This is a genomic window from Halomonas koreensis, assembly GCF_031451675.1.
GTDB lineage: Bacteria > Pseudomonadota > Gammaproteobacteria > Pseudomonadales > Halomonadaceae > Halomonas > Halomonas koreensis.
This window is the reverse complement of sequence record NZ_JARWAK010000002.1, coordinates 277623-333278: the sequence shown is the minus strand read 5'-3', so window position 1 is coordinate 333278 and position 55656 is coordinate 277623. Positions and strand designations below refer to the sequence as shown.

The 55656-nt window shown below is 72.0% G+C and carries 49 protein-coding genes (1 of these 49 cut by a window edge); 29 read left to right on the top strand and 20 right to left on the bottom strand.

Going from position 1 to position 55656, the window contains the following annotated elements:
• Nucleotides 1-135: 135 nt before the first annotated feature.
• Complete coding sequence (locus tag QC818_RS03720; RefSeq protein WP_309651501.1) at nt 136-1152, top strand: CobW family GTP-binding protein; 1017 nt, start codon at nt 136-138, stop codon at nt 1150-1152.
• 117 nt (nt 1153-1269) lie between these two features.
• Here the strand turns inward: QC818_RS03720 and folD are convergent, their stop codons facing one another.
• Nucleotides 1270-2145: a bifunctional methylenetetrahydrofolate dehydrogenase/methenyltetrahydrofolate cyclohydrolase FolD gene (gene folD / locus QC818_RS03715; protein ID WP_309651500.1), complete on the bottom strand. Its 876-nt coding sequence runs from the start codon at nt 2143-2145 to the stop codon at nt 1270-1272.
• 420 nt (nt 2146-2565) lie between these two features.
• On the opposite strand from folD, the gene QC818_RS03710 reads away from it, so the two are divergent.
• Together QC818_RS03710 and QC818_RS03705 are read left to right on the top strand one after the other, a co-directional pair.
• Nucleotides 2566-3033 carry a methylenetetrahydrofolate reductase C-terminal domain-containing protein gene (locus QC818_RS03710; protein WP_309651499.1) on the top strand — a complete coding sequence of 156 codons (468 nt, stop codon included), beginning with the start codon at nt 2566-2568 and terminating at the stop codon, nt 3031-3033.
• Entirely contained in the window at nt 3030-4094 is a 1065-nt protein-coding gene (locus QC818_RS03705) for a methylenetetrahydrofolate reductase (RefSeq protein ID WP_309651498.1), read from the top strand. Before QC818_RS03710 ends, QC818_RS03705 begins: the two co-directional genes overlap by 4 nt.
• Nucleotides 4095-5046: 952 nt before the next feature.
• Here QC818_RS03705 and QC818_RS03700 read toward each other — a convergent pair.
• Nucleotides 5047-5811, bottom strand: coding sequence for a UDP-2,3-diacylglucosamine diphosphatase (locus QC818_RS03700; RefSeq protein ID WP_309651497.1), 765 nt, complete (start codon nt 5809-5811; stop codon nt 5047-5049).
• A 69-nt stretch (nt 5812-5880) separates the two neighbouring features.
• Complete coding sequence (locus QC818_RS03695) at nt 5881-6375, bottom strand: peptidylprolyl isomerase (protein ID WP_309651496.1); 495 nt, start codon at nt 6373-6375, stop codon at nt 5881-5883.
• 323 nt (nt 6376-6698) lie between these two features.
• Here QC818_RS03695 and QC818_RS03690 point away from each other — a divergent pair, with 323 nt between their 5' ends.
• Both QC818_RS03690 and cysS read left to right on the top strand, forming a co-directional pair.
• On the top strand, nt 6699-8378 hold the full coding sequence (locus QC818_RS03690; RefSeq protein ID WP_309651495.1) for a glutamine--tRNA ligase/YqeY domain fusion protein: 1680 nt from the start codon (nt 6699-6701) through the stop codon (nt 8376-8378).
• A 1-nt stretch (nt 8379) separates the two neighbouring features.
• Complete coding sequence (cysS, locus tag QC818_RS03685) at nt 8380-9771, top strand: cysteine--tRNA ligase (protein ID WP_309651494.1); 1392 nt, start codon at nt 8380-8382, stop codon at nt 9769-9771.
• 118 nt (nt 9772-9889) lie between these two features.
• Here cysS and QC818_RS03680 read toward each other — a convergent pair whose 3' ends face one another.
• Together QC818_RS03680 and QC818_RS03675 are read right to left on the bottom strand one after the other, a co-directional pair.
• Nucleotides 9890-10522 carry a TetR family transcriptional regulator C-terminal domain-containing protein gene (locus QC818_RS03680; RefSeq protein ID WP_309651493.1) on the bottom strand — a complete coding sequence of 211 codons (633 nt, stop codon included), beginning with the start codon at nt 10520-10522 and terminating at the stop codon, nt 9890-9892.
• A 4-nt stretch (nt 10523-10526) separates the two neighbouring features.
• Nucleotides 10527-11402, bottom strand: a complete 876-nt coding sequence (locus QC818_RS03675; RefSeq protein WP_309651492.1) for a dimethylarginine dimethylaminohydrolase family protein — start codon at nt 11400-11402, stop codon at nt 10527-10529.
• A 99-nt stretch (nt 11403-11501) separates the two neighbouring features.
• Here QC818_RS03675 and QC818_RS03670 point away from each other — a divergent pair, with 99 nt between their 5' ends.
• The 4 genes from QC818_RS03670 to QC818_RS03655 are packed head-to-tail and all read left to right on the top strand — an operon-like array spanning nt 11502 to nt 14632.
• Entirely contained in the window at nt 11502-12311 is an 810-nt protein-coding gene (locus QC818_RS03670; protein ID WP_309651491.1) for an amino acid ABC transporter ATP-binding protein, read from the top strand.
• 2 nt (nt 12312-12313) lie between these two features.
• Nucleotides 12314-13093, top strand: a complete 780-nt coding sequence (locus QC818_RS03665; RefSeq protein WP_309651490.1) for a transporter substrate-binding domain-containing protein — start codon at nt 12314-12316, stop codon at nt 13091-13093.
• Nucleotides 13094-13137: 44 nt separating this feature from the next.
• Nucleotides 13138-13860, top strand: a complete 723-nt coding sequence (locus tag QC818_RS03660) for an ABC transporter permease (protein ID WP_309651489.1) — start codon at nt 13138-13140, stop codon at nt 13858-13860.
• Nucleotides 13853-14632: an ABC transporter permease subunit gene (locus QC818_RS03655; RefSeq protein ID WP_309651488.1), complete on the top strand. Its 780-nt coding sequence runs from the start codon at nt 13853-13855 to the stop codon at nt 14630-14632. The genes QC818_RS03660 and QC818_RS03655 overlap by 8 nt, the downstream gene beginning before the upstream one ends.
• A 34-nt stretch (nt 14633-14666) precedes the next feature.
• Here the strand turns inward: QC818_RS03655 and QC818_RS03650 are convergent, their stop codons facing one another.
• Nucleotides 14667-15614, bottom strand: coding sequence for a DUF1853 family protein (locus QC818_RS03650; RefSeq protein ID WP_309651487.1), 948 nt, complete (start codon nt 15612-15614; stop codon nt 14667-14669).
• 101 nt (nt 15615-15715) lie between these two features.
• On the opposite strand from QC818_RS03650, the gene osmF reads away from it, so the two are divergent.
• The 12 genes from osmF (at nt 15716) to QC818_RS03590 (ending at nt 32717) form a co-directional block, all read left to right on the top strand.
• Nucleotides 15716-16630, top strand: a complete 915-nt coding sequence (gene osmF, locus QC818_RS03645) for a glycine betaine ABC transporter substrate-binding protein OsmF (protein WP_309651486.1) — start codon at nt 15716-15718, stop codon at nt 16628-16630.
• Complete coding sequence (locus QC818_RS03640) at nt 16627-17805, top strand: ABC transporter permease (protein WP_374710050.1); 1179 nt, start codon at nt 16627-16629, stop codon at nt 17803-17805. The genes osmF and QC818_RS03640 overlap by 4 nt, the downstream gene beginning before the upstream one ends.
• Nucleotides 17802-18746, top strand: coding sequence for an ABC transporter ATP-binding protein (locus QC818_RS03635; RefSeq protein WP_309651484.1), 945 nt, complete (start codon nt 17802-17804; stop codon nt 18744-18746). Before QC818_RS03640 ends, QC818_RS03635 begins: the two co-directional genes overlap by 4 nt.
• Nucleotides 18739-19494, top strand: a complete 756-nt coding sequence (locus QC818_RS03630; protein ID WP_309651483.1) for an ABC transporter permease — start codon at nt 18739-18741, stop codon at nt 19492-19494. Before QC818_RS03635 ends, QC818_RS03630 begins: the two co-directional genes overlap by 8 nt.
• Nucleotides 19495-19695: 201 nt before the next feature.
• Entirely contained in the window at nt 19696-20916 is a 1221-nt protein-coding gene (locus tag QC818_RS03625; RefSeq protein ID WP_309651482.1) for a thiamine pyrophosphate-dependent dehydrogenase E1 component subunit alpha, read from the top strand.
• A 1-nt stretch (nt 20917) separates the two neighbouring features.
• The gene (locus QC818_RS03620) at nt 20918-21895 is read left to right on the top strand and encodes an alpha-ketoacid dehydrogenase subunit beta (RefSeq protein ID WP_309651481.1); all 978 of its coding nucleotides are present in this window, start codon (nt 20918-20920) and stop codon (nt 21893-21895) included.
• 171 nt (nt 21896-22066) lie between these two features.
• The gene (locus QC818_RS03615) at nt 22067-23680 is read left to right on the top strand and encodes a dihydrolipoyllysine-residue acetyltransferase (RefSeq protein WP_309651480.1); all 1614 of its coding nucleotides are present in this window, start codon (nt 22067-22069) and stop codon (nt 23678-23680) included.
• Nucleotides 23681-24041: 361 nt separating this feature from the next.
• Complete coding sequence (locus QC818_RS03610; protein ID WP_309651479.1) at nt 24042-25898, top strand: protein kinase domain-containing protein; 1857 nt, start codon at nt 24042-24044, stop codon at nt 25896-25898.
• A gap of 315 nt (nt 25899-26213) precedes the next feature.
• A complete protein-coding gene (locus QC818_RS03605) occupies nt 26214-29900 on the top strand; it encodes an ATP-binding protein (RefSeq protein ID WP_309651478.1) in 3687 nt (1228 codons plus the stop codon).
• 26 nt (nt 29901-29926) lie between these two features.
• Nucleotides 29927-30553 carry a condensin complex protein MksE gene (locus QC818_RS03600; protein WP_309651608.1) on the top strand — a complete coding sequence of 209 codons (627 nt, stop codon included), beginning with the start codon at nt 29927-29929 and terminating at the stop codon, nt 30551-30553.
• Nucleotides 30550-31797, top strand: a complete 1248-nt coding sequence (locus tag QC818_RS03595) for a hypothetical protein (protein ID WP_309651477.1) — start codon at nt 30550-30552, stop codon at nt 31795-31797. The genes QC818_RS03600 and QC818_RS03595 overlap by 4 nt, the downstream gene beginning before the upstream one ends.
• Nucleotides 31794-32717, top strand: coding sequence for a DUF7281 domain-containing protein (locus tag QC818_RS03590; protein WP_309651476.1), 924 nt, complete (start codon nt 31794-31796; stop codon nt 32715-32717). The genes QC818_RS03595 and QC818_RS03590 overlap by 4 nt, the downstream gene beginning before the upstream one ends.
• Nucleotides 32718-32780: 63 nt before the next feature.
• On the opposite strand, the gene QC818_RS03585 is transcribed toward QC818_RS03590, so the two are convergent.
• From QC818_RS03585 to QC818_RS03570, 4 genes are all read right to left on the bottom strand, one after another.
• Nucleotides 32781-33314, bottom strand: coding sequence for a winged helix DNA-binding protein (locus QC818_RS03585; protein WP_309651475.1), 534 nt, complete (start codon nt 33312-33314; stop codon nt 32781-32783).
• Nucleotides 33314-34612: a TRAP transporter large permease gene (locus QC818_RS03580; protein ID WP_309651474.1), complete on the bottom strand. Its 1299-nt coding sequence runs from the start codon at nt 34610-34612 to the stop codon at nt 33314-33316. Before QC818_RS03580 ends, QC818_RS03585 begins: the two co-directional genes overlap by 1 nt.
• Before the next feature lie 10 nt (nt 34613-34622).
• Complete coding sequence (locus tag QC818_RS03575) at nt 34623-35174, bottom strand: TRAP transporter small permease (RefSeq protein WP_309651473.1); 552 nt, start codon at nt 35172-35174, stop codon at nt 34623-34625.
• Between the two features lie 96 nt (nt 35175-35270).
• On the bottom strand, nt 35271-36272 hold the full coding sequence (locus tag QC818_RS03570) for a TRAP transporter substrate-binding protein (protein WP_309651472.1): 1002 nt from the start codon (nt 36270-36272) through the stop codon (nt 35271-35273).
• A gap of 209 nt (nt 36273-36481) precedes the next feature.
• Between QC818_RS03570 and QC818_RS03565 the strand changes: the two genes are divergently transcribed.
• The 3 genes from QC818_RS03565 to QC818_RS03555 are packed head-to-tail and all read left to right on the top strand — an operon-like array spanning nt 36482 to nt 38885.
• The gene (locus QC818_RS03565) at nt 36482-37234 is read left to right on the top strand and encodes a 5-oxoprolinase subunit PxpA (RefSeq protein ID WP_309651471.1); all 753 of its coding nucleotides are present in this window, start codon (nt 36482-36484) and stop codon (nt 37232-37234) included.
• Entirely contained in the window at nt 37231-37950 is a 720-nt protein-coding gene (locus QC818_RS03560) for a 5-oxoprolinase subunit B family protein (RefSeq protein ID WP_309651470.1), read from the top strand. Before QC818_RS03565 ends, QC818_RS03560 begins: the two co-directional genes overlap by 4 nt.
• On the top strand, nt 37947-38885 hold the full coding sequence (locus QC818_RS03555; RefSeq protein WP_309651469.1) for a 5-oxoprolinase subunit C family protein: 939 nt from the start codon (nt 37947-37949) through the stop codon (nt 38883-38885). The genes QC818_RS03560 and QC818_RS03555 overlap by 4 nt, the downstream gene beginning before the upstream one ends.
• A gap of 25 nt (nt 38886-38910) precedes the next feature.
• Here the strand turns inward: QC818_RS03555 and QC818_RS03550 are convergent, their stop codons facing one another.
• The 4 genes from QC818_RS03550 to QC818_RS03535 all read right to left on the bottom strand — a co-directional run bounded on the left by QC818_RS03550 (nt 38911) and on the right by QC818_RS03535 (nt 41397).
• Complete coding sequence (locus tag QC818_RS03550; RefSeq protein ID WP_309651468.1) at nt 38911-39129, bottom strand: hypothetical protein; 219 nt, start codon at nt 39127-39129, stop codon at nt 38911-38913.
• Between the two features lie 220 nt (nt 39130-39349).
• A complete protein-coding gene (gene csiR / locus QC818_RS03545) occupies nt 39350-40036 on the bottom strand; it encodes a DNA-binding transcriptional regulator CsiR (protein ID WP_309651467.1) in 687 nt (228 codons plus the stop codon).
• A 120-nt stretch (nt 40037-40156) separates the two neighbouring features.
• On the bottom strand, nt 40157-40864 hold the full coding sequence (locus QC818_RS03540) for an anti-sigma factor (protein WP_309651466.1): 708 nt from the start codon (nt 40862-40864) through the stop codon (nt 40157-40159).
• Complete coding sequence (locus tag QC818_RS03535) at nt 40843-41397, bottom strand: sigma-70 family RNA polymerase sigma factor (protein ID WP_309651465.1); 555 nt, start codon at nt 41395-41397, stop codon at nt 40843-40845. The genes QC818_RS03540 and QC818_RS03535 overlap by 22 nt, the downstream gene beginning before the upstream one ends.
• A 168-nt stretch (nt 41398-41565) precedes the next feature.
• Between QC818_RS03535 and QC818_RS03530 the strand changes: the two genes are divergently transcribed.
• On the top strand, nt 41566-42123 hold the full coding sequence (locus tag QC818_RS03530) for a fasciclin domain-containing protein (RefSeq protein ID WP_309651464.1): 558 nt from the start codon (nt 41566-41568) through the stop codon (nt 42121-42123).
• Nucleotides 42124-42168: 45 nt separating this feature from the next.
• Here QC818_RS03530 and QC818_RS03525 read toward each other — a convergent pair whose 3' ends face one another.
• Entirely contained in the window at nt 42169-43881 is a 1713-nt protein-coding gene (locus QC818_RS03525; protein WP_309651463.1) for a SulP family inorganic anion transporter, read from the bottom strand.
• 123 nt (nt 43882-44004) lie between these two features.
• Between QC818_RS03525 and QC818_RS03520 the strand changes: the two genes are divergently transcribed.
• Nucleotides 44005-45276: an O-acetylhomoserine aminocarboxypropyltransferase/cysteine synthase family protein gene (locus tag QC818_RS03520; protein ID WP_309651462.1), complete on the top strand. Its 1272-nt coding sequence runs from the start codon at nt 44005-44007 to the stop codon at nt 45274-45276.
• A gap of 1 nt (nt 45277) precedes the next feature.
• Here the strand turns inward: QC818_RS03520 and QC818_RS03515 are convergent, their stop codons facing one another.
• Nucleotides 45278-46402, bottom strand: coding sequence for an NAD(P)/FAD-dependent oxidoreductase (locus tag QC818_RS03515; protein ID WP_309651461.1), 1125 nt, complete (start codon nt 46400-46402; stop codon nt 45278-45280).
• A gap of 128 nt (nt 46403-46530) precedes the next feature.
• Here QC818_RS03515 and QC818_RS03510 point away from each other — a divergent pair, with 128 nt between their 5' ends.
• Nucleotides 46531-48987 carry an EAL domain-containing protein gene (locus QC818_RS03510; RefSeq protein WP_309651460.1) on the top strand — a complete coding sequence of 819 codons (2457 nt, stop codon included), beginning with the start codon at nt 46531-46533 and terminating at the stop codon, nt 48985-48987.
• Here the strand turns inward: QC818_RS03510 and rarD are convergent.
• Nucleotides 48930-49832: an EamA family transporter RarD gene (gene rarD, locus QC818_RS03505; RefSeq protein ID WP_309651459.1), complete on the bottom strand. Its 903-nt coding sequence runs from the start codon at nt 49830-49832 to the stop codon at nt 48930-48932. The two genes, QC818_RS03510 and rarD, sit on opposite strands and share 58 nt — an antisense overlap.
• A 120-nt stretch (nt 49833-49952) precedes the next feature.
• On the opposite strand from rarD, the gene QC818_RS03500 reads away from it, so the two are divergent.
• Together QC818_RS03500 and QC818_RS03495 are read left to right on the top strand one after the other, a co-directional pair.
• Nucleotides 49953-50768 (top strand): amidohydrolase, encoded by an 816-nt coding sequence (locus QC818_RS03500; RefSeq protein WP_309651458.1) that lies wholly within the window; start codon nt 49953-49955, stop codon nt 50766-50768.
• Nucleotides 50768-51472: a pseudouridine synthase gene (locus tag QC818_RS03495; RefSeq protein ID WP_309651457.1), complete on the top strand. Its 705-nt coding sequence runs from the start codon at nt 50768-50770 to the stop codon at nt 51470-51472. Before QC818_RS03500 ends, QC818_RS03495 begins: the two co-directional genes overlap by 1 nt.
• Before the next feature lie 37 nt (nt 51473-51509).
• Here the strand turns inward: QC818_RS03495 and QC818_RS03490 are convergent, their stop codons facing one another.
• The 3 genes from QC818_RS03490 to QC818_RS03480 form a co-directional block, all read right to left on the bottom strand.
• A complete protein-coding gene (locus QC818_RS03490; RefSeq protein WP_309651456.1) occupies nt 51510-53249 on the bottom strand; it encodes a GGDEF domain-containing protein in 1740 nt (579 codons plus the stop codon).
• 155 nt (nt 53250-53404) lie between these two features.
• On the bottom strand, nt 53405-54994 hold the full coding sequence (locus tag QC818_RS03485) for an ABC transporter ATP-binding protein (RefSeq protein ID WP_309651455.1): 1590 nt from the start codon (nt 54992-54994) through the stop codon (nt 53405-53407).
• Nucleotides 54987-55656, bottom strand: the 3' portion of a protein-coding gene (locus tag QC818_RS03480; protein ID WP_309651454.1) for an ABC transporter permease. Its footprint extends 392 nt past the window's final position; the window shows 670 of its 1062 coding nt (coding positions 393-1062); the start codon falls outside the window, past its right edge; the stop codon is at nt 54987-54989. The genes QC818_RS03485 and QC818_RS03480 overlap by 8 nt, the downstream gene beginning before the upstream one ends.

Below are 55656 nucleotides of genomic sequence, written 5' to 3'. Positions count from 1 at the left end.
GAACCTAGCCCCTCGCACCTCGCACCTCACACCTCACACCTCACACCTCACACCTCACACCTCACACCTCACACCTCACACCTCACACCTCACACCTCACACCTCACACCTCACACCTCACACCTTCCGTCCCCTATGCCCACTCCGCTCGCCAATATCCCCGTCCACGTGATCACCGGCTTCCTGGGCAGCGGCAAGAGCACCCTGATCCGGCGACTGATCGAGCGCAAGCCCGAGGGCGAGCGCTGGGCGGTGCTGATCAACGAGTTCGGCCGCGTGGGCATCGACCAGGCGCTGGTCGACGGCCGCGACGACGTGGCGGTCAAGGCGCTGCCGGGCGGCTGCCTGTGCTGCCAGCTGGCCACGGTGCTGCACGCGGCCCTGGTGGACTTGCTGCGGCGCGAGCGGCCCGACCGGCTGCTGATCGAGCCTTCCGGGCTCGGCCACCCCGCGGGGCTGCTCGAGCTGCTGCAGGGCGAGGCCTTCGCCGGGGTGCTGTCGCTGCGGGAGACGATCGCGGTGCTGGACCCGCGGCGCCTGGACGATCCTCGGGCTCGGGAGCATGCCACCTTCCGCGACCAGCTGGCGCTGGCCGACGGCATCGTCCTGACCATGACCGACCGGATGCCGCCCGGGGCGCCCGAAAGAGCCCGCGAGGCGCTGGCCGCTTGGCTGCCGGGGGAGCGCTGGGTCGAGGCCGCGCCCCATGGCCGGCTGGCCCCGGGACGGGTGCTCGACGCCGGTCCCCACCGGACCTCGGGCTCGGCGACGCGGCCGACGCCCCACCGGGTGGCGGCGTCGTCGCCCGGGCCCTGGCTGGATCTGGAGGCCCGTCGGCCGGCGCCGGGCCGCCCGGTCCGCGAGCGGGGCGAGGCGCTGGGCCAGGCGAGCCTGGGCTGGCGCTGGAGCCCCGACGAGGTCTTCGCGCGGGCGGCCTTGCTGCATTGCCTGGACGGGCTGCCGGCGGCGCTGCGGGTCAAGGGGGTGTTCCGCGTCGAGGACGGCTGGATCGCGGTCAACCGGGTCGCGGGCCACGAGCCGCCCAGCGCCAGCGAATGGCGGCGCGACTCGCGCCTCGAGCTGATCGGGCCGCCCGGGGCGTTGCCCGGGGCCGAGGCCCTGGAGGCCGAGCTGGACGCCTGCATCCTCTAGGGGCGAGGGGCGAGGGGCGAGGGGCGAGGAGCGAGGAGCGAGGGACAGGCCGTGACTCGCGACTCTTGCTCGTGGCTCGCCCTCGCCGGCTGCGGGCGCTTGTCCGCCTGCGATGGATCAGGTCGGGACGGGCAGGCCGTGCTGTCGGCAGGCGGCGACCAGGGTGTTGTGCAGCAAACAGGCGATGGTCATCGGCCCCACGCCGCCGGGCACCGGGGTGAGGGCGCCGGCCACCCGCCCGACGCAGGCCGCGTCGACGTCGCCCACTAGGCGGGTGTCCTCGCCGTCGCCCAGCCGGGTGATGCCCACGTCGATGACCGTGGCCCCGGCCTTGACCCAGTCGCCCTGGACCAGGCCCGGCTGGCCCACCGCGGCGACCAGGATGTCGCCCTGGCGACACACCTTGGCCGGGTCCGGGGTCCGCGAGTGGGCGACGGTCACGGTGCAGTCCTCGCGTAGCAGCAGGCTCGCCAGGGGGCGGCCGACGATGCGCGAGCGGCCCAGCACCACCGCGTGCTTCCCGGTGAGATCGCCGAGGTGGCCCTTGAGCAGCTCGATGCAGCCCAGCGGCGTGCAGGGCACCAGTCCCTCTCCGCCGCCGGCCAGGGCGCCCACGTTGAGCGGGTGGAAGCCATCCACGTCCTTGGCCGGGTCCAGGGCCGCGATCACCGCCGCCTCGTCGATATGGTCGGGCAGCGGCAGCTGCACCAGCAGGCCGTGCACGCCCGGGTCCCGGTTGAGGGCATCGATCAGCGACAGCAGTTCCGCCTGGGGCGTATCGGCCGGCAGGCAGTGCTCGAAGGAGCGTATCCCGACCTCCCGGGCCTGCTCGCCCTTGCGGCGCACGTACACCCGGCTAGCGGGGTCCTCGCCGAGCAGCACCACCGCCAGCCCGGGCACCGGCCCATGCACCTCGCCCAGCCGCGCCACCCCGTTCGCCACCCTGTCGCGCAGGGCCCGGGCCTGGGCCCGGCCGTCGATTCGCCTCGCCATCGTCCTCGTACCCCTCTCGCCCCGGCGCCCGAGCCCGGGCAACTGGTGTGCGTCGGGTCAGAGTCTAGGCCAGGCGGCGGGCGTCGGTGTCTTGCCGGCGACGCCGGCTGTCGCCGCGGCGACGGTCGCCCTGCGCTATGCCGCTGTCGCCCAGGGGGAAGTGGCCGGCCGGCCGGCGGCATAGCCTGACAGGAAGCCTGGGGCTGTGCCCGGGCAGTCGACGGGCCAGGCCGGGCAAGAAACGATCAGCGAAACGCCGGCGTTTACCGGTGGCCGATGAGCGCCTTGACGGCGCTCGCCCATGGGCCGATGGTTAACGCCGTATGGTCGGGCGCCGGCACTTTTCGCACGGACGAGGAGCGCAGGCGCTCTTCGCGCATTGCCCGAGAGGCTGCATATGCACGACGGCGAGGGGTGTCCATGTATCGCGTGCGTCGTTGGGTGGTACGCCATGCTCGAGCCTTCGAGCTCCTCTACGCGGGCTTCGAGCCGTTGCTCAGGCTGCTGGGGCCGCTGGTGGCCACCGTCGGCCCGGGGCGTCTGGAGCGGCCGGTGGCGGCGGTGGAGCGGCGCATCAAGGGCCTGCTGTTCGACTGCCGGATGTGCGGCCACTGCGTGCTGAGCGCCACCGGCATGGCCTGTCCCATGAACTGCCCCAAGCAGCTGCGCAACGGCCCCTGCGGCGGGGTGCGCGCCGATGGCGGTTGCGAGGTGAAGCCCGAGATGCGCTGCGTCTGGGTCGAGGCCTGGGAGGGCAGCCGGCGGATGAAGCACGGCGATCGTATCCAGGTGGTGCAGCTGCCGGTGGACGCCGCCGAGGAGGGCAAGTCCTCCTGGCTCAAGGTGGTGCAGGGGATCCACGATCGGCAGGGCGAGGAGGGGCCATGAAGTTCGACGACGAGCCGGTGCCCGGCTACTCGCTGCCGATCCTGCCGGGCCATGTCTCCCCCGGGCGCCTGGAGCGGGTGCTGCGGGCGGGACGCTTCGCGGTGACCACCGAGCTCGACCCGCCGGACTCCGCCGACCCGGCGGAGGTGCTGCGCCGGGCGGCGATCTTCGACGGCTATGTGGATGCCATCAACGCCACCGACGGCTCCGGCGCCAACTGCCACATGTCCAGCGTCGGGGTCTGCTCGCTGCTGACCCGGGTCGGCTACGCCACCATCCTCCAGATGTCCTGCCGGGACCGCAATCGCATCGCCATGCAGGGCGAGATCCTGGGCGCCGCGGCCATGGGGGCCTGCAACCTGCTGTGCCTGACCGGCGACGGCGTCCAGGCGGGCGACCATCCCGAGGCCAAGCCGGTGTTCGACCTCGACGCCCTATCGCTGCTGGGCATCGCCCGGCGGATGCGCGACGACGGGCGCTTCGAGAGCGGGCGGACCATCACCGAGCCGCCGCGCATCTTCCTCGGCGCGGCGGCGAATCCCTTCGTGGCGCCCCGGGACTGGCGGGCCCGGCGCCTGGCCAAGAAGGTCGAGGCCGGGGCGCGCTTCTTCCAGACCCAGTACTGCTTCGACGTGCCGCGGCTGCGGGACTTCATGAAGGAGGTGGCCGACCTGGGGGTCCTCGAGGGGCCCGACCGGGCCTTCGTGCTGGTGGGCATGGGGCCGCTGGCCTCGGCGCGCAGCGCGCGCTGGATCCGCGAGCGGGTGCCGGGCATCCATATCCCGGACGCGGTGATCCGCCGCCTGGAGGGGGCCCGGGACCAGCGGGCCGAGGGCGAGCGGCTGTGCCGGGACATCCTCGCCGAGGTCCGCGAGATCGAGGGCGTCAGCGGCGCCCACCTCATGGCCTACCGCCAGGAGGCCACGGTGGCCCGCATCATCGAGGAGACCGGGGTGCTGGAGGGGCGGGTGCCCTGGTACCCGGGGCGCGACGACCCCGCCGCGCTCAACCCCGAGGCGCCGGAAGCCGGGCCCAGCCCGCTGAGCGCCACCCTGGGGTAATCGACAGGCAAGGGGGCGCCGCGATGCGGTGTCGCCGGGCCTTGGGCCCGCAACCGGGCGCCTGCGGCGCTCGGGGTGGTAGGAGCGCAACGTGTTGCGCGATTGGGGTTTTTTGCCAACCCTCAGGGTGAAAACCGGGCGCCTTCGGCGCCTGGGGTTGTAGGAGCGCAACTTGTTGCGCGATTGGGGGTCTTGCCAACCCTCAGGGTGAAAACCGGGCGCCTGGCGGCGCCTTTCGCGCAGCGCAGCTGCGCTCCTACGGTGATCGGGGTTCGGCCCTTCCGTGGGGCGCGGACCGGGCGCCTGCGGCGCTCGGGGTGGTAGGAGCGCAACTTGTTGCGCGATTGGGGGTCTTGCCAACCCTCAGGGTGAAAACCGGGCGCCTTCGGCGCCTTTCGCGCAGCGCAGCTGCGCTCCTACGGTGGTCGGGGGCGGCCCTTCCGTGGGGCACGAACCGGGCGCCTTCGGCGCCTTTCGCGCAGCGCAGCTGCGCTCCTACGGTGGTCGGGGGTGGCCCTTCCGTGGGGCACGAACCGGGCGCCTGGCGGCGCCTTTCGCGCAGCGCAGCTGCGCTCCTACGGTGATCGGGGTTCGGCCCTTCCGTGGGGCGCGGACCGGGCGCCTGGCGGCGCCTGGGGTGGTAGGAGCGCAACTTGTTGCGCGATTGGGTTTTTTGCCAACCCTCAGGGTGAAAACCGGGCGCCTGGCGGCGCCTTTCGCGCAGCGCAGCTGCGCTCCTACAGGATCGGGATTCGGCCCCTCCGAGGGGCATGAACCGGTCGCCTGGCGGCGCTCGGGGTGGTAGGAGCGCAACGTGTTGCGCGATTGGGGTTTTTTGCCAACCCTCAGGATGAAAACCGGGCGCCTTCGGCGCCTTTCGCGCAGCGCAGCTGCGCTCCTACAGGATCGGGATTCGGCCCTTCCGTGGGGCACGAACCGGGCGCCGCCGGCGTCAGGCCTCGAGGGCGAAGTCGCGCAGGGCCGGCGGCTCGCCGGGGCGGGCCTCGATCTCCCAGCCGCGCTCCGGCTGCCAGTCGCCCAGCACGTAGCGCCGGGCGGGGGCGCCGTCCAGCTCGAGTTCGTGCACGGCGGGTCGGTGGGTGTGGCCATGGATCATGGTGGTCACGCCGTGCGCGCGCAGGGCGGCATGCACCTCTTCCGGCGTCACGTCCATGATGTCCTCGGCCTTGTTGGAGTTGGCCTCTCCGGACTGGTCGCGGAGCTGCCGGGCCAGGGCCAGGCGCTCGGGGATCGGCATGGCGAGGATCTGTGCCTGCCACTGCGGGTCCCGGGCCTTGGCGCGGAAGGCCATGTAGGCCTCGTCGCGGGTGCACAGGCTGTCGCCGTGCATCAGCAGCACGCGCTCGTCGCCGAGGGTGACCACGCAGGGGTCGGAGATCAGGGTCGCGCCGGCGGCCTCGGCGAATCGGCTGCCGAGCAGGAAGTCGCGGTTGCCGTGCATCAGGTAGACGGCGGTGCCGGCCTGTGCCACGCGCCTCAGGGCCTCGGCGATGCGCGCGGCCAGGGGCGCGGTGCCGGTGGGATCGGCGTCGCCCAGATCGAGCAGGTCGTCGCCGATCCAGGCCTCGAAGAAGTCGCCGAGGATGTAGAGCGCCTCGGCGTCGCGGGCCCGGCCGTCCAGCCAGGCGAGGAAGGCCTCGGTGATGGCCGGGGCGCCGGGATGGAGGTGAAGGTCGGAGATCAGCAGGGTCGACATGGCGGCTCGTGCAGGCAGCGGGTGAAGGATCGCCCACCCGCCGGCGCGGGTGGGCGCGTCGCGCGGAGATCAGTCCCGGACGTAGGCGCGCTGGATGACCACGTCCTCGGCGGGCACGTCGGCGTGCATGCCGCGGCGGGTGGTGGGCACCGCCTTGATGCGCTCGACCACGTCCATGCCCTCGACCACCTCGCCGAATACGCAATAGCCCCAGCCCTGGAGGTTCTTCCCGCGGTGGTTGAGGAAGTCGTTGTCGGCGACATTGATGAAGAATTGGGCGGTCGCCGAGTGCGGATCCTGGGTGCGCGCCATGGCCAGGGTGCCGACGGTGTTGGCCAGGCCGTTGTCGGCCTCGTTGTCGATGGGCGCGCGGGTCTCCTTCTGGTTGAAGTCGAGGTCGAAGCCGCCGCCCTGGACCATGAAGCCGTCGATGACCCGGTGGAAGAGGGTGTTGTCGTAGAAGCCGTCGCGCACGTACTGCTCGAAGTTGGCCGCGGTCTTCGGCGCCTTGTCGTGGTTCAGGGCGACATGAATATCGCCGAAGTTGGTCTGCAGAATGATCATCTCGAGGTCCTGTCGTTGTCGCCGAAGCCGGGCAACGGAGGGTTGAAACCGGGGCGCCGGGGACAGGTCGGAGAGGGGGGCTTTTGCCAGGGATGGCAAAAGTAGCGCCTATGGAGGGGGTCACAGCGCCCCTCGAAGACCTGTCGACGGATCAGCCCCGGTTGTCGACGCCTTCCGGCCGCCCCGGCGTATAGCGGGATGCCTTGGCGCCCCATGGGCACGTGGCGCTATAATAGCCGTTTTGCGTCGATGCGCGAAGCCGCGGCCAGGCCCGCGGCGTCGCGGCGACAGGCCCGCGTTCAACCAGAGGTTGCCCAATCAACATGACCAGCGAGACCACCAGCGCGCCGAACTTCATTCGCAACCAGATCCGCGAGGAGATCGAGGCCGGCCGGCAGGGCAAGATCGTGACCCGCTTCCCGCCGGAGCCCAACGGCTTCCTGCACATCGGCCACGCCAAGTCGATCTGTCTGAATTTCGGGCTCGCCGAGCAGTTCGGTGGCGACTGTCATCTGCGCTTCGACGACACCAATCCGGCCAAGGAAGAGCAGGCCTACATCGACGCCATCAAGGAAGACGTCAGCTGGCTGGGCTACGAGTGGGCAGGCCCGGTGCGCTTCGCCTCGGACTACTTCGACCAGCTCTACGCCTGGGCGCAGCACCTGGTACGCGAGGGCAAGGCCTACGTCGACGATCTCTCCCCGGAGGAGATGCGCGAGTACCGCGGGACCCTGACCGAGCCGGGCAAGCCGAGCCCGTATCGCGAGCGCAGCGTCGAGGAGAACCTGGACCTGCTGGAGCGCATGCGCGTCGGCGAGTTCGCCGAGGGCGAGAAGGTGCTGCGCGCCAAGATCGACATGGCCGCGCCGAACATCAACCTGCGCGACCCGATCCTCTACCGCATCCGCCATGCCGAGCACCACCAGACCGGCGACAAGTGGAAGATCTATCCCTCCTACGACTTCACCCACGGGCAGTCGGACGCCCTGGAGGGCATCACCCACTCCGTGTGCACCCTGGAGTTCGAGGATCATCGTCCGCTCTACGAGTGGTTCCTGGACAACCTGCCGGTGCCGGCCAAGCCCCGCCAGATCGAGTTCGCCCGGCTCAACCTCAACTACACCCTGACCTCCAAGCGCAAGCTCAAGCTGCTGGTGGACGAGGGCATCGTCGACGGCTGGGACGACCCGCGCCTGCCGACCCTGTCCGGCATGCGCCGCCGCGGCTACACGCCGGCCTCGATCCGCAAGTTCTGCGAGATGATCGGCGTGACCCGCGCCGACGGCGGCCTGGTCGACATCGCCATGCTCTACCACGCCATCCGCAGCGACCTGGAGGACAACGCGCCCCGCGCCATGTGCGTGCTCAGGCCCCTCAAGGTGGTGCTGACCAACGTGCCCGAGGACTTCGAGGAGACCTACCGGGTGGCCGGCCACCCGGCTCGCGAGGACATGGGCGTGCGCGAGATCCCCTTCACCCGGGAGATCTACATCGATCGCGACGACTTCATGGAGGAGCCGCCGAAGAAGTTCTTCCGCCTGGCGCCGGGCAAGGAGGTGCGGCTGCGCAACTCCTACGTCATCCGCTGCGACGAGGTGATCAAGGACGCGGCCGGCGAGATCACCGAGCTGCGCTGCTCGGTGGACTTCGACACCCTGGGCAGGAACCCCGAGGGTCGCAAGGTCAAGGGGGTGCTGCACTGGGTCAGCGCCGCCCGCGGCGTGCCCATGGAGGTGCGCCTGTACGACAACCTCTTCCAGGTCGAGCAGCCGGACCGCGACAAGGACGCCGACTTCCTCGAGCACCTCAACCCCGAGTCCCTGGTCACCGTCCAGGCCGTCGGCGAGCCGAGCCTGGCGGACGTCGCCCCCGAGAGCCGCTTCCAGTTCGAGCGGGTGGGCTACTTCTGCGCCGACCGCCACGCCTGCCGCGACGGCAAGCTGGTGTTCAACCGCACCGTGGGCCTCAAGGACACCTGGGCCAAGATCAAGAAGAAGGGCTGACATGCAGATCTACAACACCCTCACGCGGCGCAAGGAGCCGCTGGCGCCCATCGAGCCCGGCAAGGTGCGCATGTACGTCTGCGGCATGACCGTCTACGACTACTGCCACCTGGGCCACGCCCGGGTGATGGTGGCCTTCGACGTCATCACCCGCTACCTGCGCGCTCGGGGCTATGACGTCAGCTACGTGCGCAACATCACCGACATCGACGACAAGATCCTCAGGCGCGCCGAGGAGAACGGCGAGACCATCGAGGCGCTCACCGACCGCATGATCGGCGCCATGCACGAGGACGAGGCCCGCCTCGGCGTGCTGCGCCCGGACGCCGAGCCCCGGGCCACCCAGCACCTCGACGAGATCGTCGCCATGATCGAGACGCTGATCGACAAGGGCTACGCCTATGCCGCCCCCAACGGCGACGTCTACTACCGGGTGCGCAAGTTCGAGGGCTACGGCAAGCTCAACAACCGCGACCCCGACGAGATGCGCGCCGGCGCCCGGGTGGACGTCGACGAGTTCAAGGAGGATCCGCTGGACTTCGTGCTGTGGAAGGCGGCCAAGCCCGGCGAGGCCGAGTGGCTCTCGCCCTGGGGCCCGGGCCGCCCCGGCTGGCACATCGAGTGCTCGGCGATGTCCACCTGCTGCCTGGGCGAGACCTTCGACATCCACGGCGGCGGGCCGGACCTGACCTTCCCCCACCACGAGAACGAGATCGCCCAGAGCGAGGCGGCCACCGGCAAGCCCTACGTCAATACCTGGATGCACGCCGGGGCGGTGCGGGTGAACCAGGAGAAGATGTCCAAGTCGCTGGGCAACTTCTTCACCATCCGCGACGTGCTCGAGCACCACGATCCGGAGGTGGTGCGCTACCTGCTGGTGGCCAGCCACTACCGCAGCCCGATCAACTACGCCCCGGACGCCCTGGCCGACGCCCGCAAGTCGCTGGAACGCTTCTACAACGCCCTGGACGGCGTCGAGCTGCGGCCCGGCGAGGTCGATCCGCGCTACGACGCGCGCTTTACCGAGGCGATGGACGACGACTTCAACACCGCCGAGGCGATGTCGGTGCTCTTCGACCTGGCCCGGGAGCTGAACCGCGCCAAGAAGGAGGCGCCGGACGAGGCCCCGGCGCTGGCGGCCGAGCTCAAGCGCCTGGGCGGCGTGCTCGGCCTGCTGCAGCAGGCGCCGGCGAGCTTCCTCAAGGGCGGCGCGTCGGCCCTGCCGCTGCCGGAGGTCGAGATCGAGGCCAGGATCGCCGCGCGCGCCGAGGCCAAGAAGGCGAAGGACTTCGCCGCCGCCGACGCCATCCGCGACGAGCTGGCCGCGCTGGGCATCGTGCTCAAGGACAGCTGGGAGGGCACCACCTGGGTGCTCGAGGCGCCCGGCGACTGACGGCCAGGCCCGCCCCCGCGCTTCGCAACGCCCGGCTTCGTGCCGGGCGTTGTGGTGTCGGGGTCGGCATCAGCGTGCGGCGCGGCCGGGTCGCGCGCCAGCGCGGTCGGGCGGGGGCTCAGGCGTCTTCGGCGGTGGCCGGGGCGAGCGGAAGGCCCAGCAGCCGCGAGGCGGCGTCGAGCCCGGTCGCCTGGAGCTCGCCGAGGTCGAGGGTCTCGGCGGACAGCGCGCCCTCGATCCACAGGCCGTCGATGAGGCCGTTGACGGCGACGGCGAGGCGGCGCAGCTCGCGCTCGCCCGGCGCCTGGCCGCGCTCCTCCAGCGCTTCCTGGATGAGGTCGCGGAAGGCCCGGGTGGTGCGGGCATACCAGTGCCGGCGGATGTCGGCCATGGTCGCGTCGTGGTGGGCCAGCGGCAGGAAGTTGGCCCACAGCAGCAGGCTGTCCGGGGTGACGATGGGCGGCGACAGGTTGGCGCGCAGGTAGCGTTCCAGGCGTTCGCGCGCCGAGGTGGCGGCGCCGTCGTGATGGCCGTGGGCGGCCTCGAAGAGGCGCTCCAGGAAGCGCCGGTAGGCGGCCTGGAGGATCCCGTCCTTGCTCTTGAAGTAGAAGCGGATCAGGCCGTTGGTGACGCCGGCGTAGTCGGCGATGTTGCGCACCGTGGCCGCGGCGATGCCTTCCCGCGCGATGCAGGTGAGGGTCGCGTCGATCAGGGCGCTCTCGCGGTCGTTGCCGGTACGCCGGGTCGTCATGGGCTCAGGCCTCGCGCAGGATCGGGTTGGTCAGGCAGGTGGGGCCGCCCTCGCAGGCCATGCAGAGGGCGTCGCCGGCGAAGGTGCGGACCCGGATGCCGTGGCGCTCCATCACCGCCCGCGTGCCCGGGAAGCCGTCGATCATCAGGCAATCGCCGGGCGACAGCGGCATGACGTTCAGGTTGAGGCCCAGCGAATCGTGGAACTCGGCCTCGGGCGCCGCCACCAGGGTGATACCACGCGCCTTCATCAGGGTCCACAGGGCGGCCGGAATCAGCTTGGGGTGGACCAGGTACAGATCGTCGGTGAGCGGCGAGATGACCGACATGAGGTGCAGGCAGGCCGCCTCGCCGTCCCACACCGGCAGGTCGAAGCCCAGCACCTCGATGCCGTGCGGCGCCAGCAGCTCGCCGAGCTGGCGCACGCCCTCGCGATTCGAGCGGAAGCCCATGCCCACCACCAGGGTGCGGTCGTCGAGCCAGAGGGTGTCGCCCCCCTCGACGCAGGCATCGCCGGTCAGGCGTCCGAGGACCGGGATGCCGGCCGCTGCGTAGTGGCGGCCATGCAATTCGGGCTCGGCGGCGCGAAGCGGCTTGCCCATCCTGAGCAGGACGGCGCCGGCCCGGGTGATCAGCGAGGCGTCGCGGGTGAACATGGCGTCGGACAGGCCGTCGCCGTCGTCCTCGATCCACACGATGTCGGCCCCGGAGGCCTGGACCAGCTCGGCGAAGGCGTCGTACTGGGCGATGGCCCTGTCGGCGTCGAAGTGGTCGTTGTAGTGCCATTCGGCGGGATCGGCGTGCATCAGGCTCGGTCCCGGGCGACGCATCAGTACGCGGGTCATGGGGGCGGCCATCGACTGGCATCCGTGACGTGACATGGGCTGGCTCCGTGGCGGGTGGGGATCGTTGACTCGCATCTTATACGGATGCATAGTTTATGCAACCGCATAACAACAGGCGCGAGCCGGAGTCCCGACGTGAGCGATGCAGCGACCATCAGCGCCCCCCATGACGACGCCGTCATCGCGGTCGAGGGCCTGCACAAGGCCTATGGCGATGCCCGGGTGCTCAAGGGCATCGACCTGTCCGCCGGCCGCGGCGACGTCGTGGCGCTGATCGGCAGCAGCGGCTCGGGCAAGTCCACGCTGCTGCGCTGCCTCAACCTGCTCGAGTCCCCCACGGCGGGGTCGCTGCGCCTGCTGGGCGAGCGCATTCCCTTCCGCGGCCGGGGCGTGCGTCGCGAGCCGGCCGACCGTCGCCAGCTGCGCCGCCTGAGGGCTCGCCTGGGCATGGTCTTCCAGGGCTTCAACCTGTGGCCGCACATGACCCTGGAAGCCAACGTCATGGAAGCGCCGCTCCGGGTGCTGGGGCGCTCGCGCGCCGAGGCCCGCGACGAGGCGCGGGCGCTGCTGGACCGGGTCGGCCTGCATCACCTGCGCGAGGCCTACCCGGCGACGCTATCCGGCGGCCAGCAGCAGCGCGGCGCCATCGCCCGGGCGCTGGCGATGGGGCCCGAGGCGCTGCTGTTCGACGAGCCGACCTCGGCGCTGGATCCCGAGCTGGTGGGCGAGGTGCTGGCGGTGATGCGCGACCTCGCCAAGGAAGGCCGCACCATGATCATCGTGACCCATGAAATGGCGTTCGCCGCCGAGGTGGCGAGCCGGGTCGTCTTCCTCGATCAGGGGGAGATCGCCGAACAAGGGGCCCCCGAACGCGTGTTCGGCGCCCCGCGGGCCCAGCGGCTGCAACGGTTTCTGGGCTCGGTCCGTCCATCCCGAGGAGCATGACAATGAAAATGAAACCAGTGCTGACGGCGACCCTGACGACCCTGTGCCTGGCGCCACTCGCCCAGGCCGAGCAGATTCGCGTCGGCTTCGCGACCGAACCCTATCCGCCCTTCGCCACGCCGGATGCCAGCGGCGAGCTGCATGGCTGGGAGGTGGACATCACGCGGGCGATCTGCGAGGCCGCCGAGCTGGACTGCCGGATCGTCACGACCTCCTGGGACGGCCTGATTCCCGCCCTGACCGGCGACAAGATCGACTTCATCGCCGCCTCGCTGAGCATCACCGACAAGCGTCGCGAGACCATCGCCTTCTCCGACAAGTACTACCAGACCCCGGCGTCCCTGGCGGCCGCTCAGGGCGCGGCGCTGGAGCCGACGCCCGAGGGCCTAGCCGGCAAGACGCTCGGGGTGCAGTCCGCCTCCATCCACCAGGCCTATGCCCAGGCGCATTTCCCCGCGGCGACCCTGCGCGAATACCAGACCCAGGACGAGGCCAACCAGGACCTGTTCGCCGGGCGCCTGGACGCCACCCTGGCGGATCGCCTGATCGTCGAGCAGTTCCTGGACAGCCGGCAGGGACAGTTGTGCTGCGAGATGCAGGGCAACGTGGCCCACGATCCCGGGACGCTGGGGGAGGGCATCGGCTTCGGTATCCGCCAGGACGACGATGCCCTGCGAGAGCGGCTCAACGCGGCGATCGCCGAGGTGCGGGCCGATGGCACCTACGACGCGATCACCGAGCGCTACTTCGATTTCGACATCTACGGTGACGCCGACAGCTGAGGGCGGGCGGCGATGACGCATCCGGCGGGGGGATGGCTCGGGCCATGAACTATCGCGACATGAGCATGGCGGAGCTGCTCGCGCTGGCACCGCCCGGCTGGGGCGGCGCCCTGCTGGACGGCCTGTGGCTGTCGCTGCAGGTCGCCGGCGGCGGCTATCTGCTGGGGCTGCTGATCGGCATGGCCGGGGCGGCCGGCAAGCTCTCCGGCGGCCCCGTCATGCGGGACCTGCTGGCCTGCTACACCACCGGCATTCGGGCGGTGCCGGAGCTGGTGCTGATCCTGCTGCTCTACTTCGCCGTGCCCGAGGCGCTGAACCGGGGGCTGGCCGCGCTCGGCCTCGGCCAGGTGAGCATCGGCCCCTTCGCCTCCGGCATCGCGGTGATCGCCCTGGTCCAGGGCGCCTATGCCACCGAGGTGATGCGCGGCGCGATCCGCGCCATTCCCCGCGGCCAGATCGAGGCGGCCCACTCGCTGGGCATGTCGTCGGCGCTGACCTTTCGCCGCATCACCCTGCCGGCCATGCTGCCGGGAGCGCTGCCCGGGCTTTCCAACCTGTGGCTGATCGCCACCAAGGACACGGCGCTGCTGGCAGTGGTCGGCTTCACCGAGCTGACGCTGGCCGCCCGCCAGGCGGCCGGCGCCACCAAGCACCACCTGCTGTTCCTGTGCGCGGCCGGCGTGCTCTACCTGCTGGTCTCGCTGATCTCCAACCGCGTGTTCAAGGCGCTGGAGCGCCGCGCGACCCGAGGGATGTCACATGGCTGAACGTCGCCTGCCGCCGCACCGCCTCGGCTTGATGGCCGTCGCGGTGCTGGTCGTCACCCTGATGGCCTGGCAGATGCGCTGGGACTGGCTGCCCGACTATGGCGATGCCGTCCTCGGGGGGCTGCGCTTGACCCTGGTGCTGCTGGTGACCACCAGCGTGGCGGGCTTCCTGCTGGCGATTCCCCTCGGCCTGGTGCAGGCCGCGGGGCCGCGACCGCTGGCCTGGCTGGCCCGTGGCTTCTGCACCCTGATCCGCGGCACCCCGCTGCTGCTGCAGATCTGGTTGCTCTACTACGGGCTCGGCTCGCTGTTTCCCTATCTGCCGGGCGTGCGCCAGAGCTGGCTGTGGCCCTATCTCGTCGAGTCCTGGCCGTATGCCTTCGCGGCCCTGACGCTGTCGTTCGCCGGCTACGAGGGCGAGGTGATGCGCGGCGGCTTCGCCGGCGTGCCGAAGGGGGAGCTGGAGGCGGCTCGGGCGCTGGGCATGCATCCGCTGACCATCCTGCGTCGCATCTGGCTGCCCCGGGCCGTGCAGCGGGTGCTGCCGACCCTCAACGGCGAGCTGATCATCCAGCTCAAGGCCACGCCGCTGGTCGCGACCATCGCGGCCGTGGATACCTATGCCGTGTTCGGGCGCATCCGCCAGGAGACCTACCTGGTCTACGAGCCGCTGCTGCTGATGGCGCTGATCTACCTGCTGCTCGCCGGGCTGATCACCCTGGCCTTTCATGCCCTGGAGCGCCGCGGGGCGCGCGGCATCGACGCCCGATGAGCCCCGCCGCGCCGCGCCCGGCCGGGCGCGGCGCTCATCGAGGCGGCAGCGGCACCTGGCGCGGCCAGGCGTCGTCCACCACGAACAGGCGCCGCCAGGCGCCGTCCGGCCCCCTGAGGGCCAGCTGGACCGGGGCGCCGTCGCCGGCGAAATGCAGGTTCAGGCGGTGCTCCAGCGTCGTCAGGGGGCTGAGCTCGGCGGGGCGGGGCAGGGCGAGCCAGTGCGGCTTGCACAGCCAGGCGCCGCGCCAGGCGCCCGTCAGGCCGTCGCGCAAGCGCCGCCACTCCCGCCAGCGCAGCCAGCGGCCGCGCAGATGGTCCGGCGCGGCGTCCCGGGGCGCGGGCAGCTCGTCCCCCAGGGGGTAGAAGAGCACCCCGGGCATGGCCAGGCGCTGGCGCAGCGGCGGCAGGGCCTCGCCGAGGGCCGCGGCCAGGGTCGCCCGGGCCTCGGGCGAGCGCGCCAGCGGCAGCTGATGCCCGGTCAGGTGGGCGCGCTTGATGGCCAGGCTGTCCAGGCCGCCGGGGCCGATCCAGCGCGCCTGGTCGTCGTCTTCCCCGGGGCCCGCCGGCAGGCCGAGATAGAACTTGATGGCCACCTCCAGGTGGATCGGGGTGGGATCGTCGCGGCGCGCGAAGACCAGGTCCAGCTCGCCCAGGGTGCGCCGGTCGCGCATCACCGGCAGGTTGTGGGCGAGCAGGCGGGTCCCCGGGGCGGTGTCGAGCAGGCACTGCCAGAGGCGCTCGTGGTAGTGCCCCATGCGCCCCTGCAGGGTCCGGCCCACGGCGCGCTCCAGGGGCGTCGGCGCGGCCTCCAGGCGCCCCAGGTAATCGCCCAGGGCGTCGTCGCCGTCCAGGCCCAGGCAGCGCCTGTCGGGGCGGCCGTCCCAGGCCAGGGTCAGCAGGTCCGGGGCCTGAAGCAGCCAGGCCAGGTCGCGAACCAGGGGGTGGCGCCAGGGCGCGAGGTCGTGGTCGGAGAGGGGCATGCCGTCCTTTGGTTCCCGGCGTTGAGGTCTCGATCTGTCAGCCGAGCTGTACAGGCCTTATACTCCTCAGCATACATTCATTGAGGAAGCGGGTGCGAATCATGAAGCCAGTGCTGACGCGTCTCGCCGCCGTGGCGGCCGGAACCCTGATCACCCTGTCCGGAGCCCAGGCCGACGACCCGGTGGTGGTCGCCTCGAAGATCGATACCGAAGGCTCGGTGCTCGGCCAGCTGATCCTGCAGCGCCTGGAGGCCGGCGGCCTGGAGGTGGAGAATCGCCTGCAGCTCGGCGGCACCAGCATCGTGCGCGGCGCCCTGACCGCCGGGGAGATCGACCTCTATCCGGAGTACACCGGCAACGGGGCCTTCTTCTTCGACATGGCCGACAGCCCGGTCTGGAAGGACGCCGAGCAGGCCTACGCCACCGTCAGCCGCCGGGATCGCGAGCAGAACGGCCTGATCTGGCTGGCCCCGGCGGACGCCAACAACACCTGGGCGATCAGCGTGCGCGGCGAGCTGGCCCGCGAGCACGACCTGGTGAGCCTCGAGGACCTGGCCGCCTACCTGAACGAGGGCGGCGACTTCAAGCTGGCGGCCAGCGCCGAGTTCGTCGAGTCGCCCCAGGCGCTGCCGGCTTTCCAGTCGGCCTACGGCTTCACGCTCGCCGAGGAGGAGCTGCTGGTGCTGTCCGGCGGCAACACCGCCGCCACCATGCGCGCCGCCGCCCAGCAGACCAGCGGCGTCAACGCCGCCATGACCTACGGCACCGACGGCGGGCTCCAGGCCCTCGACCTGGTGGTCATGGACGATACCCTGGGCGTGCAGCCGGTCTATCAGCCGGCGCCGGTGGTGCGCGCCAGCGTGCTCGAGGCCCATCCCGAGATCGAGACCCTGCTGGCGCCGGTCTTCGAGGCCCTGGATCGCGACACCCTGCAGCGCCTCAACGGCGACGTGGCCGTCAACGGCCTCGACCCGGCCAGTGTGGCGTCGGACTTCCTCGACACCCTGGACGAATGAGGGACGGGGTGCACAAGGAGGTCGTCCGCCCCAATGTCGTGCTGGTGACCCTGATGGCGGCCACCCTGGTCGCCTGGCTGGGACTGGACGCGGTGAGCGTGGCGCCCAATCGCATCGTGCCCGGCCGGGGCCACGCCGCCGGCGAGATCGCCGGCGCCGCGGGCCTGGTGGCGAGCCTGCTGCCGATGCTGGCGGTGATCGGCCTGGCCTGGCGCCCGAGCCCCGGGCGCCGCCGCCTGGCCCTGGGGCTGGTGGTCGCCATGCTGGCGGCCCTGCCGGCCTGGCTGGCGCTGGCGGCCGCCCGGCTGGTGGACCCCGCGCTGCCCCAGGCGCGCCTGGGCATCGGCGCCGGCGTCTGGGTCAGCCTCTTCCTGCTGCTGCTGGCGCTGATCGAGCTGCGCACCCGCCTGGCCCTGTCGCGGCCCCTGGGCTGGGCGCTGCTGCTGGTGCCCGCGGCCAGCCTGGCGCTGTGCCTGCGCCTCGGCCTGGCGCCCCTGGCCCTGCGCCGCGAGTACGCGGGGCGCAGCGAGCAGTTCCTGGCCGCCATCGGCGAGCACCTGCTGCTGGTGGGGGGCGCGGTGGGGCTCAGCCTGCTGGTCGGGGTGGCCCTGGCGCTGGCCATGCGCCGCTGGCCCCGGGCCCGGGAACTGGGCTTCGCGGTACTCAACTTCCTGCAGACCATTCCCAGCCTGGCGCTGTTCGGGCTGCTGCTGGCGCCGCTGGCCTGGCTGGCCGCCGAGGTCGAGTGGCTGGCCGCCCTGGGCGTGAGCGGCATCGGCTGGGCGCCGGCGCTGCTGGCGCTGGTCGGCTACAGCCTGCTGCCCATGGTGCGCAACACCTACGTCGCCCTGGACGAGGTGGACCCCGGCGTCGTCGATGCCGCCCGGGGCATGGGCATGAGCCCGGGCCAGGTCTTCCGCCAGGTGCGGCTGCCGCTGGCGCTGCCGGTGATCCTCGAGGGGATCCGCATCACCACGGTGCAGGCCATCGGCCTGACCGCGGTGGCCGCGCTGATCGGCGCCGGGGGCCTCGGCACCTTCGTCTTCCAGGGGCTGGGCCAGGCCGCCATGGACCTGGTGCTGCTCGGCGCCCTGCCCATCCTGGTCATGGCGCTCGCCGCCGATGCCCTGCTGGGCGCCCTGACCGACCTGCTGCGCCCGGGAGGGGCGACATGATCGAACTCATCCACGTGACCAAGCGCTTCGGCGCGACGACCGCGGTGGACGACATCTCCCTGCGCGTGGAGCCCGGCGAGCTGTGCGTGCTGGTGGGCACCTCCGGGTGCGGCAAGTCCACGACCCTGCGCATGATCAATCGCCTGATCGAGCACAGCGACGGCGAGATCCATATCGACGGCCAGCAGATCCGCGCCTTCCGCGAGGAGGCGCTGCGCCGGCGCATGGGCTATGCCATCCAGAGCACCGGGCTCTTCCCGCACTGGACGGTGGCGCGCAATATCGGGCTGGTGCCGCGGCTGCTCAAGTGGCCGACCCCGCGCGTCCGCGAGCGGGTCGAGGAGCTGATGGCGCTGCTCGGGCTGCCGCCGGCCGAGTTCGCCGACAAGTATCCCCGCCAGCTCTCCGGCGGCCAGGCCCAGCGGGTCGGGGTCGCCCGGGCGCTGGCCGCCGATCCGGATATCCTGCTGATGGACGAACCCTTCGGGGCCCTGGACCCGATCACCCGGGAGACCCTCCAGGAGGAGCTGCGGGCCCTGCAGGCCCGCCTCGGCAAGACCATCGTCTTCGTCACCCACGACATGGACGAGGCGCTGCGGCTGGCCGACCGCCTGGTGGTCATGGACCAGGGCCGCATCCGCCAGCAGGGCCATCCGCTGACCCTGCTGCGCGAGCCCGCGGACGACTTCGTGGCGTCGCTGCTGGGCGGCGAGGATCGCGGCCTCAAGGAGGCGGCGCTGCTGCCGGTCAGCGAGCGGATGCTGCCGCTGAGCCCGCGGCTGCTGCCCCGGGAGCGGGTCGCCCAGACCGCGACCCTGCGCGAGGCCCTGGCGATCATGCTGTGGCGCCACGCCGAGCGGCTGACCGTGGTCGACGACGAGGACATTCCCATCGGCGAGCTGTCGCTGCGCCGGCTGGTCGGGGCCCGGGCCAATGACTGAGGCCGTGCTGCGCATCCTGCCCCGCCGCGGGCGCCGCTGGCTGGCGCCCTTGGCCTGGGCGGCCCTGCTGCTGGGCGCCTGCCTGGGCATGGAGGCCCTGGAGGGCCCGCTGCGCTGGGTCGAGCCCGACAGCCGGGAGGTGATCTACGCCCGGGCCGACTTCCTGACCCTGCTGGGACGCCACCTGCTGGTGGTCGGCGTGGCGGCGCTGGCGGCGGTGGTCATCGGCGTCGGCGCCGCGGTGGCCGTGACCCGCCGGGCCGGTCGCGACTTCCTGCCGCTGGTCGCCCAGCTGGCCTCCATGGGCCAGACCTTCCCGCCGGTGGCGGTGCTGGCCCTGGCGGTGCCGGTGCTGGGCTTCGGCACCCTGCCGATCATCGTGGCGCTGCTGCTCTACGGCCTGCTGCCCATCGTGCGCAATACCCTGGCCGGCCTGGAGGGCATCGATCCGGGGGTGCGCGAGGCGGCGCGGGGCATGGGCATGACCGGCGGCCAGCTGCTGCGCCAGGTGGAGCTGCCGCTGGCCGCGCCGGTGATCCTGGCGGGCATCCGCACCTCGGTGACCATCAACATCGCCACCGCGGCCATCGGCGCCACCGTGGGGGCGAGCAACCTGGGCGATCCCATCATCTCCGGCATCGTCAACGGCAATACCGCCTATGTGCTGCAGGGCGCGCTGGTGATCGGCCTGCTGGCGCTCACCGTGGACAGCGTCTTCGCGCGCCTGCGCCCCGCCGGCCAGGGCTGAGCGGTCCTTATACCGTTATCTTCTCCGCCCGCCGCGTCGGGTAGGGGGCGCCCCGGGGGCGGCCGGGCCTACGACCAAACGGGGCTATCCAATAATCGCAGTTTACGTTAACGTCAAAGTCGTGCGTTGATCGGCGTCGGGGCAATCCCCTGGCGGTCCGAAAGAATAGAGACAACACTGCCCCCAAAAGGGGTAAGGATCATGACGATGACCACAACGCGAGATACCCACGCGCCGGATTTCCTGGCCGGGGACGAGTTCAGCATTCCCACCTATCGGGTGCTCGACCAGGAGGGGCGCCTCCACGACGGCGCCGAGGCCCCGGACCTGGATCGCGAGCGGGCGCGCGCCATCTATGAGGCGATGATCGCCACCCGGGTGCTCGACGAGCGCATGATGGCCGCCCAGCGCCAGGGACGCCTGTCCTTCTACATGCAGTGCACCGGCGAGGAGGCCGCCGTGGTCGGCGCCACCGCGGCCCTGGACGACGCCGACATGATCATGGCCCAGTACCGCGAGCAGGGGGCGCTGGTCTATCGCGGCTTCAGCTTCGACGAGTTCATGAACCAGCTGTTCGGCAACGAGCAGGACTACGGCAAGGGCCGGCAGATGCCGATCCACTACGGCTCGCGCAAGCTGCACTACATGACCATCTCCTCGCCGCTGGCGACCCAGATTCCCCAGGCCACCGGCTATGCCTACGGCCAGAAGCTGGCCGGCGACGGCCTGTGCACCGCGGTGTTCTTCGGCGAGGGCGCGGCCTCCGAGGGCGACTTCCACGCCGCCCTGAACATGGCGGCGGTCCACGAGGCGCCGGTGATCTTCTTCTGCCGCAACAACGGCTATGCCATCTCCACCCCGGCCATCGAGCAGTTCGCCGCCGACGGCGTGGCGCCGCGGGCCTTCGGTTATCGCATGCACGTGATCCGCGTCGACGGCAACGACATCCTGGCGGTCTACCGGGCCACCCAGGAGGCGCGCCGCCTGGCCGTCGAGCACAACAAGCCGGTGCTCATCGAGGCCATGACCTACCGCCTGGCCGCGCATTCCTCCTCGGACGATCCCTCGGGCTATCGCTCGCGCAAGGAAGAGGAGGCCTGGCGGGAGAAGGACCCGATCCTGCGCATGAAGCGCTGGATGCTCGACCAGGGCTGGTGGGACGAGGACGAGGAGAAGACCCTCCAGGAGCAGCTGCGTCGCGAGGTCCTGGAGACCATGAAGCGCGCCGAGAAGCGCCCGCCGCCCGGCCTCGACAGCCTGGTGAGCGATGTCTACGCCGAGGTCACCCCGGCGCTGCAGCATCAGCTCGATGCCCTCAAGACCCATATCCGTCGCTATCCCGACGCCTACCCCAAGGGGGCCCGCTTCCTGGACCCCGAGGTGAGCCGCGCCGATGCCCAAGACGACAAGGGAGAGTCCTGAGATGCCGACCCTGAACATGCTGCAGGCGATCAACCAGGCCCTGGACATCGCCATGGCCGAGGACGAGAAGGTGCTGTGCTTCGGCGAGGACGTGGGCGGCTTCGGCGGCGTCTTCCGCGCTACCAGCCATCTGCAGGAGCGCTACGGCAAGCAGCGCTGCTTCAACACCCCGCTGGTGGAGCAGGGCATCATCGGCTTCGCCAACGGGCTGGCCGCCCAGGGCTCGGTGCCGGTGGCGGAGATCCAGTTCGCCGACTACATCTTTCCGGCCTTCGACCAGATCGTCAACGAGACCGCCAAGTTCCGCTTCCGCTCCGGTGACCTGTTCAACGTCGGTGGCCTGACCATTCGCGCCCCCTACGGCGGCGGGATCTCCGGCGGCCTCTATCACTCCCAGTCGCCGGAGGCCTACTTCGCCCACACCCCGGGCCTGAAGATCGTGGTGCCCCGCAACCCCTACGAGGCCAAGGGCCTGCTGCTGGCGGCGATCCGCGACCCGGACCCGGTGCTGTTCTTCGAGCCCAAGCGCCTCTACCGGGCCTCCACCGGCGAGGTGCCGGAGGAGGACTACCAGTTGCCGCTGGGCGAGGCCGAGGTCACCAAGGAGGGCAGCGACGTCACCCTGGTGGGCTGGGGCGCCCAGATGGAGGTCATCGACCGCGCGGTCGAGCTGGCCGAGAAGGAGGGCATCTCCTGCGAGGTCATCGACCTGCGCTGCATCCTGCCCTGGGACGAGGACACCGTGGCCGAGTCGGTGCTCAAGACCGGCCGGCTGGTGGTGACCCACGAGGCGCCGCGCACCGGCGGCTTCGCCGGCGAGATCGCCGCCGCCATCCAGGATCGCTGCTTCCTGTACCTGGAATCGCCGATCATGCGCGTGACCGGCCTGGACACCCCCTTCCCGCTGACCCTGGAGAAGGAATACCTGCCGGACCACCTCAAGGTCTTCGAGGCCATCCGCGAGAGCGTCAATTACTAAGCCGATTTCGAGTATGTCGACAACAGTGCCAGCGATGGTCAGGCAGGGCGAAACCCGCCAGCAAGGCGGGCTCCATCCGTCCGTCAATGAGCCCTTTGCGGCTGGTTTCGGCGACGCAGGGCCGAGCGCCATCCTCATGTGTCGGCATTCTCTCAGGACAGGAGAGACACAATGACCGAGTTCAAGCTGCCCGATATCGGCGAGGGTATCGTGGAGTGCGAAGTCGTGGAGTGGCGCGTCGACGAGGGCGACGCCATCGCCGAGGACCAGCCGGTGGTCGAGGTGATGACCGACAAGGCGCTGGTGGAGATCACCGCCCCGGAGGCCGGCCGGGTCACCAAGCTCCATGTGGGCAAGGGCGAGATCGCCAAGGTCCACGCGCCGCTGTTCGCCTACCAGGCCGAGGGCGGAGACGACGGCGCGACCGCCGAGGCACCCGCGAGCGAGACGCCGGCGCCCGAGGCCGGGAGCGAGCCCGAGACGCCGCCGGCGAGGGAAGGCCAGGCCCCGGCCGGCGGCGATGCCGCCAAGGACTTCATCCTGCCGGACATCGGCGAGGGCATCGTCGAGTGCGAGATCGTCGAGTGGCGGGTCGCCGAGGGCGAGGCGATCGAGGAGGACCAGCCGGTGGTGGACGTCATGACCGACAAGGCCATGGTCGAGATCACCGCCCCCGAGGCCGGCCGGATCAGCCGGCTGCATGTGGGCAAGGGCGAGATCGCCAGGGTGCATGCGCCCCTCTACGCCTACGTGCCCGAGGGCGGCGTCGCGCCGGCCGAGGCCGCCCCGGCCGCGGGCCGCGAGGCGCCGACGCCCGCCAAGCCGGACAGCGCCCCGGCGCGGCCGACCCGCCCCGGCCGCGGCCCCCATGGGCGGATCCCGGCGAGCCCGGCGGTGCGCCGCCTGGTTCGCGAGCACGGCCTGCGCCTGGCGGACATTCCCGGCTCCGGCAAGGACGGCCGGGTGCTCAAGGAGGACGTGCTGGCGGCCCTCGAGGGCGGCGGGGCGCGTCCCGCCGAGGCGGCCCGGCCCGAGCCCGAGGCGGCGCCGGCGGCTCGTCCGGCCCCGGCCGAGGAGGGCGAGGTGCGCGTCGAGCCGCTGCGCGGCGTGCGCGCCGCCATGGCCCGGCAGATGGTGGCCTCGGCCTCGACCATCCCGCACTTCCAGTACGGCGAGGAGATCGACGTCACCGAGCTGCTGGCGCTGCGCGAGCGGCTCAAGCCCAAGGCGGCGGCGCGCGACACCAAGCTCACCCTGATGCCCTTCTTCATGAAGGCCATGGCGCTGGCGATCCAGGACTTCCCGATCCTCAACAGCCGGCTCAACGAGGCCGCCGACGAGATCCATTACCTGCCGAGCTGCAACATCGGCATGGCGGTGGATGGCAAGGCCGGCCTGATGGTGCCCAACGTCAAGGGCGTGGAGCGGCGCAGCCTGCTCGACGTGGCCCGCGAGATCCAGCGCCTGACCGGCCAGGCCCGGGACGGCCGGGTGGCCCAGGCGGACCTGCAGGGCGGGACCATCAGCATCTCCAACATCGGCGCCCTGGGCGGCACCTATGCCGCGCCGATCATCAACGCCCCGGAGGTGGCGATCGTGGCCATCGGCAAGAGCCAGTGGCTGCCGCGCTTCGACGCGGACGGCGAGGTCACCCGCCGGGCGATCATGACCGTGACCTGGGCCGGCGATCATCGGCTGATCGACGGCGGCACCATCGCCCGGTTCTGCAACGCCTGGAAGGGCTATCTGGAGGATCCGGAGACCCTCCTTCTGGAACTGGCCTGAGGGCCACGGAGCAGGGCTATCGCAGTTAGCCGTTGTCGCTCGGGGCTGATTCGTCGACAGGTCCCGGAGCGCCGGACCGACGAGGGGGAGCTGTGAACCCCTCCCTGGGCGCTACCGACGCCCTGCGGCGCTCTCGCATCCTGCGCCGCTTGCAGGGCCGGTGCGGGCCATCCATGGCCCGCCCGTTCGGAGCGGTGCTCCTCACCCCTGGCGTAGGACCCCCTCTTCGACCTGTCCCCGACGCCCCTCGCCAGGCTCGGCTGTGATTGCCCTGGGCCACGGAAGGCGCCGGGTCCCTGCCACGGAACCCGGCGTCTGTCACCATGGCCCATAGTTCAGGCGATCGAGAAGGTCGAGGCCGATGACCCAGCCGTTGCAGCAGTTCTATATTCCGGAAGACCAGTCGGTCTACCTGCTCAGTCACCACGACGCGCGCAAGCTCAAGGAGTGGGTGGCGCTGTGCCGGGCCCAGCTCGAGCAGCTGGGCTATCGCCGGATCGAGCTGATCGGCAAGGGCGCCTACGGCTTCGTGTTCGCCGGGCTCACCGCCACCGGCGAGGAGTACGTCTTCAAGTTCACCCGGGTCAATCTGCCCCAGCATCTGCAGGACCGCCTCGAGGAGGAGGCCTTCATGCTGGAGCAGGTCGCCCACCCCCGGGTGCCGCGGCTGATCGTCTTCCAGCGGGTGCGCAGCCAGTCGATCCTGGTCATGCAGCGCGCTCCCGGGGAGAACCTGGAGGAGGTCTCGCTGCGCGAGGGGCGGCTGTCGCCGCGGCTGATCGTGCGCATCGCCGACCAGCTGGCCGATATCCTGCGCGCCCTGCGCCGCGAGTCCGGGCCCTCCGGCAAGCCCGTGGTGCACGGCGACATCAAGCCCTCCAACCTGGTCTTCGACGCGCGCGACGAGGCCATCGCCCTGATCGACTGGGGCTCCTCGGTGTTCGCCCAGCTCGACGCCCAGCTGCAGTTCGTCTCGGCCAACGTCATGGAGCTGATGTCGGACAACCTGCAGCAGACCAATGCCCGCCTGGGCGACGTCTACTTCATCGGCGAGGACCAGCTCAACGGCGCCCTGTCCTCGCCGCGCTTCGACGAGCAGGGCGCCGCCGGCACCCTCTACGCCCTGGCCTCGGGCCAGTCCTGCCGCTTCGGCCACCGGGCGATCCCCGCCACCTCCCTGGGCCTGCCCATGGAGTTCGCGCGCATGCTCGACGGCATGCTCGATCCCGACCCCCGGGTGCGCCTCAAGGCCGGCGATCACTTCATCCGCGAGATGCCGCGACTGGGCAAGCTGGTGATGCTCGACCTGCCGAGCCCGCCGGAGGCGCCCATGGTGCCGGTCTGGACCCGGCCCGCCGACCGCGAGATCGACACCGTGGTCTACAGCTCGCGCAAGTCCTTCCTGCGCGAGGAGGGCGTGCGCGAGACCCTCAACGACGTCAACGACGTCCAGCTCGACCGCTACTACAAGAACTTCATGCAGGGCATGGGCGAGACCGAGAAGGCCTTCCTGGCCGCGGTGAGCCGGCTCGGCCGCTACCCGGTGGTCGGCGGGCTGGCGGTGCGCTGGGAGACCGACGGCGTCTACATCGATTCCTCGCTGAACCTCCACGACCCGGCGCTCAAGCCGGCCTTCGTGGCGGCGGTCAACAACATGGTGGCCCTGGCCCGGGCCATTCATCGTCGCGGTATCTTCAAGAGCTGCCTGTTCAACGCCCGGGATACCCTGCACCTGGAGCGGGAGGGCCCCGACCGACCCTTCGTGATGCCGCCCGACCTGCGCCTGGCCTACGAGGTCAGCGCGGTCCCCGAGCTCGAGGATCGCTCGCGGCTGCACAGCTACTTCGAGGACGGGCCGGATCCGGAGGAGTTCCTGGTGCTGCCGGAGGCGATCATCACCTCCCTGGAGGCCCTCAACGAGATCCATCACACGGGGATGATCATCTTCGAGGCGCTGCCCGAGCACCTCAAGATCCACAGCCACTACCGGCTGCTCGACCCCTCCCGGGAGGCGGAGTTCCGGCGCCGCCTGGACGACATCCTCGACGCCGTGGTCCTGATCGAGGGGCTCGGGGTCTCGGGGTTCATGAAGATGCCCTACAAGGACACCCGCTACTTCGCCCACGTGGCCCGCCAGCCCGAGCGCTTCTATCCCCGCGACCCGCGCGCCGCCCTGGCCGCGATGCAGGCACAGGTCGAGACGGAAAGCCGTCATTGAGGCCTTATGGCCATGAGCTTGTGCCGCCATTCTGGCAAGATAAGGCGTCTTGGAGCGCCGCCCGTTTGCAGGACATCGGATGCCGGGGGCAAGGCGCAGCGAGGTGCTTGCGACCATGGGTGAGGCGGATTGCGCCGAACGGACTGGCCGGGTACGGCCGCCACCGGCCCGCCAAGCGGGGCAGGAGGCGAGAGCGCCCCAGGTCAAAAGAAGCGCCCAGGGACGGGATTACCGCGTCCTCGCGAAGGCTTGCCTCCGGCGTCGTAGCGATAGGCTCCGGCGCTCGCGACTGTCAGCAACGATCAAGGACGCCGCATGGCTCAGCTGTTACGCATCGTGATGATCCACGGTCATCTCGAGGGGGTGGTCGAACTGGATGTCGACGGCCACACCAATATCTGCGGCACCAACGCCTCGGGGAAGACCACCCTGCAGCGCCTGGTGCCGGTCTTCTACGGGGAGCTGCCCAACCGGGTGGTGCCCAAGACCCGGCAGAAGTTCGATGCCTTCTACCTGCCGCATCGCAACAGCTACCTGGTCTACGAATATCGCCGCGAGGAGGGCGACGTCTGCCAGGCGGTGCTCACCCGGAAGGGCGAAGGGGGCGTGGAGTATCGCTTCGTCGGCGCCCCCTATCGCCCCGAGGACTACCTGGTGGAGACCGAGGGCGGCGTGGTCGCCCTCGACTATGCCCAGTGGACCCAGGGGCTGCGCCGCCAGGGCATCCACGTCTCCCACAAGCTCGGCGCCACCTCGGAATACCGCGCGGTGATCCAGAACGACTTCACCCAGCAGGGGCGCGGCGCCGGGGGGCGCCGCGAGGGGCTGAGGCTGCGCCAGGTCGCGGCCCGCTTCAGCCTGGTGCGCCCCGGCCGGCGCATCCGCCACATGGAGAAGCTGGTCTCGGCGGTGCACGCCAAGGAGGGCAAGATGGACACCCTCAAGACCATGCTGGCGGCGATCTTCGAGGAGGACGGGGTCGAGCTGCCGATGACCCGCATCCGCAATACCAAGGCCCGGGAGTGGATCGCCCGGATGCGCCAGTCGATGCGCCTCGAGCCCCTGCAGCGCTCGCTCGAGACCCTGCAGCGTCAGGATCGCGAGATCGCCGACCTCGAGGCCGACCTGTGGCAGCTGCGTCCACAGCTCGAGGCCGACCGGGCCCGGGCCGAACGCGGGCGGGCCGACCTCGAGGCGCAGCTCAATGAGCGCCAGCGCGACTTCCAGGCCCGCGAGCAGGCCTACCAGGAAGCCCGCGACGCCCTCAACGACCGGCTCAGCGAGATGAGCAGCGAGCTCGAGCAGACCCGCACCGAGCTCGACGACCTCCAGCGGCGCTTCGAGGCCTTCGAGGAGGCCGACATGCCCGGCCTGGAGCGGGATCTCAAGGCCCTGCCCCAGTGGCGCGAGCAGCAGCAACAGCTGCGCGACCATCTCGAGTTCATGCAGCAGGCGGTGCAGGAGAGCAAGGCGCGCCTGGAGGCCCGGCTGGTCGAGCTCGGGGACCTGCTCGAGCGCCGGCGCGACGAGCTCCAGGCCCAGATCGACGCCCTCGGCGAGCAGAAGGAGGCCCGCCGCGAGGCCCAGCGCGAGGCGGAAGGCCGCCTCGACGCCGACTACCAGACCCGCCGCCAGGCGCTGGACGGCGACTATCGCGGCCGCCTCGAGCGGCTCACCGCACGGCTCTCGGCGCTCGAGGCCGAGCTCGCCCACGGCACCCAGACCGAGGAGGAGGCCCGCGAGGCCGAGCGGGTCCAGCTGCGCGTCGACGAGGCGCGCAGCGCCCAGGACGCCATCGCCGCCACCCTGGACACCCTGCGCGGCGAGCTCGACGGCCACAAGCGCGCACGGGACGACGCCGAGCGCGCCCTCGACCACGCCCGCCAGCAGCGGGCCGGCCACGAGCGACGCCTCGAGGCGCTGGAGATCCAGCGCGACCCGGCCCAGGGCAGCCTGCGCCACTTCCTGCGCCACCACCGCCCCGGCTGGGAGCAGACCCTGGGCAAGGTGCTGGCGCCGGCGCTGCTCGAGCGGCGCGATCTCGCCCCGCAGCTCCAGGACGAGGCCAGCGACGATCTCTATGGCCTGGCGCTCGACCTGGCCGCCGTCGCCTTGCCCGACCACGCCCAGGACGAGGCCGGCCTGCAGGCCGAGATCGAGGCCGCCGAGCAGGCCCTGGCCGCGGCCCGGGCGGCGGAGCAGGACGCCGAGAAGGCCCTCGGAGCCTGCCATGACAGGGTGCAGGCGGCCGCCGCACGCCTCGAGCGGGCGTCCGGCGAGCGGCGCCGCGCCGCCGAGGAGGTCGACTACGCCCTGCAGGCCCGCAGCCAGTGCCAGCTGCGCCATCAGCAGGCTCAACGCGAGCGTCAGGCGAGCCGCCGCCAGGCCCTCGAGGCCGAGCAGGCGGCCCATCAGGCGCTGCGCGAGGAGCGCGACCAGGCGCTGGCGGCCCTGGACGAGACCCATCGGACCCAGCGCCTGGAGCTGACCGCCGACCACCAGGGCCAGCTGGAGGGCCTCGACCGGCAGATCGAGCAGTACCGCCGCCAGCTCGGCGAGCTCAAGGAGGAGAACCGTCGCCAGCGCGAGGAGCTCGAGGCCGCCTTCGATCGCGAACTGGCCGACCGCGGCGTCGACCCGGTCAAGGTCAGGGAGACCCGCGCCCAGATCGAGGACCTGGGCAAGCGCATCCACGAGACCGAGGCGCGGCGCGACGAGCTCGATGCCTACGCGCGCTTCATGCGCCTCGACTGGGGCGAGCGCAAGCCGCGCCTGGTGGCCCGGGAGGCGGAGCTCGACCAGGCGCGGCAGGCCGCCGAGCGCGAGCGCAAGACGCTCAAGGACGACTTCGCCGCCGCCCGGGCGGAGCACCGGGCGGACGTCGGCGAACTCAAGGCGCGCCGCGACGCCGAGCAGGCGCTGGTCGAGACCCTGGCGCCGTTGCTCGAGACCCTCGAGGGGCTGGCGCTGGAGGCGGCCAGCGAGCCCCGCGGCGAGGCCCCGGGAGACGCCGGGGAGCGCATCGAGCGGGCGCGCCAGGCGCTCACCGAGCATGCCCGCGCCCTCGACGAGCTGCGCCGCGGCTGCGAGAGGATCGAGTCGGACCTGATCAAGGGCGCCAGCGCGGACTTCCAGGACACCCTGGAGGCCGAGCGCGCCAAGCTCGAGGACCCCGGCCCGCGCCGCCTGCTGGCGGTGCTCGCCGACATGCTGCAGCTGCTCGAGGGGCAACAGCAGCAGCTGCTGCAGCAGGGCCGCAACCTCGGCGACGACCTGGACAAGTTCTTCACCGTGTTCCGCGACCTCAACCGGCGCATCAACGCCCAGAGCCGGCGGCTGTCCGACGAGGTGGCCGACGACCTGACGCTGGAAGGCATCGGCAAGGCCGAGGTGAAGATCCAGTCGACCATCGACGAGCTCGGCTTCTGGGAGCCGCTCAAGCGCTTCGCCCAGCGCTACCGCGAGTGGCGGGATTCCGGCCGCACGCTGCCCGACGACGACTACCTCGACGCCCTGGCCGACGTGGTGGAGCTGCTGCGCAGCGACCAGCAGTACAGCGTCGAGAGCCTGCTGCGCCTCGAGCTGCACCTCAACGAGGGCGGCGCCGATCTGGTGATCCGCAACGACCGCCAGCTGCTGGAATCCTCCAGCCACGGCATGGCCTACCTGATCCTGTGCAAGTTCCTGCTGGCCTTCACCCGGCTGCTGCGCGGCGCGGCCGAGGTCGCCGTGCACTGGCCCATCGACGAGATCGGCACCCTGGCCTACCACAACGTCGAGAAGCTGTTCGACGCCTGCGACAACAACCGCATCCATATCGTCGGCGCCTTCCCCAACCCGGAGTCGGACGTGCTGATGCTCTTCCAGCACCGCTACCTGATCGATCGCGACGCCGCCGCGCCCGACAAGCGCCGGCTCAAGCGTATCGAGCCGCGCCTGAGCCGGCTGGCCCGGCGCCTGCAGGCACGCCACGATGACCGTCGAGAGGAGGCTTCCGCATGAGCGAATCCGCCACCACCGAGCGTGCCATGGTCGAGATGGGCCCGCTCCTCGAGCGCCTGCTGGCCGGCGACTTCATCTGCGAGGTCAGCGACGACACGGCCTTTCGCCGCCTGCAGGACGACGCGACCCGCGAGCGCGTCGACGCCTATCTGCGACCGCTCAATCGGCGCCTGGCGACCAACGAGGAGGGCAGCGTCTACTTCCTGGCCTGGCGCCAGCTCGACGAGGCCGCCCGGGACCAGCTCTCCCGCCAGCTGGCGGAGACCGTCGGCAGCCTGCTGCCGATGCTCGAGTGGCTGCAGCTGGTGCAGGAGGCCCTCGGCCGCGACGGCCCGGTGTCGCCCGGCGACGTGCTCAAGCCCGCCGACTTCAGCTCGCGCTGCGAGGACAACCAGGGCCTGCGCGAGCGTCTGGAGCGCCTGGCCACCGATCCCTTCTTCGGCTCCCAGAGCGAGCAGCTCGACGCCCAGATCAAGCAGGTCTTCAAGCGCCTGCGCGAGCGCGGCTACCTGCGCCAGCCCCATGCCGACCGCCAGTACTTCGTCGCCACCGCCAAGATCGACTACCTGATCGACCTGGTGCGCTTCATCCGCGACGAGGAGCAGCTGCCCGTCGACGACCAGGCCCCGGAGGCCCAGGAGCGGCTGCTGTGAGCGCGCACGATCCCGACGCCCTGGACAACCGCCTGCTGGCCACCGGCGCCGAGCGCCTGGCGCTGCTCGGCAAGCACGCCGAGACGCTGATGGCCGGCTACGTGCGCGACGAGGTGCCGCTGGAGGGCCTGAGCAGCGCCGCCCTGAACCGGCTGCTGTCCGCGCGCATCCTGTGGCGGCCCGACGACCAGGCCGGCGTCAAGCTGGCGCCCAAGGTGCGCGAGCTGATCGCCGAGATGCTGGCCGACGAGACCCGCCGCCACGTCAACGCCGACGTGGCCGAGACCCTGGAGCTGATGCGCGGCCTGGTGCAGAGCTACCGCGAGGCCCGCGACGGGGCCGAGTACTGGCGGCAGGAACAGCAGCTGCTGCGGCTGCGCCAGGCGGTGGACGACCTCGACGGCCGCTTCGCCGACGCCATCGATAGCCTGTGGCGGCGCCTCAACAGCGACTTCGGCTTCGTCGGCCGGCTGGCCGACAAGATCCGCGAGAACGACCGCGCCCAGAAGCAGATCGTGCGCCTGCTCGACGGCCTGGCGCTGATCGACTTCGACGAGCTGATCGAGCTGGTGGGCGCCGACGGGGCGCTGCGCAAGCTGCTGGTCAGCCAGCTCCAGCACCGGCTCAGCCAGCACTACACCAGCCTGCGCGAGGTGCAGCGCCGGCTGATCGAGCTGATGGCCCGCTTCCGCCAGCAGCAGTCGCGCAGCCGCCTGGTGACGGGCATGGCCGCCTTCCTGCGCGAGCATCCCGGCTTCGTGCCCGGCAACTATGCCCGGCGCGGCGAGGTGCCGGAGCTGGTCAATCGCGCCGCGCCGCTCACCGCCGCCGGCGCGGTGGCGCTGGATCGCGCCCCGGACGCCCGGGTCGTCACCGAACTGCTCCACGAGCTGCCGCGGCCCGCCGCCCCGCCGCAGCCGGTCGTCGCCGCCGCGGCCGCCGAGCGCCACGAGGACACCCTGGTGGCCGCCCGTCAGCAGGCGCTGAGGGAGGACGTGGAGCGCTTCTACCTGTCGGTGGTCGAGGGCGACGGCGAGCCGCTCAGCGCGCTCGAGTACCTCGAGTCGGGCGAGCTCGACTGGGGCGAGGAGATCTGGCTGTACCAGGTGCTCGCCGAGTTCCAGGGCCTGCCCCGGCGCGAGCAGGCGGCCTTCCGGCTGCGCCAGGAGGAGAGCCGGGCGGCCGCCTTCAACGACCTGCGGCTGATCCACGATGTGCGCCTCGAGCTCAGGGAGGGCGCATGACGGCGCTCTCGGCCTCGGCCCGCCGGGTGCTCCGCGATGCGGCCGGCAAGCTGCGCCGCGCATCCCGTGTCGACAAGCCGCGGGGCCCGGCGGTGGAGGAGATCGTCGCCTGGTGCCGGGCCTGGGACATCGAGCCCGGCGGGCGGCTGTCCCGCGGCCGGCTGCGCCTGGATCGCGAGCTGATGGCGCGCATCGCCGAGGAGCTCGCGCTCCAGGGCCAGCCGCCGCTGGCAGCCGACCTGAGCGGGCTGACCACCGCGCAGCAGGCCGAGCATGGCTATCAGGAAGCGAAGAGCGTGCGCCAGTCGCCGCGCGAGGCACGGGTGCTGGTCAACCTGCCGGCTCGGGCGCCCTGGCCCGGCATCGCCGGCGGCGGGCGGGAGTGTCTGGACGTCGACTGGCGGGACATCGTGCCTTCGGCCTTCGATGGGCTGGTGCAGGTCGAGAACCTCGACAGCTTCTACGCCTTCTCACCGGCGCGGCTGGCCGGGCAGGATCCGCTGCTCGGGGCGCTGCGCCGGCCGCTGGTCGCCTATCGCGGCGATCGCTTCTACGGCGGCGCCTTCGAGGCCCTGGCCAGGGCCTGGTCGGCCACCGGCCGGCCCCATGCCTATGCCGGCGACCTCGATCCCAAGGGGCTCGATATCGCCCTGGACGGCGGCGCGACCCATCTGCTGGCGCCGCCGCTGGACTGGCTGCGGCGACACGCCACGGCCTGCCATGTGCCGGAGCAGCAGGAACCGTATCGCGATCGGCTGCGGCGCCATCGCGACACCCTGCCCGAGGCCCATCCGCTGCGCGGCTATCTGGCGCTGCTGGTCGACGAGCAGCGCGGGCTGAGGCAGCAATGGCTCGAGCCGTCGCTGGTCTCGATCGCCTTGCACGGCGAGGGCCCGGGCGGGCCCGCCGAGCCGGGCTGACCCCACCGGGTCGCGCGCCCCTCGGCGTGCCGACGGCCGCGTCGGGGCGGCGGCGTGAAGGGCCTACAGCGAGGCGGCGGAGCGCGCCGCCTGGTCGTAGAGCCCGGACATGGCGCGCAGGCTGGCGGCGATGCGGTGCAGGTCCTCGCGCTCGATGCCCAGCGTCGACAGCGAGTCCACCAGGCAGGCCTCGCGGATCTCGGCGTAGCGCTGGCAGGTCGCCCGCCCCTGGTCGGTGGTGCGGTAGAAGGTCTCCTTGCCGTGCTTCTCGCCTGCCACCAGCCCCAGCTTGCCCAGCTTCTTCAGCGCATAGGTCACCGTATGGGTGTCCTCCACGTTGAGCACCAGGCAGATGTCGGCCTGGCGCTTGGCCCGTTCGCGATGGTTGATGCTATGCAGCACCAGCACGTCGAGGGAGCCCAGCTCCGGCAGGCCGGCGGCGGTCATGCAGCGCACCATCCAGCGCTGGAAGGCGTGGCTGGCGATGATCATGCCGAACTCGAACTCCGAGAGTTCCTGGGCGTTTCGGGACAGGTGCTCCGAGGAGACGATGGGGCCGCGGGGCGACGCGGCCGTCTGGGTCTCGTCCTGGCTCATCAGCGGTTCCCCATGGCGGTGGGCAGGTAGGTGACGATCTCCGGGAAGAGGCCGATCAGCACCACCCCGAGCATCATCAGGAAGAAGAAGGGCAGGGCGGCCCAGGCGATGCTCAGGATGTTGCGGCCGGTCATGCCCTGGAGGACGAAGAGGTTGAAGCCGATCGGCGGGGTGATCTGCGACATCTCCACCACGATCACCAGGTAGATGCCGAACCAGATCAGGTCGATGCCGGCCGCCTCCACCATGGGCAGCAGGATGGAGGTGGTCAGCACCACCACCGAGATGCCGTCCAGGAAGCAGCCCAGCAGGATGAACAGCACGGTCAGCGCCGCCAGTAGCATCACCGGCGACAGGCCCAGGGTGCCGATCCAGGCGGCCAGGTCGCTGGGCAGGCCGGTGAAGCCCATGGCGGCGGTGAGGAAGGAGGCCCCGGCGAGGATGAAGGCGATCATGCAGGAGGTGCGCACTGCCCCGAGCAGGGCGTCGCGGAACACCTCGCGATCCATGCTGCCCTGCACCTTGGCCAGCAGCAGCGAGAGCACCACCCCCACGGCGGCGGCCTCGGTGGGCGAGGCCAGGCCGGCGTAGATGGAGCCGATCACCCCCACGATCAGCGCCAGCATGGGGATCAGCCGCCGCGAGCGCTTGAGCCGCTCGCCCCAGGCCACCCGGGCGTCGGCCGCCGGGACCTTGTCGGGATGGCGCCAGGCCCAGAGCATCAGGTAGGCGGCGAACAGGCCGATCAGCAGCAGGCCGGGGAAGATGCCGGCGATGAACAGCCGGGCGATGGACTGATCGGTGGCCACGCCGTAGACGATCAGGATGATCGAGGGCGGGATCAGCAGGCCCAGGGTGGCCGAGCCGGCCAGGGTGCCGATGACCAGTTGCTCGTCGTAGCCCCGCCGGGTCAGCTCGGGGATGGTCATCTTGCCCATGGTGGCGCAGGTGGCCGCCGAGGAGCCGGAGACCGCGGCGAACAGCCCGCAGCCCACCACGTTGGTGTGCAGCAGCCGCCCGGGGATGCGCTGCATCCAGGGCGACAGCCCGGTGAACATGTCGTCGGCCAGCCGGGAGCGGAACAGGATCTCGCCCATCCAGATGAACATGGGGAGGGCGGTAAGCTCCCAGCTGTAGCTGGCGCCCCAGATGTCGGAGGCCATGACGTCGCCGGTGGGGATGCTGGTGAACTGGCTGAGGGCGATCCAGCCCAGGCCGAGCAGCGAGAAGGCCACCCAGACGCCGCTGCCGAGCAGCACCAGCAGGGTGACGAAGAGGGTGAGGGTGAGAATCAGCATGGTCGCCTCGTCATTCCTGGCCACGGTCGTTGGGGGTGAAGTCGTCGGGGCGGCGGATCGCCGTGACCAGGGTCTGCCACCAGGCCTCGCCGAGCGCCAGGCAGAACAGCGCGATGCCGGCCAGCATGGCCGACTGCGGCAGCCACAAGGGGATGCTGAGCAGGCCGTAGGAGGTCTCGCCGAAGGCGATGCTGTCGGCCAGCAGGCGATAGAGGTAGAAGGCCAGGTAGAGGCACAGCGCCAGGGCCACGCTCAGGCACGCCACCTCGACGAAGACCCGGTAGCGCGCCGGCAGCCGGCCGATCAGCAGGGTCACCCGGATATGGGCGCCGTGGATGAAGGTGTAGGCCAGCCCCAGGAAGGTGGCGCCGACCAGCAGGAAGCCGGAGATCTCGGCCAGCCCGGGGATGGCCAGGCCGATGCGCCCGCCGCCCACGGCGGTGGCCAGGATGTCGATGATCCGCCCGACGATCTGCGCGGTGATCAGGGTGCAGATCAGCACCAGGCAGGTGGCGGAGAGGTAGCCCCCCAGGTTGTAGAGGGGGCGCAATCGATAGTTCATGGTGACGACCCATAGATGTCCGGGGCCCTGCGGGCCCCGGTGAGTTGGCGGTGGGCGAGGGGGCGCGGCAGCCGGCGGACCCCGGCGCCCCGATCCTCATTCCTGGGCGGCGCGATAGGCCTCGAGGATGGCGTCGCCCTGCTCGCCGGCACGCTCGGCCCACTCCTCGGTCATGGTGGCGCCGATCTCCTCGAGCTTGGCGGCGAGCGCCGGGGTCGGCGTGGACACCTGGATGCCGTTGTCCTCCAGCACCTGCAGCGCCTCGTCGGTCTCCTGGCGGCTCATCTCCCAGCCTCGCGCCTCGGCGGTCGCGGCGGCGTCCAGCACCGCCTGGCGGGTGGCCTCGTCGAGGCGCGAGAAGGCCCGTTCGCTGACGATCACCATGTTCTTGGGCAGCCACAGCTGGGCGTGGTTGAAGTGGCTCAGGTAGTCCCAGGCCTTGGTGTCGGCGCCGGTGGCCGGGGAGGTGATCATGGCGCCGACGCGGCCGGTGCTGAAGGCGGTGGGGATGTCGGGCACCTCCACCTGGGTGGGCACGGCGCCGGCCAGCTGGGCGAGGCGCTCGCTGGCCGCGTTGTAGGCGCGCATGCTCAGGTTCTGCAGGTCCTCGGGCGCGTCGACCTCCTCCTGGGTGTAGATCCCCTGGGGCGGCCAGGGCACGGCGAACAGCAGGCGCAGGCGCTGTTCGGCCAGTTCCTCGGCGATGACCTCCCGGGAGGCGTCCCAGAGGGCGCGGGCGTCCTCGTAGCTGGACGCCAGGTAGGGCACCGAGTCGACCTCGAAGATGGGGTTCTCGTTGGCCAGGCGCGACATGATCAACTCGCCGATCGGCACGATGCCGCGGCGCACGGAGTTCTTGATCTCGGCATGGCCGATCAGCGAGCCGTTGGAGTGGACCGTGATGTCCAGCTCGCCATCGGTGGCCTCGCGGACGTCGTCGGCGAACTCGCGGATGTTCACGGTGTGGAAGGTGCGGTCGCCGTAGGGGGTGGGCATGTCCCACTCGGTGGCGCCCAGCGCGGGGGCGCCGAGGGTGGCGAGGCCGATCCCCACGGCGGCGGCGGGTAGCAGGCGGGGCAGGGCATGGCGGAACATCATGAGAAGGTCCTCTCTCGGGTCGGTCTATTGTTGTGGTGAAGGGCCCCGGTCGGCGAACGGGCGGGGCTCTGGCTAGAGCATAGCGGTCGATTGACGGGAAGGTTAGGCAGTGGCGTGACAGGGCGTCAACGATGTTTAGACTAAATGACGATGAAGAATCAAAAAAACGCTGATAATTTATCGATAAAACATTTGAACAAGAGGTGGCCATGACATCCCTGCTTCTCAATGCCGACATGGGCGAGAGCTTCGGGCCCTGGGTCATGGGCCTGGATCACGAGGTCATGCCCCACGTGGACCTGGCCAACGTGGCCTGCGGCTTCCATGCCTCCGACCCGGACGTGATCCGCATGACGGTGCGCCTGGCCCGCAAGCACGGGGTGACGGTGGGCGCGCACCCGGCCTATCCGGACATGGTCGGCTTCGGCCGGCGTTCCATGGCCTGCAGCCCCGAGGAGATCGAGAACCTGGTGCTCTACCAGGCCGGGGCCCTGGCGGGGCTCTGCCGCGCCGAGGGCCTGTCGGTGGGCTACCTCAAGCCCCACGGCGCGCTGTACAACGACATGATGCGCGACCCCGAGATCCTGGCTGCGGTGATGCGCGCCCTGGTCGCCTACGACGCCTCGCTGCCGCTGATGGTGATGGCCACCCGCGACAACGGCCCAGCCCGCGAGCTGGCCGCCCGCCACGGCGTCAGCCTGTGGTTCGAGGCCTTCGCCGACCGCGCCTACGATGGCGAGGGGCGGCTGGTATCGCGCCGCGAGACCGGCAGCGTGCATCACGACCCGGAGGTGATCGTCGACCAGGCCCGGCGCATCGCCCGGGGCGAGCCGCTGATCGCCCGGGACGGCAGCGAGCTGATCCTCGAGGCCGACACCCTCTGCGTGCACGGCGACAACGCCGACTCCATCGCCGCCATCAAGGCCATCCGCGCCGCCCTGGCGGAGGAAGCGGCACGATGAGCGGCGCTGCCCTGCCGCGGCTCGAGTCCGCCGGCCTGGACGGCTGGCTGGTGCGGCTGTTCGACGCCATCGACGAGGCCAACCTGGCCTGGATCACCGCCCTGACCCGCGACTGCGAGGCCGCCTTCGGCGAGGCCCTGGTGGACCTGGTGCCGTCCTATACCACCCTGCTGGTGGTCTTCGACCCCCTGGCGCTGACGCCGGAGGCGGCGCGCCGGGTCCTCGCCGGCGTGCTGGCCGGCCTGCGGCCCGACGCCGAGGACGCGACGGGGCGAGTCCGGGAGCTGCCCACCTGGTACGACGCCAGCGTCGGCCCGGAGCTGCCGCGGCTGGCCGAGCGGGCGGGACTGAGCGTGGCGGACACCGTGGCCTGCCATGCCGGGACCCTCTATCGCGTCTACGCGCTGGGGTTCGCGCCGGGCTTCGCCTTCATGGCCAGCGTCGACCGACGGCTCGAGACGCCTCGCCTGGAGACGCCGCGCCGGCGCGTGCCCGCCGGCAGCGTGGGCATCGCCGGCCGCCAGACCGCCGCCTACCCGGGGGTCTCGCCGGGGGGCTGGAACCTGATCGGGCGCACCGCGGCGCGGCTCTTCGACCGCGACCGGGACGGCTTCAGCCTGCTGGGTGTGGGCGATCGGGTGCGCTTCGTGGCGGTGTCGCGCGCCGAGTTCGAGCGCCTGGGCGGCGATTCGCGCCCCATGGAGGAGGGAGCATGAGCGAGACGACGATCGGGCTGCGCGTGCGCCGGGCCGGCCCGCTGGCGCTGCTGCAGGATGCCGGCCGCTTCGGGGTGCGTCGCCTGGGGGTGACCCAGGGCGGGCCGGCCGATCCCCATGCCTGGGCCTGGGCCAACCGGCTGGCGGGCAATGCCTGGGGCGCGGCGGCCCTGGAGGTGACCCTCGGCGGCCTGGCCCTGGAGGCCGAGCGCGAGCTGCTGCTGGCGCTGGCCGGCGCCGACCTGGGGGCGACCCTGGACGACGCCCCGTTGACGGCCTGGCGCAGCTTTCGCATGCGCCCCGGCCAGGTGCTGCGCTTCGCCCGGCCCGAGGCCGGCCTGCGCGCCTATCTGGCCGTGGCCGGCGGCTTCCGGGCGCAGGCGGTGCTGGGCAGCCGGGCCTGTGTGGTTCGCGAGGGGCTGGGCGGCCACGATGGCCGGGGGCGACCGCTGGCCGACGGGGATCGCCTGGCGGTGGGCGAGGCGGCGGGGCAGGGCGACGAGGCGCGCCTGGCGCCGCCGGAGCAACGCCCCGACTACCGGGTCCCGCCGCGGCTGGCGCTGATCCCCGGCGCCCAGATCGCCGAGTTCGAGGGGGCGAGCCTGCATGCCGCCTTCCACCGCGACTGGACGGTCGACGACCGGGCGGATCGCATGGGGGTGAGGCTGCTCGGCCCGCCGCTGCGCTGCCGGGTCGAGACCCTGGTGTCCGAGGGGCTGGGCCTGGGCGCGGTGCAGGTGCCGCCGGACGGCCAGCCGATCGCGCTGCTCAACGATCGCCAGACCATCGGCGGCTATCCGCGGCTGGGCGCGCTGACGCCCCTGTCGTGCGGCCGGCTGGCCCAGTGCCAGCCGGGGCAGCGGGTGCGGCTGGGCGCGGTGCCGGCCGAGCGGGCGCTGGCCGACTATCGTCGCTTCCGCGCCCGCTTCGCCTAGGCGGGGGCGGCCGGCGCCGCGGGGGTCAGCTGCCCAGGCCGCTTTCGCGCAGCAGCTGGTCGATGGACCGCTCGGCCCGGGGGCCGCTGGCGCCCTCGATCATCAGCTCGGTCTCCAGGTCGGCCAGGCCCTGGGCCACCAGGCGTTCCAGCAACTCGGTCCGGGACAGGCCGCAGTGCTCGGCCAGTCGCTCCAGGCGGATCTCCTGTTCCCGGGTCAGGCGCAGCAGGTGGGGCATGTGCATGGCGATCACTCCTCGGCGGATGTGGGGGCCAGTGTCCCGGCGGCCCGTGACAGGACGATGACCGGGCCGGCAGTCTGGCGGGCGCGACGCTGATCTATCGCGAATCCCGGGCTTGCGGCCAACTTCGTTCGATCCATTTCGTGAAACAGCGCGCCATTCGCCTCAATCGGTCGATACGTTCGACGCGACAGCCGTGACGCTCGGTCGATCCGACGGGCCGCTAGGCGAGCCCGCGCTGCTGCATGGCCTCGAGGATGATCGGCACCGGCGTCATCAGGTGCTCGCGCATCATCTCCCGGGCCTTCCCGGCGTCCCGGGCGAGGATCGCCTCGACCAGGGCGGCGTGCTCCCGGCGCTTGCGCTCCAGGGCCTGTTCGGAGAACACCGTCTCGCGCAGCCAGAGGTGGCGGTAGCGCTCGACCTGGTCGAAGAGGCTGCGGCGGACCTGCATCAGGTGGGGGGAGTTGCAGCCGGCGGCGATGGCGGTGTGGAAGGCCTGGTGGCGGGTGTCCCAGACGTCGAGCATCTCGTCGGCGCTGTTGACCTCCATCACCTTGGACAGGGTATGCGCCTTGGCCAGGATATCGGCCTCCCAGGCGTCGTCGCCCCGGGCGATGGCCAGTTCCAGCACCAGGCCTTCCACCTGGGCCCGGGCGTCGTAGAGGTCCTCGAGCTCCTCCCGGGACATGGGGGCCACCCGGTAGCCGCGCTGGCTGATGGCCACCACCAGCCGTTCGGCCACCAGCTGGGAGAGCGCCTCGCGCAGCGGGCCGATGCCCAGGTCGTAGCGCGCCTTGAGGCCGCTCATGCGCAACTTCTCGCCGGGCTGGAAGACGCCGCGGATGATGTCCTGCTTGAGCCAGGTATAGGCGCTGATGCCGAGATTCTGTTTCGGGGTGCTGTCCATGGTGCTGCGGTTCCCTGAAATGAGCCCCCATGATACCCGATCATCGCCATGGGCGAGAATCGTCGTCCGTTCGGTAAACCGTCGTCACCTCGCGGAATCCTGGATATTTCGCGCGCCCGCCTAGAAGCGCAGGGTGGCGCCGCGCACCGGCGTCAGGCGGCCGTGGTCGATGATCGGGCCGGTGGGCCGGCCCGCCGGGGCCCCGCCCGTGGGCTCGACGCTGACCGCGAGATCGGCGGACATCAGCCGCTCGCGCAGGGCCGGGGCCGGGGTCAGCAGGCGGGTGCCGCGGTCCGGCAGCAGCCCCAGCGAGACCGGCGCGCCGTCGGCCACCAGCCACAGCTCGCCGGTCTGGTCCTCGCCGACCCGGCGCGGCTGGACGGCGCGCACGCGGAGCCGGCCGTCCTCGGTGGCGCTGATGATCCAGTCCGGGGAGCGCGACTCGTCGAGCACTACGTAGACCGCCGCCTCCTCGGGGGCGCCCGGGTCCAGGGGCGCGACCCACAGCAGGGCGAGCGCCAGGGCCAGGGCGGCGCTCGCCCCGGCGAGCCCCCGCCACAGCGCCAGCGAGCGCCAGCGGGACGCGGCGCCGCCGGTGCGCCTGGCGATGGCGCGCCACACCGAGGGCGGCGGCGTCACCGGCGCCAGGCGGTCGTTGAACAGCTGCAGGTGCTCGCGCCAGTCGGCCACCTCGCGCTGCAGATCATGGCTGACCGCCAGCACCGCCTCGAAGCGGGCTCGCTCGGCCTCGTCCATCACCCCCAGGGCATACTCGCCCGCCGCCAGGTGGCGCTCGTCGGGGCGGCTCAGGTCCCAGTGGTCAGGCATGCCTTCAACCTCTCGAGTCCGCGTCGTATCCAGCTCTTCACCGTGCCCAGCGGCTGCGCCACCCGCTCGGCCAGCTCGGCGTGGGTCAGGCCCTGGAAGTAGGCCAGCTCCATGGCCTGGCGCTGTTCCCCGCCCAGCACCGCCAGGCAGTCGTGCAGCGCCCGGGCGTCCTCTCCGCGCACGCTGGCCGCGGCGGGGCCGTCCCGGTCGCCGGCCAGGGTCGCCGGGTCGGTGCCGTCGTCATCGGCGTCGGGGCGCCGCCGGCGCAGCCAGTCGATGCCCACGTGCCGGGCCAGGGTGGACAGCCAGGTCATCGGCCGGGCCCGGGCGGGGTCGTAGCGGTCGGCGGCCTGCCAGGCCCGCAGGTAGACCTGCTGCAGGCAGTCCTGGGCCGCCGCCTCGTCCCTGACGATACGCAGCAGCTGGGCATATAGACGCGCGCTGGTGGCGCGATACAGCCGCGCCAGGGCGCGATGATCGCCCCGGGCGCAGCCGGCCAGGTCGTCGACGAGTCGTTGGCTGGGATCACTCATGCCGCATCCTTGGGCCGTGGGCGAAGGCCCCTCGATGGTCTCGGGCGAGGGGCCGGGAGTAAACCTCGCGCCGTCAACGCAGGTCGCTGCATCCATCCCGCGTTGGGGTGCGTATCCCTCCATGAGCCTTCCCGAAGGAAGGTGCCACCCTGACAAGGAGAGATCGCCATGAAGACCCTCAATCGTTGCCTCGCTGGCTTCCTGTGCACCGCCGCCCTGGCCGCCGGCCAGGTCCAGGCCGATCACGGCCCCACCACGGTCGGCGGCGCCTCGATGCTGCCGGAGCGCAGCATCGTCGACAACGCGGTGAACTCCGCCGACCACGAGACCCTGGTGGCCGCCGTCCAGGCGGCCGGGCTCGCCGAGACGCTGGCGGGCGAGGGGCCCTTCACCGTCTTCGCCCCGGTGGATGCGGCCTTCGCGGCCCTGCCCGACGGCACCGTCCAGGGCCTGCTCGAGCCGCAGAATCGCGACAGGCTTCGGGGACTGCTCACCTACCATGTGGTGCCCGGACGCCTGACCCGCGAGGAGCTGCACGAGGCCGTCATGGAGCGCGGTGAGGCGGCCAGCTTCGCCACCGTCCAGGGCGAGCGGCTGACGGTGATGCCCAACGGCAACAACCTGATGCTGGTCGACGGCCAGGGGCGCCGCGCCAACCTGACCCTGGTGGACGTGGCCCAGGCCAACGGAGTCATCCATGTCATCGACCGGGTGATGATGCCCTGAGCCCCGCGCCCCGGCGGCCGGCGCCATGCCGGCCGCCGGGGCGGCTCAGCGCTCGGCGCGGCTGAGCTCGGACCAGGCCGCGTAGGTGCTGAGAAATACCCGCCCCTCCAGGTCGTCCAGGAAGCGGCTCTGCTTGAGCCGGTCCATCACCGGGCCCTTGACCTCGGCCAGATGCAGGGTGACCCGGGAGTCCCGGAGCCGGGCGTTGATGGCGTCCAGGCTCTCCAGGGCCGAGGCGTCGATGAGGTTGACCGCCGAGCAGATCAGCACCACGTGCTCCAGCGCCGGGCGTCGGGCCACCAGGTCGTAGAGGGTGTCCTCCAGGTAGCGGGCGTTGGCGAAGTAGAGGCTCTCGTCGACGCGCAGCAGGGCCAGGTGGCTGACCGTCTCGGTGTCGTGGCGGGTCACGCTGCGGAAGTGCTCGGTGCCGGGGATGCGGCCCACCACCGCGCTGTGCGGGCGGCTGGTGCGATACAGGAAGAGGCCGATGGACAGCAGCACCCCGCCGATGATACCGGCCTCCACCCCCTCGGCCAGCGTCAGGGCCATGGTCACCGCCATGGCCGCGAAGTCGCCGCGGGAGTAGCGCCAGGTCTGGCGGATCAGCGGGATGTCCACCAGGGTCAGGATGGCCACCGTGATGGTGGCGGCCAGGGTGGCCACCGGCAGGTGACGGAGCAGCGGCGTCAGGGCCAGGGTGACCAGGCCGATGCCCAGGGCGGCGAAGGCACCGGCCATGGGCGTGCGGGCGCCGGACTCGAAGTTGATCACCGTTCGCGACAGGCCCCCGGTGACCGGCATGCCGCCGGAGACGGCGGACAGCAGGTTGGCGCCGCCCAGGCCGACCAGCTCCTGGTTGGGGGAAATCCGCTCGCGGCGCTTGGCGGCCAGCATCTGCGCCATGGAGATCGACTCCACGAAGCCCACCACGCTGATCAGCAGCGCCGGCACCAGCAGCCGGCGCCACAGCTCGACATCGACGCCCGGCAGGGTCAGCGGCGGCAGCCCGCCGGGCACCTCGCCGACCACCGCCACGCCCCGCCCGGCGAGGCCCAGCCAGGCACTCAGCGCCGTGGTGCCGGCCACCGCGAAGACCGGCCCGGCCCGGGTCAACAGCCCGGCCAGGCCACCCGGCAGGCCCAGCCTCGTCAGCGCCGGCCGCCCCCAGCGGCGCACCGCCACCAGGAAGCCCAGGCTGCCGGCGCCCACCGCCAGGGTCGGCCAGTGGGTGGCGCCCAGCTGCCCCGCCAGGCTGGTCAGCAGCGCCACGGCGGTATAGCCGCCGGCCTCGAGGCCCAGCAGGTGGGCCAGCTGGCTGGCGGCGATCAGCAGCCCCGAGGCGGACAGGAAGCCGCCGATCACCGGGTGGCTCAGGAAGTTGGCGAAGAAGCCCAGCCGCAGCGCGCCCATCAGCACCAGCAGGCCCCCGGACAGCAGGGCCAGGGTCAGGGCGGCCTCCAGGTAGGCCGGGCTGCCCGGCGGGGCCACGCCGCTCAGGGCCGCCCCGGTCATCAGGGCGATGATCGCCACTGGCCCCACGGCCAGGGTGCGGCTGGTGCCCAGCAGGGTATAGGCGAGCAGCGGCAGGATGCTGGCGTAGAGGCCGACCACCGCCGGCAGGCCGGCCAGCAGGGCATAGGCCAGCGACTGGGGGATCACCAGCGCCGTGACGATGGTGCCGGCCAGCAGGTCCGCGCCGCACAGGCGCCGGTTGTAGTGGGGAAGCCAAGTGAGGATCGGCAGGTAGCGTCTGAGCATCCGGTGCCCGTCGTCTGCAGCAAGAGGAATCCCACCAGACTAAACGATAAGGGGATCGCGCAGCAGCCTTGAGTTAGGATCGGCCGATACACTCCCGAATGGCCTCCCGACCAAGGACACCTCATGAAGCCCGAGACCCTCGCCCTGCATCATGGCTATGCCCCCGACGACCAGCACGCCGTGGCCGTGCCGATCCACCAGACCACCTCCTTCGCCTTCGACAGCGCCCAGCACGCCGCCGACCTCTTCGACCTCAAGGTCGAGGGCAACATCTACTCGCGGATCATGAACCCCACCTGCGCGGTGCTCGAGCAGCGCCTGGCGGCCCTGGAGGGCGGTATCGCCGGCCTGGCGGTGGCCTCCGGCATGGCCGCCATCACCTATGCCATCCAGACCGTCGCCGAGGCCGGCGACAACATCGTCTCGATCAGCGAGCTCTACGGCGGAACCTACAACCTCTTCGCCCATACCCTGCCGCGCCAGGGCATCGAGGTGCGCTTCGCCGACAAGGACGACCTCGATGCCATGGAAGACCTGATCGACGCCCGGACCAAGGCGGTGTTCTGCGAGAGCGTCGGCAACCCCTCCGGCGGCGTGGTGGACCTGGCGCGCCTGGCCGAGCTGGCCCATCGCCACGGGGTGCCGCTGATGGTCGACAATACCGTCCCCACCCCCTTCCTGTGCCGGCCCATCGAGCACGGCGCCGATATCGTCATCCACTCCGCCACCAAGTACATCGGCGGTCACGGCACCACCGTGGGCGGGGTGATCGTCGATTCCGGGCGCTTCCCCTGGGCCGAGCACGCCGAGCGCTTCGCCCTGCTCAACGAGCCGGACCCGTCCTATCACGGGGTCTGCTACACCCGCGACCTGGGCGAGGCCGCCTTCATCGGCCGCGCCCGGGTGGTGCCGTTGCGCAACATGGGCGCGGCGCTCTCCGCCCAGTCGGCCTGGCAGCTGCTGCAGGGCCTCGAGACCCTGGGGCTGCGCATCGAGCGCATCTGCGACAACGCCCTGGCGGTGGCGCGCTACCTGGAGGCGCACCCGCGGGTCACCTGGGTGCAGTACGCCGGCCTGGAGAGCCACCCCGACCACGCCCTGGCCAGCCGCTACATGGCCGGGCGCGCCTCGGGCATCCTCAGCTTCGGCATCGAGGGCGGGCGCGAGGCGGGCGCGCGCTTCTACGACGCCCTGGGGCTGGTGCTGCGGCTGGTCAACATCGGCGACGCCAAGACCTGCTCGTCGATCCCCGCCGCCACCACCCACCGCCAGCTCAACGACGAGGAGCTGGCGGCCGCCGGGGTGACGCCGGACATGGTGCGGCTGTCGATCGGCATCGAGCATGTCGACGATATCATCGCCGACCTGGATCAGGCGCTGGCCGCCTCGGCCTGAGTCAGCGGTAGCCGGCCAGGAACCCCTCGTCCAGGCGGCGTTTCCAGGCCATGGCCAGGCGGCCCGCCCACCACAGGCGCCCGCGGATGGCCAGGGCCTGGCCCGCGCCCAGGTTGAGGATGGCCAGGGCCCGGCGCTGGGGCCGGTAGGCGGCGAGGGCGCCGCCGCTCAGGAAGGCGGCGAGGTTGGCGCGCAGCACCGGGGCCTGGCGGACGCCGTAGACGCCCAGCCGGGGCAGCGGATGGTCGCGCATGGCCGCGCAGTCCCCGGCGGCGAACAGCCAGGGCGCCGCCGGGGACTGCAGGGTCTCGGTGACGGCCAGCCCCCGCCCCGGCAGCGTCGGCAGGCCCAGGGCGTCGAGCAGCGCCGGCGGCCGCAGCCCGGCGGCATGCACCAGGTGCTCGGCGGGCTGCGTCAGCGCCGCGTCCCCGGCGGCCAGCCGCGCGCCCCCGGGGACCAGCTCCGTCAGCGTCGTCCCCGTCATGACCTCGATGCCGCGCTCGGCCAGGTGCCGCGACAGCCAGGCCGCCGCGCCGGCGGGGGCGTCGGGGAGCAGTCGCGGGCCCCGGGTCACCAGGCGGATCGCCGGCCGGACCCCGTGGCGCTCGGCCAGGGCGCGCAGGTTGGCGGCGAGCTCGATGCCGCTGGCGCCCCCGCCCACCACCAGCAGCCGCGGCGTCCGCCCGGCCGCGAAGTCCCGGGACAGTCGCCGCCGCAGGGCGACCAGGTGAGGGATGGGCTTCACCGGCCAGACTCGCGGCCCCCCGGGCGGCGAGGTCGGCGGGTCGACCCTGGAGCCCAGGTTCAGGGACAGCGCCGCCACCGGCAGGCGGCGGCCGTCGTCCAGGCGGGCCTCGCGGCGTTCGATATCCAGCCCCGCCAGGCGCCCGCGAATGGCCTCGGCGCCGTGTCGGCGGGCCAGCCGGGCCGGGTCGAGGCGATCCTCGCCGGGTGCGGCCTGGCCGCCCAGCACGCCGCTGGCCATGCCCGAGTACCAGAAACCGCCGGGGTCGAGCAGGATCACCCGGGCGGCGGGCAGCCGGCGGCGATGGCGGATCAGGTGCAGGTGGGCGTGGCCGGCGCCGGCCAGCAGCAGCGGCGCGTCCGGGGGAGCGGTGACAGGCATGGCGGGATGGTAGCCGAGGCCGGGCGCGGGCGCGAGCGTCGTCGGCGAGCCGTTGACGGCGGCGCGGTTGACGGTGGCATCGGCCTGGCGTCAGATGGCGCCGAAAGACATCGAGGGGACGCATGGCGGTGAGGCGAGCAAGACACGGCAGCGCAGCGCGGTGGCGCCGGTGGCGGGGCTGGCTGCTGGCCGCGCTGCTGGCGCTGGCCGCCGGCGCCTCGGCCGATCCCCCGTCGGAGGCGCTCGGGCCGCGGCTCAAGGTGGTGGCCTCCTACCATCGGGGCAACCCCTGGACCGACGCGCTGCTCAGGCACATCGAGGCCGCCGCCGAGCGGCTGGGCGCCTCGGTCGACGTCGACTACCTGGACGCCCGCCGGCTGGTGGAGGAGCAGGCCTTCGCCCTGGAGCGCGCCCGGCTCGCCGGTCGCCGGGCCGTGACGCCGGGCGAGCGCCTGCTGCTGCTCGACGACGCCGCCCTGCGCTTCTACCTGGCCCATGCCGACGCCCTGGACGACCCCGACCGGGTGATGGCCCTGGGCATCAACGACCCCGAGCTGGCCCGGCGCGGCCTGTCGCGGGGCGTCCGGCTGATCGACACGGCGGCGGTAGGCGGCCAGTCGGTGGCCTTCCTCGAGGCGGCCTTCGGCGCCCCCTTGCCGCTGCTGGTGCTGGGCGATAGCACCCCGGTGGGCCAGGACCTGACCCGGACCTTCCTGGCGCAGCTGACCCGCCGCGCTCCCGGCCGGCTGGCCGGGGTGCTGTGGGACTGGACCCCGGAGGGCGTGGTCGAGGCCCTGGCCGGGCTGCCGGCGGATACCCGGGTCTACCTGGTGGAGGGGCAGACCACCGGGGCCGGGGATCTCGACGCCCGGCGCCGCGAATGGCTGCCGGCCCTGGCGGCGCGCGGCATCCCGGTGTTCTGCCACCTTCCCTATCAGCTCGAGCTGGGCTGCGCCGGGGGCGCCCAGCTGGACACCCGGCGACTGGGCAGCCTGGCGGTGGAGAGCCTGTTGAGCCCGTCCTTCGCCCGGCTGCCTGCGCGCCAGACCGTCGACAGCGGGCGCCGGGTGCTGGATGCCCGCTGGTCGGCGACGGTGCCTCCGACCCTGGCCGGGGAGGTCGAGTGGCGCAACGTCGGGTCGGCCATGGACGAGGCCCGGCGCACCCAGCAGCGGCTGCTGTGGGCGAGCGCCGGCGTCGGCGGCGTGCTGGCCGCCGGGGTCGCGGGGCTGGCCTGGCTGCGACGCCGCGAGGCCCGCCGCCAGCGGCGGCTGATGTTCGACCGGGAGACCGGCCTGCCGAGCCGCCAGCTGCTCGAGGCGGACTTCGCCAACCCCCATCGCCGGCGGGACGGCTGGCTGTTCGAGCTGATCTCGCCGCGGCTGCGGGAGATGCGCACCCGCTTCGGCCTGCCCGCGGCCCAGGCGCTGCTGCGCGAGCAGGTCGCCGAGGTCCGGCGCACCCTGCCCGACGGCTGGCGGCTGTACGCCGGCAGCGGCTTCAGCCTGCTGGGCTGGGTGCCGGCCTCGCCGGGGGGCGAGCACGTCGAGGCGCGCCTCGATAGCGTGCTGGCGCGGCTCGACGAGCGCCTGGGGGCGGCCGGGGATGATCGGCTGGCCTGGCACGCCAGCCTGCTGCGCCTCGCCGGCCACGAGGCGGATATTGCCCAGTGCGGCGCGGCCCTCGACGAGGGCATCATGCGCCTGGAGCGCACGGGCTGGCGGCAGCCCCTGCTGCGCGTGACGCCCCTGCCGCTGGAGGCGGCGACCCGTTTCCGGCGCCTCGCCCAGGAGGTCGAGGCGCTCATCGAGGCCCCGGCAACGCAGTGGCGGCTGGTCGTCCAGCCCCAGCTTGCCGCGGACGGCGTCACGCCGCTGGGCGCCGAGGCGCTGATCCGCTGGCACCACCCGGTGCTGGGCGAGGTGTCGCCGGCCGAGTTCCTGCCGGTGGTCGAGCGCCTGGGGCTGTCGGCCCGCCTCGATGCCTGGGTGGTCGACCAGGCCCTGGCCTGGCTGGCCCGGCACCGCGACCGGCTGGCGGAGCTGCCGCGGCTGTCCGTCAACGTGGGCCTGCCGACCCTGCAGCGGGAGCGCTTCGTCGCCGAGCTGGATGCGGCGCTGAGCCGCTGGGGGGTGCCCGGCGAGCGCCTGGAGATCGAGATCACCGAGCACGCCGACTTCGGCGACCTGGCCCTGGCCGATGCGGCCCTGGGGCGGCTGCGGCGGCTGGGCGTGCGGGTGGCCCTGGACGACTTCGGCACCGGCTACACCGCCTTTCGCCTGCTCCAGCGGCTGCCCTTCGACACCGTCAAGCTGGACCGCGGCCTGCTGGCGGCCGCCGGCCATCACGAGCGCGCCGTGGAGGCCTACGCGGCGATGGTGAGCTTCTGTCGGCAGCTCGGCCTCGAGGTCGTCGCCGAAGGGGTGGAGACCGAGCGGGAGGCGGAGTGGTTGATCGGCCTCGGGGTGCGCGTCCTGCAGGGCTACCACTATGCCCGCCCGCTGGAGCTCGACGCCTTCCTGGCGCGTTACGCCGGGCCCTCGACCCCGGGCCGCGGGCGGCCCTGCCAGGCCGACCAGGAGTAGAGGGCCAGGCCCGTCCAGATCAGGGCGAAGGTGGCCAGCTGCACCCGGGTCAGGGGCTCGTCGAACACCAGCAACGCGATCAGGAACTGCAGGCTGGGGTTGAGATACATCAGAAAGCCCAGGGTCGCCAGCCGCAGCCGCCGCGCCGCGCCGGCGAAGGCCAGCAGCGGCAGGGCGGTGATCACCCCGCTGGCCACCAGCAGGGCGGTGGTGGACGGCGTCGCCAGGAAGTGCGACATGCCGGCCCGGGTCAGGCCGGCGAGCGCCAGCCCGGCCAGCGGCAGCAGCAGCAGGGTCTCGACCAGCAGGCCCGACAGGCCGTCCAGCGGCACCTGCTTGCGCAGCAGGCCATAGGTGCCGAAGGATAGCGCCAGGACCAGGCTGATCCAGGGCAGCGCCCCGACCAGCGCCAGCTGCAGGGCGATGGCCGCGCCGGCCAGGCCCACCGCCAGGCCCTGCCAGCGGGTCATGCGTTCGCGCAGCACCAGCATGCCCAGCGCCACGTTGACCAGCGGCGTCATGAAGTAGCCCAGGCTCGCCTGCAGCACCTGCCGGCTCTCCACGGCGTAGATGTAGAGCCCCCAGTTGGCGGCGATCAGCACCGCGCAGGCCAGCACCCGGCCGAGCCGGCGCGGCCGGCGCAGCGCCTCCCGCACCGGCCGCCAGCGGCGCAGTACCGTCACCACCCCGGCCAGGAAGAGGCAGGACCACAGCACCCGGTGGATCAGGATCTCGAAGGCCGGGACCCCCTCGAAGAGGGCGAAGAACAGCGGGAAGCAGCCCCACATCAGGTAGGCGGCCAGGCCGAAGCCGACGCCGGCGCGGGGATCGGAGGCAGTCGTCATGATGTTTAACGTCCTAATAAAACGCCTAGCCTAGCACAGCCCGCCGGGGGCGTGCCGGGCTGCGTCGCAGGGCCGTCTCGGGTAGGCTGGGGCCACCGCTCGCAGCCGATGGAGACCCCGATGAGCGAACTGAGAACGACCCTGGTCCAGGCGGACCTCCGCTGGGAGGACCCCGAGGCCAACTGCCGCATGCTCGACGAGTCCCTGGGCGAGCTCGGCGCCGACGACACCGACCTGATCGTGCTGCCCGAGATGTTCGCCACCGGCTTCACCATGAACTCCCGAGCCATGGCCGAGCCCATGGCCGAGAGCCGGACCGTGGCCTGGCTGCGCGAGCAGGCGGCCCGGCGCGGCTGCGTGATGACCGGCAGCGTGGCCATCGTCGAGGACGGCGACTATGTCAATCGGCTGATCTGGGCGCGCCCGGACGGCAGCCTGGCGCACTACGACAAGCGCCACCTGTTCCGCATGGCCGGCGAGCACGAGCGCTACGCCATGGGCCACGAGCGGGTGATCGTCGAGCTCAAGGGCTTTCGCATCCTGCTCAGCGTCTGCTACGACCTGCGCTTCCCGGTGTGGCTGCGTCAGCAGCCCGCGCCGGGAGAGCACTTCGAGTACGACGCCCTGCTGTGCGTGGCCAACTGGCCGGCACCGCGGCGCCATCCCTGGCGGGTGCTGCTGCAGGCCCGGGCGGTGGAGAACCTGTGCCCGGTGATCGGCGTGAATCGGGTCGGGGAAGACGCCAAGGGCCTGCCCTACGCCGGCGACTCGATGCTGGTGGACGCCAAGGGCGAGCCGCTGATCGACCGGCCCCAGGATGCCGCCTTCATCGAGACCGGCCGGCTGTCGCTCGACGAGCTGGTCGCCTTCCGCGAGAAGTTTCCGGCCTGGCGCGACGCCGACCATTTCACCCTGGCCGACGGGGTGGGCGAGTGATGCGTCTGGATCGTTTCCTGGCCGAGAGCACCGAGCTGACCCGCTCGCTGGCCAAGCGGGCCCTGAGCCGCGGCGAGGTCACCGTCAACGGCGAGCCGGAGAAGAAGGGCGCCCGCCATGTCGGGGACGCGGATCGCGTGGCCTGGCTGGGGCAGACGCTGTCCCTGGTGGGGCTGCGCCACGTCATGCTGCACAAGCCGACGGGCGTCGAGTGCACGGCGCGCCGCGGCCTCTACCCGCGGGCGGTGGACCTGATCGACCTCCCCAAGGCGGAGCGCCTGCAGCCGGTGGGGCGCCTCGACGTGGAGACCACCGGCCTGCTGCTGCTTACCGACGACGGCCAGTGGTCTCATCGGGTGACCTCGCCGCGGCGCGGCTGCGCCAAGGTCTACCGGGCGACGCTGGCACGGCCGCTGGAAGGCGACGAGGCCGAGCGCGCGGTGGCGGCCTTCGCCGAAGGCATCCGGCTCGAGGGCGAGGCGACGACCACCCGGCCCGCCGAGCTCGAGCCGCTCGACGCCCGGCATGCCCGGCTCACCGTCCACGAGGGACGCTACCACCAGGTGCGGCGGATGTTCGCCGCCATCGGCAATCACGTCGAGGCCCTGCACCGCGAGTCGGTGGGGGCGCTGGTCCTGGACCCCGCCCTGGCGCCGGGAGAGTGGCGCCAACTGAGCGACGCCGAGGTGGCGCTGTTCGCGTGACCCGACGGCGCCGTCGCCTCCTCGCGCCGGGCGGGCCTCAGGCGTAGATCTCGGCCCGGGCCCGGCCGGCCTGCTTGGCGGCGTAGAGGGCCTGGTCGGCGAGCCCGACCAGGGCCCGGGGATCCGCGGCATGGCGGGGCCAGGCGGCGATGCCGCAGGACACCGTGACCGGGCCCAGCAGCCGCCCCCGGTAGTGGTAGACCTGGCCGGCCAGCTCCGCCATCAGTGCCGACAGCCGGGCCCGGGCGCCCTCGGCGTCGACGCCGGGCAGCAGCAGCACGAACTCCTCGCCGCCCAGCCGGCAGATCGCGTCGCCGTCGCGGAAGTGCCGGCGCAGGGCCTCGGCCACCCCGGCCAGCACACGGTCGCCGGCCTCGTGGCCGTGACGGTCGTTGACCGCCTTGAAGTGGTCGATATCGATCATCACCAGGCTCAGGGGGGCGCCGTCCGCCGGCGCCCCGTCGGCGGTCGCGTCCAGGCGCCGCTGGAAGTGGCGCCGATTGGCCAGGCCGGTGAGGGGATCGGTGCGGGCATCGCTCTCCAGGCGCTCGACCAGGGTCTGCAGCTGGCGGGTGCGCTCGTCGACCTCGCGCTCCAGGTGCCGGTTGAGCCGCGCCAGGTCCCGCCGGGTGCGGGCATAGTCGGCCAGCGAGATGCCGACGATCGCCAGCGCGAAGGCCAGCGCCCCGGCGCTGACCGGGACCCGGACCCAGGGCAGCAGGCCGTGAGCGACCAGCATGTCCACCAGCAGCAAGGCGCCGAAGACGGCGTAGCTGGCGAGTATCGCCCGTTGCAGCGGATCGAGGCGGCGCAAGCGCGGCGCGATCGCCGCCAGCAGGATCGTCAGGCTGATCACCAGCAGGCCGTCGAAGACCGGGAAGGTGATGGAGAGGTTCACCCAGCCGGCCGCGGCGGCGCCCAGCGCCAGCGCCAGGTAGGCCAGGTGGCCCTGCCAGATGCGGCGGATCAGGCGCGGCCGGTGATCGGCGAACCAGTGCTCCAGCAGCAGGCCGAGGGCCACGGGCAGGGTGAAGTAGCCCCCCGCGGCGAGGAAGTCCCAGAGCAGGGGCGCGTTCAGCAGCAGCTGGCTGGCCTGGGATTCGGCGAGGATCATCACCCCCGCGGCCAGGGCGAACAGCGCGATGGCGGCGAAGCCGCGCCGGTTGGCGCGGATCAGGGCAAAGGCGCCGGCGAGCAGGGCGAGCAGCAGGCAGAGGCCGCTGACCACCAGCGCCGCGGCGGAGTGGCGCAGGATGTAGCCCAGCAGGTCGGCCCGCTCCATCAGCTTGACCTCGCCCCACAGGCCGATGTCGGTGTAGTCGGAGTAGACGCGGAAATACAGCCGGCGGCCGGCGAAGTCCTCGGGCAGGCCGATCATGTGCCAGGGCCAGCCGACGAAGCGACCCTCGCCCGTGGCATCGAAGGTGCCGTGCCGGTAGATCCGCTCGCCGCCCAGGTAGGCCTCGGCGATCAGGTCGATGCTGTAGACGTAGAGCACCGGATCTCGCCATGGCCCCTCGGGCAGGGTGACGCGGAACCAGGCATGGCGGCGGCCGGCGCGATCGGGCGGGTTGGAGGGGAAGGCGATGGGGCGCCAGGCGTCGTCCTCGGCGGCGCCGGTCCAGGCCGGGGTGCCGTCGGCCAGGAAGGGGGAGTCGCCCCAGCGGTATTCCCAGCCCTCGCCGAGCTCCCGGGGCGCGTTCGGCGCGGCGGCGGCCGGCGCCATCAGCAGGCACAACAGCAGCGCCGCGCCCAGCAGCCTCTCCCAGTGGCCCATCGCGATCTCCTTGCCCGAGTCCGGACGCCAGTATAGGCCAAGCCGCCGGGCCGGGTGTTCGCCCGGCGATCAACGCAGCGCGGCGCCTGCATTTATACCGTTATCATCCTGGTCGGGTAAGTCATGGCTCACCTCCGGGGCGGCGTGGCCGTGGCTCAGTCGCCCACCGGGGCGAGCCCGGCGGCCTCCACCAGGGCACGGGTGTAGTCGCGCTCCGGCTCGCTCAGCACGCGCCGGCAGTCGCCGCGTTCGACCACCTCGCCGTCCTTGAGCACCAGCACGCGATGGGCCATGGCGCGGACCACCGCCAGGTCGTGGCTGATGAACAGGTAGCTGAGGCCGCGGCGGCGCTGCAGCTCGCGGAGCAGCTCGACCAGCTGCTTCTGGACGGTGCGGTCCAGCGCCGAGGTCGGCTCGTCCAGCACCAGCAGCTCGGGCTCGAGGATGATGGCGCGGGCCACGGCGATGCGCTGGCGCTGGCCGCCGGAGAACTCGTGGGGGTAGCGCGAGCCGCCGTCCTCGGGCAGGCCCACCTCGCGCAGGGTCGCCCGGACCCGGGCGTCCACCGCGGCGGCGTCGAGCTCGGGATGGTGGAAACGCAGCCCCTCGCTGACGATGTCCGCCACCGGCATGCGTGGCGAGAGCGAGCCGAAGGGATCCTGGAAGACCACCTGCAGCCGGCGGCGGCGGCGGCGCAGGGCGTCGCCGTGCAGGCGGTCCAGGCGCTCGCCGTCGAAGTGGATCTCGCCGTGACTGGCCTGCAGCCGCAGCAGGGCCAGGGCCAGGGTGGTCTTGCCCGAACCGGACTCGCCGACGATGCCCAGCGTCTCGCCCGGCGCCACTTCCAGATCCAGGGGCTTCACGGCCTCGAAGGCCGGGGGGCGGCGCGCGAACAGTCGCTTGGGGCGCTGGAAGCGCACGCCCAGCCGCCGCGCCTGGAGGAGCGGCGCCCGGCGCTCGACGGGGGCGGGGCGCCCGGCGGGTTCGGCCGCCAGCAGCTCCCGGGTATAGGGGCTCTGGGGCGCGACGAAGACGCGTTCCACCTCGCCGGTCTCCTGGGCGCGGCCGCGGTGCATGACGCAGACCCGGTCGGCGTGGCGACGCACCAGGTTGAGGTCGTGGGTGATGAACAGCATGCCCATCCCGTGGGCATCGCGCAGCTCGGCCAGCAGCGCCAGGATCTCGCGCTGCACCGTGACGTCCAGCGCCGTGGTGGGCTCGTCGGCGATCAGCAGCCGGGGGTTGTTGGCGATGGCCATGGCGATCATCACCCGCTGGCGCTGGCCGCCGGAAAGCTGGTGGGGCCAGGCGTCGAGCAACTCCTCGGCCCGGGGCAGGCGCACCTGTTCCAGCAGCTCGCGGCTGCGGCGTCGGGCGGCCTGGCCGCGCAGGCCCTGGTGCAGGCGCAGGGTCTCGCCGATCTGCTTGGCCACGGTGTGCAGCGGGTTCAGCGAGGTCATGGGCTCCTGGAAGACGAAGCCCACCCGGCCGCCGCGCAGGGCACGCCAATCCCGCGGCGAGAGCCGTGCCAGGTCGGTGTCGCCGAGCCGGCGGGTGCCGTCGACCCGGGCGTTGCGCGGCAGCAGGCCCAGGGCGCCCAGCGCCGAGACCGACTTGCCGGAACCGGACTCGCCGACCAGCGCCAGGGTCTCGCCCGGGGCCACGGCCAGGCTCAGGCCCTCGACCACGGGCACGCCGTCGAAGGCCACGGTCAGGTCGTCGAGGCGAAACAGCGGCTCAGCCATGGGCGCGGCTCCCGGAATGCTGGATATGGCGGGGGTCGAAGGCGTCGCGCAGGCCCTCGCCGATGAACACCAGCAGCGAGAGCATCACCGCCAGGGTCAGGAAGGCGGTGATGCCCAGCCACGGCGCCTGGAGGTTGTTCTTGCCCTGGGCCACCAGCTCGCCCAGCGACGGCGAGCCCGGCGGCAGGCCGAAGCCCAGGAAGTCCAGGGCGGTGAGGGTGGTGATGGCGCCGGTGAACAGGAAGGGGATGAAGGTCAGGGTGGCGACCATGGCGTTGGGCAGCACATGGCGCCACATGATCAGCCGCGACGGCAGCCCCATGGCGCGGGCGGCGCGGACGTATTCCAGGTTGCGGGCGCGCAGGAACTCGGCGCGCACCACGTCCACCAGGCCCAGCCAGGAGAACAGCAGCATGATGCCCAGCAGCCACCACAGGTTGGGCTCGACCAGGCTGGCCAGGATGATCAGCAGGAACAGCACCGGCAGGCCCGACCAGATCTCGATCAGCCGCTGGCCGATCAGGTCCACCTTGCCGCCGAAATAGCCCTGGATACCGCCGATCAGCACCCCCAGGACCAGCGAGCCGGCGGTGAGCACCAGGGCGAAGACCACCGACAGCCGGAAACCGTAGATCACCCGGGCCAGGACGTCGCGCCCCTGG

Excerpts from the sequence above, each read along its gene's own strand:
- QC818_RS03720 (WP_309651501.1), top strand. The coding sequence starts at position 136 with ATGCCCACTCCGCTCGCCAATATCCCCGTCCACGTGATCACCGGCTTC.
- folD (WP_309651500.1), bottom strand. The coding sequence starts at position 2,145 with ATGGCGAGGCGAATCGACGGCCGGGCCCAGGCCCGGGCCCTGCGCGAC.
- QC818_RS03710 (WP_309651499.1), top strand. The coding sequence starts at position 2,566 with ATGTATCGCGTGCGTCGTTGGGTGGTACGCCATGCTCGAGCCTTCGAG.
- QC818_RS03705 (WP_309651498.1), top strand. The coding sequence starts at position 3,030 with ATGAAGTTCGACGACGAGCCGGTGCCCGGCTACTCGCTGCCGATCCTG.
- QC818_RS03700 (WP_309651497.1), bottom strand. The coding sequence starts at position 5,811 with ATGTCGACCCTGCTGATCTCCGACCTTCACCTCCATCCCGGCGCCCCG.
- QC818_RS03695 (WP_309651496.1), bottom strand. The coding sequence starts at position 6,375 with ATGATCATTCTGCAGACCAACTTCGGCGATATTCATGTCGCCCTGAAC.
- QC818_RS03690 (WP_309651495.1), top strand. The coding sequence starts at position 6,699 with ATGACCAGCGAGACCACCAGCGCGCCGAACTTCATTCGCAACCAGATC.
- cysS (WP_309651494.1), top strand. The coding sequence starts at position 8,380 with ATGCAGATCTACAACACCCTCACGCGGCGCAAGGAGCCGCTGGCGCCC.
- QC818_RS03680 (WP_309651493.1), bottom strand. The coding sequence starts at position 10,522 with ATGACGACCCGGCGTACCGGCAACGACCGCGAGAGCGCCCTGATCGAC.
- QC818_RS03675 (WP_309651492.1), bottom strand. The coding sequence starts at position 11,402 with ATGTCACGTCACGGATGCCAGTCGATGGCCGCCCCCATGACCCGCGTA.
- QC818_RS03665 (WP_309651490.1), top strand. The coding sequence starts at position 12,314 with ATGAAAATGAAACCAGTGCTGACGGCGACCCTGACGACCCTGTGCCTG.
- QC818_RS03660 (WP_309651489.1), top strand. The coding sequence starts at position 13,138 with ATGAACTATCGCGACATGAGCATGGCGGAGCTGCTCGCGCTGGCACCG.
- QC818_RS03655 (WP_309651488.1), top strand. The coding sequence starts at position 13,853 with ATGGCTGAACGTCGCCTGCCGCCGCACCGCCTCGGCTTGATGGCCGTC.
- QC818_RS03650 (WP_309651487.1), bottom strand. The coding sequence starts at position 15,614 with ATGCCCCTCTCCGACCACGACCTCGCGCCCTGGCGCCACCCCCTGGTT.
- osmF (WP_309651486.1), top strand. The coding sequence starts at position 15,716 with ATGAAGCCAGTGCTGACGCGTCTCGCCGCCGTGGCGGCCGGAACCCTG.
- QC818_RS03640 (WP_374710050.1), top strand. The coding sequence starts at position 16,627 with ATGAGGGACGGGGTGCACAAGGAGGTCGTCCGCCCCAATGTCGTGCTG.
- QC818_RS03635 (WP_309651484.1), top strand. The coding sequence starts at position 17,802 with ATGATCGAACTCATCCACGTGACCAAGCGCTTCGGCGCGACGACCGCG.
- QC818_RS03630 (WP_309651483.1), top strand. The coding sequence starts at position 18,739 with ATGACTGAGGCCGTGCTGCGCATCCTGCCCCGCCGCGGGCGCCGCTGG.
- QC818_RS03625 (WP_309651482.1), top strand. The coding sequence starts at position 19,696 with ATGACGATGACCACAACGCGAGATACCCACGCGCCGGATTTCCTGGCC.
- QC818_RS03620 (WP_309651481.1), top strand. The coding sequence starts at position 20,918 with ATGCCGACCCTGAACATGCTGCAGGCGATCAACCAGGCCCTGGACATC.
- QC818_RS03615 (WP_309651480.1), top strand. The coding sequence starts at position 22,067 with ATGACCGAGTTCAAGCTGCCCGATATCGGCGAGGGTATCGTGGAGTGC.
- QC818_RS03610 (WP_309651479.1), top strand. The coding sequence starts at position 24,042 with ATGACCCAGCCGTTGCAGCAGTTCTATATTCCGGAAGACCAGTCGGTC.
- QC818_RS03605 (WP_309651478.1), top strand. The coding sequence starts at position 26,214 with ATGGCTCAGCTGTTACGCATCGTGATGATCCACGGTCATCTCGAGGGG.
- QC818_RS03600 (WP_309651608.1), top strand. The coding sequence starts at position 29,927 with ATGGTCGAGATGGGCCCGCTCCTCGAGCGCCTGCTGGCCGGCGACTTC.
- QC818_RS03590 (WP_309651476.1), top strand. The coding sequence starts at position 31,794 with ATGACGGCGCTCTCGGCCTCGGCCCGCCGGGTGCTCCGCGATGCGGCC.
- QC818_RS03585 (WP_309651475.1), bottom strand. The coding sequence starts at position 33,314 with ATGAGCCAGGACGAGACCCAGACGGCCGCGTCGCCCCGCGGCCCCATC.
- QC818_RS03580 (WP_309651474.1), bottom strand. The coding sequence starts at position 34,612 with ATGCTGATTCTCACCCTCACCCTCTTCGTCACCCTGCTGGTGCTGCTC.
- QC818_RS03575 (WP_309651473.1), bottom strand. The coding sequence starts at position 35,174 with ATGAACTATCGATTGCGCCCCCTCTACAACCTGGGGGGCTACCTCTCC.
- QC818_RS03570 (WP_309651472.1), bottom strand. The coding sequence starts at position 36,272 with ATGATGTTCCGCCATGCCCTGCCCCGCCTGCTACCCGCCGCCGCCGTG.
- QC818_RS03565 (WP_309651471.1), top strand. The coding sequence starts at position 36,482 with ATGACATCCCTGCTTCTCAATGCCGACATGGGCGAGAGCTTCGGGCCC.
- QC818_RS03560 (WP_309651470.1), top strand. The coding sequence starts at position 37,231 with ATGAGCGGCGCTGCCCTGCCGCGGCTCGAGTCCGCCGGCCTGGACGGC.
- QC818_RS03555 (WP_309651469.1), top strand. The coding sequence starts at position 37,947 with ATGAGCGAGACGACGATCGGGCTGCGCGTGCGCCGGGCCGGCCCGCTG.
- QC818_RS03550 (WP_309651468.1), bottom strand. The coding sequence starts at position 39,129 with ATGCACATGCCCCACCTGCTGCGCCTGACCCGGGAACAGGAGATCCGC.
- csiR (WP_309651467.1), bottom strand. The coding sequence starts at position 40,036 with ATGGACAGCACCCCGAAACAGAATCTCGGCATCAGCGCCTATACCTGG.
- QC818_RS03540 (WP_309651466.1), bottom strand. The coding sequence starts at position 40,864 with ATGCCTGACCACTGGGACCTGAGCCGCCCCGACGAGCGCCACCTGGCG.
- QC818_RS03535 (WP_309651465.1), bottom strand. The coding sequence starts at position 41,397 with ATGAGTGATCCCAGCCAACGACTCGTCGACGACCTGGCCGGCTGCGCC.
- QC818_RS03530 (WP_309651464.1), top strand. The coding sequence starts at position 41,566 with ATGAAGACCCTCAATCGTTGCCTCGCTGGCTTCCTGTGCACCGCCGCC.
- QC818_RS03525 (WP_309651463.1), bottom strand. The coding sequence starts at position 43,881 with ATGCTCAGACGCTACCTGCCGATCCTCACTTGGCTTCCCCACTACAAC.
- QC818_RS03520 (WP_309651462.1), top strand. The coding sequence starts at position 44,005 with ATGAAGCCCGAGACCCTCGCCCTGCATCATGGCTATGCCCCCGACGAC.
- QC818_RS03515 (WP_309651461.1), bottom strand. The coding sequence starts at position 46,402 with ATGCCTGTCACCGCTCCCCCGGACGCGCCGCTGCTGCTGGCCGGCGCC.
- rarD (WP_309651459.1), bottom strand. The coding sequence starts at position 49,832 with ATGACGACTGCCTCCGATCCCCGCGCCGGCGTCGGCTTCGGCCTGGCC.
- QC818_RS03500 (WP_309651458.1), top strand. The coding sequence starts at position 49,953 with ATGAGCGAACTGAGAACGACCCTGGTCCAGGCGGACCTCCGCTGGGAG.
- QC818_RS03495 (WP_309651457.1), top strand. The coding sequence starts at position 50,768 with ATGCGTCTGGATCGTTTCCTGGCCGAGAGCACCGAGCTGACCCGCTCG.
- QC818_RS03490 (WP_309651456.1), bottom strand. The coding sequence starts at position 53,249 with ATGGGCCACTGGGAGAGGCTGCTGGGCGCGGCGCTGCTGTTGTGCCTG.
- QC818_RS03485 (WP_309651455.1), bottom strand. The coding sequence starts at position 54,994 with ATGGCTGAGCCGCTGTTTCGCCTCGACGACCTGACCGTGGCCTTCGAC.